Origin of the sequence: Nocardioides panacis, from assembly GCF_019039255.1 — a bacterium.
Taxonomy (GTDB): domain Bacteria; phylum Actinomycetota; class Actinomycetes; order Propionibacteriales; family Nocardioidaceae; genus Nocardioides_B; species Nocardioides_B panacis.
On sequence record NZ_CP077062.1, the window covers coordinates 3,497,868 to 3,554,120 of the forward strand.

Consider the following 56,253-nt stretch of genomic DNA (forward strand, 5'->3'; position numbering starts at 1 on the left):
ACCCGGTAGTGCTTCTTGCGGAGCACGGCGCGGGCCCGGGCGAGGACCGCGTCGGTGTCCTCGTCGAGCTCGAAGCGGCGGGACTCGGGCAGCCGGCCGAGGTGCCGCGGGACGCGCGGCGGCTCGGCGCGGAAGCCGCGCCAGTAGATCCGCAGCCGCGGCACGATGCAGCCGACCAGGGAGATCCCCAGCAGGAGGTAGATCGCGGAGAACCAGACCGACCCGAAGACGTCGAACATCCCGAGCTTGTCGTAGATCGGGGTGAGCTGCGGGTGCTTGTCCTGCCAGTCGGCGACCTTGACCGCGTCGATGTTGCGCTGCGGGACGACGGACCCGGGGACCGCCGCGAGCGCGAGCAGGAACAGCAGCACCAGCGCGGTGCGCATCGACGTGAGCTGCCGCCAGGCCCAGCGGGACAGCTCGACCGGGCTCAGCGCCGGCGGGGAGGACGGCGGCTGCGGCGGCTGGGAGGCCGAGCCGCCGGCCTCGGTGCGGTCGGTCGTGACGGTCACAGCGGGGACTCCACGACGGGGAACAAGCCGCGCAGCTCGCCGACCCACTGGTCCCACAGGCCGGTCACGAGCAGCAGCCCCACGAAGATCAGCATCATCCCGCCGACGCGGGTCACCCACAGCTGGTGCCGGCGGACCCAGCGCACGGCGCCGAGCGTCCGCCGGAAGGCCAGCCCGGCGACCAGGAACGGCACGCCGAGGCCCAGGGAGTAGGCCAGGCTGAGCAGCGCCCCGCGGCCGGCGGTGCCCTCGTTCATCGCCAGCGCCTGTACGGCGGTCAGGGTCGGCCCGATGCACGGGGTCCAGCCGAGACCGAACAGCACGCCGAGCAGGGGCGCCGCCGCGAGGCCGACCGCGGGCACCCGGTGGATCCGCAGGTCGCGCTGCAGGAACGGCACCAGCCCGACGAACGCGACGCCGAGCAGGATCGTCACGAAGCCGAGCACCACGCTGATCTGCCGGTTGTAGGCCAGCAGCCAGTCGCCGAGCGAGCCGAAGAACGCGCCGTACGCGACGAAGACGAAGGAGAACCCGAGCACGAACAGGAAGCTGCCGAGCACCATCCGCCCGCGCCGGGCGTTCTCGAGGTCCACGCCGGACAGGCCGGTGGCGTAGGACAGGTAGCCCGGCAGCAGCGGGACGACGCACGGCGAGAAGAACGAGACCAGGCCGGCCAGCAGCGCCACCGGCAGCGCGAGCAGCATCGACCCGGACAGGGCGGTCACCTGGAACCAGGAGCCCACGTCGAGCAGGGTCATGAGGCGTCCTCGACCAGGTCGTCCAGCGTGGTGCGGGTGATCGGGCCGATCACGCTGCCGGACACCCGGCCCTGCGCGTCGACGACCACGGTGCTCGGCACCGTCGTCGCCGGCAGCGTCCCGCGGAACGCCAGCAGCGTGGAGCCCTGCTGGTCGTAGATGCTCGGGTAGGGGATCTTGAAGCGCCGCACGAACGCCCGGGCGTTGCCGGCGCTGGGGTCGCGGCTGTCGATGCCGAGGAACTCCACGCCCCGGGGACCGAGCTCGCGGGAGGCGTCGGCGAGCATGCCGGCCTCGGCCCGGCAGGGCCCGCACCAGGACCCCCACACGTTGACCACCACGACCTTGCCGCGGTAGTCGGCCAGCGACACCTGGTCGCCGTCCAGCGTGGTGCCGGCGACCGCACCCGGGGCCTTCCGGTCCGCGGCGGTCTTCACCGAGGTGATGATGCCCTTGCCGGCGACGAACCCCTGGTCGCCGCCGGAGGAGGAGATGTCGTTCGAGCAGCCCGCGAGCAGCCCACCGCACAGCAGGGCGGCGAGGGCGAGGACGCGGGGGCGGCTGGTCATGCGGGTGGTGCCTCGTCGGCCGGCTCGGTGCCGCCGGCGGAGAACGTGTGCTTGCGGTCCTTGACCGGGATCAGGTCCGCGGCGGGCTCGGAGTAGCGCAGCGTGACCAGCTCGTCGCCGTCGAAGACCAGCGACGTCAGGCTGCACAGCGTGCACTGCCGGTTGCGGGGGTTGTGCAGGAAGGACCGGCCCTCGACGTGCAGCCGGGTCGTCCAGATCGGCAGCTGGTGGGAGACGACGACCGCCTCGTGGCCGCGGGCCGAGTCGCGGGCGTCGTACACCGCCGCCATCATCCGCGCGGCGACCGTCTTGTAGGGCTCGCCCCACGACGGCTGGAAGGGGTTCCACAGGTGCGGCCAGGACGACGGGCGCCGGACGATGCCGTCGCCGACGCTGAACCGCCGGCCCTCGAAGATGTTCGTGGACTCGATCACCCGCGCGTCGGTGACGATGTCGACGCCCCGGGCCAGGGCGAGCGGGCGGGCGGTCTCCTGGGCGCGCTCGAGCGGCGAGGCCACCACGTGGGTGATGTCCCGGTCGCCGACCGCGTCGGCGATCCGCTGGGCCATCTGCCGGCCGAGCCGCGAGAGGTGGTAGCCGGGCAGCCGGCCGTAGAGCACGCCCTCGGGGTTGTGCACCTCGCCGTGCCGCAGGAGGTGCACGGTGGTCCGGTCGCTCATCGGGCCCCCCCGGACGGTCGACGCGCTGACGTCGACGGCGGCCGCGGCGCGGGCGGCGGCCGGGAGGGCGGACAGGATCCGGTCCAGCGCCCGGTCGTCGTGGGCGGCGGAGAGGAACCACACCTCGAACGCGCTCGGGGGGAGGTAGACGCCCCGGTCCAGCATCGCGTGGAAGAAGGCCTTGTAGCGCTCGGGGTGCTGGGCGCTCGCCGCCGCGAAGTCCGGGACCTCGGTGACGCCCGGGTCGGTGAAGAACACGCTGAACATGTTGCCCACGTGCTGCACGACGTGCGGGACGCCGGCCTGGACGAGGGCGGCACCGGCCGCCTCCCGGACGACCTGCGCGGCGCGGTCGAGGTGCGCGTAGACCTCGTCGGTGGCGAGTGTCAGGGTGGCCAGGCCGGCGGTGGTCGCGACCGGGTTCCCCGAGAGCGTCCCGGCCTGGTAGACCGGCCCCTCCGGCGAGAGCATCGACATCACGTCGGCCCGCCCGCCGAACGCCGCGGCCGGGAACCCGCCGCCCATCACCTTGCCGAAGGTCGTCAGGTCGGGCGCCCAGCCCTCGACGGCGCCGTCGAGGCCCCAGTGCCCGGAGCGGGTGACCCGGAAGCCGGTCATCACCTCGTCGCTCACGAACAGCGCGCCGTGCGCCCGGCAGGTCTCGGCCAGCAGCCGGTTGAAGCCGGGCCGCGGCGGGACGACGCCCATGTTGCCGGGAGCGGCCTCGGTGATCACGCAGGCGATGTCGTCGCCGTGCTCGGCGAAGGCCGCGGCCAGCGCCTCGGGGTCGTTGTAGGGCAGCACCAGCGTCGCGGCGGTGGACGCCGCGGGCACGCCGGGGGTGCCGGGGACCGAGAACGTCGCGAGGCCGGAGCCGGCCTGGGCCAGCAGCGAGTCGACGTGCCCGTGGTAGCAGCCGGCGAACTTCACGACCAGCTCGCGGCCGGTGAACCCGCGGGCCAGCCGGATCGCGGACATCGTCGCCTCGGTGCCGGAGGACACGAACCGCACCTTCTCCACGGGCGTGCGGGCGACGATCGCCTCGGCGAGCTCGACCTCCGGCCGCGTCGGGGTGCCGTACGACGTCCCGCGACCCACGGCCGCGTGCACGGCCTCGAGGACCTGGGGGTGGGCGTGGCCGAGGAGCATCGGGCCCCAGCTGCCGACGAGGTCGACGTACTCGGTGCCGTCGACGTCGTACAGGTAGGGACCGGAGGCCCGCTCGATGAAGCGTGGCGTGCCGCCGACGGCGTTGAACGCCCGGACCGGGGAGTTGACCCCGCCCGGCGTCACGGCGTGCGCCCGCGCGAAGAGGGCGGCCGACTCCCGCGTGGACGCGGCGGTCGTGGGGGAAGCGGCGTCAGGCTCGGCAGTCACCCCGGCATTCTCCCCCCGCAACCGGCCCCGACCACGAACCCGGTCCCCGCCGCCGGGGTGTGAGACGCGCTACGGTCCGTGTGACGCACGTCGCACGGCCGGTGTGACCCCCGGCACGTAACCCGGGAGACCCCGGGTCGTTTTACGTGTGAGTGGGAGAACCACCGGGTATCAGTCGGTCCACCGGCTGGGCGCCGGCGGCAGGGGATCAGGGAGACCACGACATGGCGTCGCACACACGGTTCAGCACGTTCCAGAAGGCCACGGCCCTGGTGCCGCTGGCGCTGCTCTCCGGGGCCTGGACGACCAGCCTGACCGTGACCAGCGCCGGCGCCGAGGGCCAGGACGGCCGGCTCCCCGACGGCACCAGCATCCCCGACCAGGCCATCAAGGCCCCCGCCAGCGTGTCGCAGCCCGGGGAGATCGCCCCGGGCGTGCCCACCGGCTCGGCCCGCAAGGTGCTCGCCGACGCCTCCACCAACGGCATCCCCTCGGCGGCGCTGTCGGCCTACCAGCGCGCCGCGCAGGTCATCGACTCCGCGGACCCCGGCTGCCACGTCGACTGGCCGCTGATCGCCGCCATCGGCCGCGTCGAGTCCAACCACGGCCGGTACGGCGGCAACACCCTGGACTCCCACGGCGTGAGCCGTCCCGGCATCTACGGCATCCCGCTCGACGGCAGCAACGGCACCTCCGCGGTGGCCGACTCCGACGCCGGGCAGTACGACAACGACCCCACCCTGGACCGGGCGGTCGGCCCGATGCAGTTCATCCCCTCGACCTGGTCGGTCGTCGGCGTGGACGGCGACGGCGACGGCAAGCGCAACCCGCAGGACATCGACGACGCGGCGCTCGCCACCGCCGTCTACCTCTGCTCCGGCGACGAGGACCTTTCCTCCACGGCCGGCCAGCGCTCGGCGGTCTACCGCTACAACCACAGCCAGGACTACGTCGACCTGGTGCTGTCGATCATGGCGGCCTACGCCGGCGGCGACTACTCCTCGGTGCCCACCAGCTCCGCAGGCACCACCACCTTCACCCCCGACTACGGCGACTCGGTGATGGCCTCCGGGATCACCGGCTACCACCGCCCGAAGGCGCACGCGCCGCGCTCCGGGTCGACCACCCGCGGCGGCTCGACCCCGTCGGCCGCGAGCACGCCCGGCGCCACGTCGACCCCCGGCACGACCGGGTCGACGACCGGCAGCGGCAGCGGCAGCGGCGGCAGCGGTGCGGGCAGCGGCTCGGTCACCAGCCAGGCGCCGGGCCGCCCGGCCTCCCAGCCGCCGGCCCCCGTCACCCAGACCCTCTCGGCCCTCGACAAGGCCAAGCAGACCTGCCAGAACAGCTTCAGCGCTGCGCAGATCTCCTCGCTCGGCGGACTGACGGCGTGCGGCAACGCCGTCCTGGCCCAGGGGCTGTCCGCGGTCACCGGCCTGCTGAACCCGCCCGCGCCCGGCGGCGGCACGACCGGCGGCGGCACGACCCCGCCGGCCCCGGCCACGCTGACCCGGGCGGAGGCCACCGCGCAGTGCCTCGCCAGCGGGATCAGCCAGCTCGACGTCACCGCTCTGAACGCCTGCGTCGACCGGCTGATGGCCGGCTGACGGGCACGCCCACCCGGGCCTCCGGCAGGTCCGACCCGGCTCAGAGCCGCCCGGCGAACTCCGCGGCCCAGTAGGTCAGGATCACGTCGGCGCCGGCCCGCCGGATCGAGGTGAGGGTCTCCAGGATCGCGGCGTCCCGGTCGATCCAGCCGTGGGCCGCGGCGGCCTCGACCATGGCGTACTCCCCCGAGATGTTGTACGCCGCGACGGGCACGTCGACGGCCTCGCGCACCGCGCGCACCACGTCGAGGTAGGCCAGCGCCGGCTTCACCATCACCAGGTCGGCTCCCTCCTCGACGTCCAGCAGCGCCTCGCGGACGCCCTCGACGACGTTGCCGCCGTCCTGCTGGTAGGTCCGCCGGTCGCCCTGCAGCGAGGAGTCGACGGCCTCGCGGAACGGCCCGAAGAAGGCGGAGGCGTACTTCGCGGAGTAGGCCATGATCCCCACGTCGTGGTGGCCGGCGGCCTCGAGCGCCTGCCGGATCACCCCGACCTGGCCGTCCATCATCCCGCTCGGCCCCACGAGGTCCACCCCGGCCGCGGCCTGGGCGAGCGCCATCTCGGCGTACACCTCGAGGGTCGCGTCGTTGTCGACGGCGCCGGAGGCGGTGAGCACGCCGCAGTGGCCGTGGTCGGTGAACTCGTCGAGGCACAGGTCGGCCATCACCGGCAGGGCGTCGCCGACCTCCGCGACGCAGTCCGCGATCGCGACGTTGAGGATGCCGTCGGGGTCGACGGCGCCGGTGCCCCGGGCGTCCTTGGCCGTCGGGATGCCGAACAGCATCACGCCGCCCAGCCCGAGGGCGGCCGCCTCCGCGACCGCCTTGCGCAGCGAGTCACGCGAGTGCTGCACGACCCCCGGCATGCTGCTGATCGGGGTCGGCTCGGCCGCCCCCTCCCGCACGAACACCGGCAGCACCAGCTGCCGGGCCTGCACCGAGGTCTCGGCGACCAGCCGGCGCAGCGCCGGGGTGCGGCGCAGCCGGCGGGGGCGGGAGGCGGGGAAGCTCATCGACGGGCTCCGATCAGGTGGCCCGGCGACGGGCCGAGGGACGACGCTCGGACGGGCGGGTGACCGGCTGGCCGGCCTCCAGGAGGGAGGCCCGGCGCGAGGCGCCGAAGTCGGCGAGCGCGTCGACGAGCACCTCGACGGACGGCGCGGGCGCCATCACGTCGACCCGGAGGCCGTGCTCCTCGGCGGTCTTGGCCGTGGCCGGCCCGATCACCGCGATGATCGTCGAGGTGTGCGGCTTGCCGGCGATGCCGACCAGGTTGCGCACCGTCGAGGACGAGGTGAACACGACCGCGTCGAACTTGCCGGACTTGATCGCCTCCCGCGTCGGCGCCGGCGGCGGGGTGGCCCGCACGGTCCGGTAGGCGGTGACGTCGTCGACCTCCCAGCCGAGGTCCAGCAGCCCGGCGACCAGGGTCTCCGTGGCGATGTCGGCCCGCGGCAGGAACACCCGGTTGATCGGGTCGAGCAGGTCGTCGTACGGCGGCCAGTCCTCGAGCAGGCCACGGGCGGACTGCTCGCCGGACGGGACGAGGTCCGCGCGCAGGCCCCACCTCTCGATCGCGGCAGCGGTCTTCTCGCCGACCGCGGCGATCTTCAGGCCGGAGAACGCGCGGGCGTCGAGGCCGTACTCGTCGAACTTCTCGCGCACCGCCTTGACCGCGTTGACCGAGGTGAAGGCGATCCACTCGTAGCGGCCCTCGACCAGGCCACGGATGGCCTTGTCCATCTGCTGGGGGTTGCGCGGCGGCTCGACCGAGATGGTCGGCACCTCCTCGGGCACCGAGCCGTAGCCGCGGAGCCGGGCCGACAGCGTGCCGGCCTGCTCCTTGGTGCGCGGCACCAGCACCCGCCAGCCGAACAGCGGCTTGGTCTCGAACCAGGACAGCGCGGTGCGCAGGTCGACGACGTCACCGATCACGGTGACCGCCGGCGGGGTCATCCGGGCGGACCGGACGTCGGCGCCGACCCGGGCGAGCGTGGAGACCAGGGTCTCCTGCTCGGTGGTGGTGCCGACCCGGGTCATCGCGACGGGGGTCTCCGGGTTGCGGCCGGCGTCGACCAGCGCCGCGGCCACCTCGCCGATGGAGCTCACCGCCGACAGCAGCACCAGGGTGCGGTCGTCGGCGTACTGCGACCAGTCGACCTTCGCGTCGGAGCAGTTCACGACCGCGACCTCGCGGTGCTTCTTGTCGGTCAGCGGCACGCCGGCGTAGGCCGGGACCGCCGTGACCGAGGAGACGCCCGGGACGATCTCGAAGCCGACCCCGGCCTTGACGCAGGCCTGGGCCTCCTCGGGACCGGAGGCGTAGACGAACGGGTCGCCGGCCATCAGCCGGACCACCCGCTTGCCGGAGCGCGCCTGCTTGACGATCACCTTGGCGCGGCCGGCGTGCGTGAGCGGCTGGCCGTCCTGGCCGAAGCCGCCGTCGACGACCTCGACGTGCGGGCACAGCGACTCGACGAGGGCGGCGTGCTCGGGTGCCTCGGTGACGACGATCTCGGCCTGCCGCAGCAGGTCGACGGCACGCACGGTCAGCAGCTCGGGGTCACCCGGGCCGCTGCCGACGAACGACACGAAGCCGATCGGGAGCGCGGACTTGACCGGCGCCTCGACCGTCTTCGCCGCCGAGCTGCGCGCCGGTGACGTCTTCTTCGCGGCCGCCGTCACGGGCGTGCTCGCGGTCTGGCTGCTCTTGGTTGGGGTGTTGCTCACAGTCGCCTTCTTGCTACTTGTGGTGGGCTGTGTCTCGTTCGTGCTCACGACGTCTGCTCCTCGATGAGCGTCGACGCCCCGTCTTCCAGCATCTCCTCGGCCAGTGCCCGGCCGACCTTCTCCGCGTCCCCCGGCGCCCCGCTCGCGGACCGCCGTACGGCGACCGCACCGTCCGCGGAGAGCGCCACGGCCCGGAGCCAGAGCTCGTCACCGTCCTCACCCTCCGCGATGTCGGCCAGGGCCCCGACCGGGGCCGAGCACCCCGCCTCGAGGGTGGCCAGCACCGAACGCTCCGCGGTGACGGCCGCCCGGGTGCGGTGGTCGTCGATCGCGTCACGCACCTGCAGCGCGAGCTCCAGGTCGGAGGCCCGGCACTCGACCGCCAACGCACCCTGCCCGGGGGCGGGGAGCATCTGCAGCGGGTCGAGCACCTCGGTCACCTCGTCCATGCGTCCGAGCCGGGCGAGGCCGGCTCGGGCCAGGACGACGGCGTCCACCTCTCCGGAGGACACCTTGCCGATCCGGGTGTCCACGTTGCCACGAATTGCCACCACGTCGAAACCGAGACCGAGCGCGTGCAGCTGCGCGGACCGTCGCGGCGACCCCGTGCCGATGCGCGCACCGGCCGGGAGCTCGCCCAGGGTGAGCCCGTCGCGGGCCACCACCGCGTCGCGCGGATCCTCCCGCACGGGTATGGCGGCCAGGGTGATCTGCTCGTCCGGGGTGGTGGGCAGGTCCTTGAGGGAGTGCACCGCCAGGTCGACCTCGCCGCGCAGCAGCGCCTCGCGCAGGGCGCTGACGAACACGCCGGTGCCCCCCCATGGAGGCCAGCGGCGCGGCGGACAGGTCGCCCTCGGTGGTCACCTCGACGAGCACGACGTCGCGGCCCAGCCGGGTGCGCAGCGCGGCGGCCACGTGCTCGGACTGGGTCCGGGCCAGCAGCGAGCGCCGGGTGCCGAGGCGGATCGGGGCCTGGCTCATATGCCCTCCGCCCGGGTGACGGCCTCGACCGCGTCGGGGTCGAGGGAGAACAGCTCGGCGAGCGCCGCGGCGTAGGACACCGCACCGGTCTCGTTGGCCAGCTCCTTGACCCGCACGGTGGGCTGGTGGAGCAGCTTGTCGGCGACCCGGCGCACGGCGTGCTCCACCTCGGCGCGGACGCCGTCGTCGAGCCCGGGCAGCCGGGACATCAGCCGCTGCATCTCGCCGTCGACGATCCCGGTGGCCATCGTGCGCAGCGCGACGACGGTCGGGGTGACGGTGGCGGAGCGGCGGGCGGCCAGGAAGGCGGCGAGCTCCTGCGCGACGATCTCGCGGACCGCGGCCACGTCGGTGGCGCTGTCGCCCTCGTTGACCTCCTCGGCCAGCCGGGCGAGCCCGTAGAGGGAGACGCCCGGCAGGTCGCCGACGGCGGGGTCGACGTCGTGCGGCAGCGCCAGGTCGATGACGGCGAGCGGCCGCTCGGCGCCGACCCGGGCCGCGGCCACCACCTCCAGCGGCAGCACCACCCCGGTCGCGCCGGTGCAGGACACCAGCAGGTCCGCGTCGGCCATCACCGCGCCGACCTGGCTGAGCGGCACCGCGCGCCCGTCGTACTGCTCGGCGAGGCGCCGTGCGTTGGCCTCGGTGCGGCTCGCGACCACCACCTCGGCGGCGCCGAGCCGGGACACGGTCGCGACGGCCAGCCCGGCCATCGAGCCGGCGCCGACGACGAGCACCTTCTTGCCCTCGACGGGGCCCACGTCGGCGGCCGCGCGGTCGAGGGCCAGGGAGACCAGGGACGGTGCGGCGCGCGCGATGTCGGTCTCGGCGTGCACCCGCTTGCCGACCCGCAGGGCCTGCTGGAACAGGACGTTGAGCGCGGGGCCGATGGTGCCGGCCTCCTGGCCGAGGCGCAGCGCGTGGCGGGCCTGGCCGAGGATCTGGCTCTCGCCGACGACCATCGAGTCCAGCCCGGAGGCCACCCCGAACAGGTGCGAGACGGCGCCGTCGTCGTAGTGCACGTAGAGGTGCTGCACGACCTCCTCGGGCGCCTCGTCGGAGAGCTCGCACAGCAGCCGCGAGACCCGCTCGACGCTGCCGTGGAAGCGGTCCACCTCGGCGTAGATCTCGATGCGGTTGCAGGTGGTCAGCGCCGTCGCGCCGAGCACGTGCTCGCAGGCCGCCACCGCGTGCACGAGCTTCTCGACGCCGTCGGCGTCCAGCGCCAGGCGCTCGAGGACGGAGACCGGCGCGGTCTTGTGGGAGACCCCCACCACCAGCACGCTCATGCGCCCACCACCCCGTCGAGCTCGGCGGCCAGGGTCTGGTCCGCGAGGGACTTGCGCTGCTCGTGGTAGGCGAGGATCTGCAGCTCGATGGACAGGTCCACCTTGCGTACGTCGACCCCGTCGGGCACCGACAGCACGGCCGGCGCGAAGTTCAGGATGCTGGTCACGCCGGCGGCGACGAGCCGGTCGCAGACGTCCTGCGCGGCCGGGGCCGGGGTGGCGATGACGCCGATCGCGACGCCGTGGTCCTCCACGAGGCCCTCGAGGTCGTCGAAGGCGCGGATGCCGAGGCCGCTGACGACCTCGCCGAGCCGGTCGGGGTCGGCGTCGAGCAGCGCGACGATCCGGAAGCCCCGCGAGGAGAACCCGCTGTAGTTGGCCAGCGCGTGCCCGAGGTTGCCGATCCCGACGATCACGACCGGCCAGTCCTGGGTCACGCCGATCTCGCGGGCGATCTGGTAGCGGAGGTACTCCACGTCGTACCCGACCCCGCGGGTGCCGTAGGAGCCGAGGTAGGACAGGTCCTTGCGGAGCTTGGCGCTGTTCACCCCGGCGGCGGTGGCGAGCTCCTCGCTGGAGCAGGTCGCGGTGCCGCGCTCGGACAGGCTGATCAGCGCTCGCAGGTAGACCGGCAGCCGGGCGACGGTGGCCTCCGGGATGCCACGCTCCTGGGGCTTCGCAGACGTCGGACGGGGGCTCCCCTCGGCGGGGGGTCCCGGGCCGAGGACTACGTGGCGGGGTCACGCTTCTCCTGACGTCGAGAGCTGCGGTCTGGGCCGTCGGTCTCGCACGGGCGGGCGGCTTCCCGACGAGTGCGGGAGCGACCGTGTCGACCCGTTCCGGGCCGGCGGCGAATTCACTCTAGGAGTTTGTGAACGTGAGAACAAACTGAGCGGTAGCGGGCACTAGCACATGTGACTTGCCCCACCGCCACGGGGGGACGGTTACCGGGTGCTCGCGGGGTGTCCGCGGGGTGCTCGTGGGGGTGGTCTAGGCGAGCGCCGCGCGGAGCCGTTCGGCGTCGACCCGCCAGAAGTCGTGCTGCCGGCCGTCGACGAAGGTGACCGGGATCTCCTCGCCGTAGGCCCGCTGCAGCTCGGGGGGCGTCGGGCCCGGCGGTGATGTCGACCTCCTCGAAGGACTCCCCCAGCTCGGCGCAGACCCGGGCCACGACCGCGCGGGCGTCGTCGCACAGGTGGCAGCCGGGCTTGGAGTACAGCCGCACGCGGGCGCTCACTCGAGCAGCCCCATGGTGCGGCGCCGGGCCCGCTCGCGCAGCCGGCCCTTGGCGACCTTGCCGGTCACCGTGTGCGGCAGCTCGTCGACCACGTGCACCTGGGTGGGCTGCTTGAACCGGGCCAGCCGGACCGCGCAGTGCTCGCGGACCAGCTCCTCGAGCTCCGCGGCGGAGTACGACGAGGAGGGGGTCGCCTTGACGTAGGCGACGACCGCCTCGCCGGTGCGCTCGTCGGGCATCCCGATCACCGCGGCCTCGGCGACGTCGTCGACCTCCATGACGACGTCCTCCACCTCGCTGGGGTAGACGTTGAAGCCGGAGACGATCACCAGCTCCTTGAGCCGGTCGACGAGGAACAGGTCCCCGTCCCGGTCCAGGAAGCCGACGTCGCCGGTGGCGAACCAGCCCGCGGCGTCCGGGCCGTCGGTGCCGTCCGGCCAGTAGCCGCTGAACAGGTTGGCACCGCGGACCCAGATCTCGCCGGCGTCCTCCCCCTCGGGGGCGTGGCCGCCCTCGTCGACCAGCCGGATCTCGATGCCGGGCAGCGCCGCGCCGACCGACCCGGGCTTGGCCGTGGCGCTGCACAGCGTGGAGGTGACCACCGGCGCGGCCTCGGTGAGGCCGTAGCCCTGCTGCACCGCGAGTCCGGTGCGCTGCTCGAAGAAGGTGACCAGCTCGCGGGACAGCGGCGCGGACCCGGAGAGCACCAGCCGCACCCCGGACAGCCGCTCGCCCAGGTCGTGGACGGCCTGCCAGTAGGCGAACACCGGCGGCGCGACAGGGAGCACCGTGACCGCCTCGGCCTCGATGACCGTCAGCGACTCCTCCATGTCGAAGCCGTTGACCAGCACCAGCCGGGCCCGCTGGTGCAGGACCTGGCCGAGCACCGCGTTGAGCCCGTAGACGTGGAACAGCGGCAGCACGCCGAACACCACGTCGTCGCCGGTGAGCATCGGCGGGTCGATCCGCGCCGCCTGCTCGACGTTCGCGAGCAGCGCCCGGTGGGTCAGCATCGCGGCCCGCGGGCGGCCCGACGTGCCGGAGGTGTAGAGCAGCACGGCCAGCCGCTCGGGGTCGGCGGTGACCGGGGCGTCGGTGCCCACGGCGGCCAGCAGGTCGGCGTACGACCGCTCGCCCGGGACCGTCGGGGCGCCGACCACCACCACGCGGGGTACGGCGGTCCGGCGGCGCAGCTCCTCGTCGGCACCCACCAGGGCGTCCTCGAGCCCGGCGACCGCCTGCCGCACGGTGGTCAGCGTGGCGGCGTCCGCGACGACCACGCGGGCGCCGCAGTCGGCGACCAGGCGGACCAGCTCGCCGGTGGCGGAGCGCGGGTTGACCGGGACGGCGACCAGCCCCGCGCGCAGCACGCCGAGGTAGCTGGTCACGAACTCGGTGCGGTTGCCCAGCGCGATCACGACCCGGTAGCCGGCCACCAGGCCCTGGGCGTTGAGGCCGCGGGCGACCTGGTCGACCTCGGCGTCGAGCTCGGCCCAGGTGACCCGCCGGCCGGAGCCGGCCTCCACCAGGGCGACCCGGTCCGGGGCCTCGGCGGCCGCACGGGTCAGGAGGTCGGCGAGATGGGCGCTCACAGCGGTGAGTCTCGCACAGCCGAGGGGCCCCTCCCGCCCACTAGGGTTGCGGTGTGAACGCCCCAGCACCGGCCGGGCGACGGCCCCCGCGACGCGACAAGCCGCGTCCCGACCTGCGCAGCCGCTCGGCCCTCGCCGGCGAGGCCTCGGCCGCCGCCGCCGAGGTGGAGAGCTCGCTGCAGACCCCCCCGGACCCGCAGGTCGCGGCGTTCTTCGACGTCGACAACACGATCATGCAGGGCGCCTCGATCTTCCACCTCGCCCGCGGGCTGCACCGCCGTGAGTTCTTCACGACCCGCGACATCCTGGGCGCCGCGTGGAAGCAGGCCTACTTCCGGATCGTCGGCGTCGAGGACCCCGAGCACGTCGCCGAGGCCCGCGCCTCGGCGCTGGCGTTCATCAAGGGCCACCCGGTCAGCGAGCTCGAGGAGCTCAGCGAGGAGATCTTCGACGAGGCGATGGCGCACCGGATCTGGCCCGGGACCCGCGCCCTCGCCCAGATGCACCTCGACCAGGGGCAGCGGGTGTGGCTGGTCACCGCGGCGCCCGTGGAGATCGCCCGGATCATCGCCGGCCGGCTCGGCCTGACCGGTGCGATGGGCACCGTGTCCGAGCACGTCGACGGCGTCTACACCGGCCGCCTGGTCGGCGACCTGCTGCACGGGCCCGCCAAGGCAGAGGCCGTGCGGGCGCTCGCGGAGCGCGAGGGCCTCGACCTGTCCCGGTGCTCGGCGTACTCCGACTCCTACAACGACCTGCCGATGCTCAGCCTGGTCGGGGACCCGTGCGTGATCAACCCGGACGCCCGGCTCCTCGACCACGCGCGGGCCGAGGGGTGGCGGGTGCGCGACTACCGGACCGGGCGCAAGGCCGCCCGCGCCGGGCTGCTGACCGCGGGCCTGGCGGGCGCCGCCACCGGCAGCGTCGCGGCGGCGGTCGCCCTGCGGCGCAGGGTCCGCTGAGCCGGGTGCGCGCCGCCCCGCACCGGTGGCACAATCGGTGTGACCCTGCCCACAGTGGCTGATGCCGACCGAAGTTACTCACCGGTTCACAAACCGCATCTCCCGCCCTACTCTGGACGGGTCACGTGGGGGAGGCCGGCCGACGTGCAGCCGGGGAGGGAGCTCGATTGTTCACGCGCGACGACGACTTCCGGCGTGGCTTCACGGAGCTGCGGCTGGCGCTGCAGCATGCGCTCGACCCGGCGACGGCACTGGCGCCGGCGGTCGCCGGCGGGGTCACGGTGCAGCGACCCTGGCTGCTCTCCGAGGCCGTCGGGCTCGACCCGCGGCCGTCCCGGGCGTCCGGCAGCGGCGCCTCCGGGCCCGCGGGCCCCGACGACGCCGACCTGGCGGTCTCCTCCGAGGTCGACCAGGCGGAGGCCGACCGGCTGATCGCCCTCGTCGAGCTCGCCCGCGGCGGTGACTGCGACGCGTTCGGGCTGCTCTACGACCACTACCACGTCGCTGTCTACCGCTTCGTCTACTACCGCGTCGGCTCGGTGGCCCTGGCCGAGGACCTCACCTCGGAGTGCTTCTTCCGGGCGCTGCGCAGCATGGGCTCGTTCCGCTGGCAGGGCAAGGACTTCGGCGCCTGGCTGATGACCATCGCCCGCAACCTCACCACCGACCACTTCAAGGCCGGGCGCACCCGGCTGGAGTTCGCGACCGAGGACATGAGCCCGCACGACCGGTCGACCGAGGGGCCGGAGGGCTCGGTCCTCGCGGCGCTGACCAACGAGGCCCTGCTGACCGCGCTCACCGAGCTGCCCCACGAGCAGCAGGAGTGCCTGGTCATGCGGTTCCTCCAGGGCCTCTCGATCGCGGAGACCGCCCAGGTGCTCGGCCGCAGCGAGGGCGCGGTCAAGCAGCTCCAGCTGCGCGGCGTCCGCAACCTCGCCAAGCTGCTCCCCGAGGACCTCCGGTGACCGGCCGGCCCTGCCGGGCCGCAGGCTCCGGTCTGGTCCGGGGCGCGGCCGTAACCTCGCAGCCGTCCGGGTCGTTGTCCCCTACGACCCACCCGACCCGTCTCGAAGGACGCTCGCGATGACCACCCTGTTCCGCTCCCGGCGCGCCGAGGAGTTCGCCGCGCGCGTGGACGGCACGGGCACCCTGCGGGCGGCGAGCGACCCCGGCACCGAGCGGCTCCTCGGCGTCGCCGAGCTGCTCCGGGTGCGGGCCGCCGGGGACACCGGCGCCACCCCCCGCGACGCGTTCGCCGCGGAGCTCCGCGAGCGGCTGATGGCCGAGGCCGCGACCGTCCTGACCCCCCAGCACGCCGCGCTCGCCCTCCCGCCCCGCACGCGCGGCAAGCGGGAGCGCCGGCTGGTGGCCGTGGCCACCGCGACGGTCCTGCTCGGCGGCACGGCCGGGATGGCCACCGCAGCCCAGGACGCGATGCCCGGTGAGGTGCTCTACCCGGTCAAGCGCGGCATCGAGCAGGCCGAGGCGGGACTGTCCCTCGGCTCCGCGGCCCGCGGGCGCGACCTGCTGCACCAGGCCACCGGCCGGCTCGGCGAGGCCGGCCGGCTCGTGGACCGCGACCCCTCCACCGCGACGCTCCAGGTGCCCGGCACGATCTCGACGTTCACCGCCCAGGCCACCCGCGGCTCCGACCTGCTGCTGGCGTCCTACGCGGCCGACGGCGACCCGGCGACGGTCGGCACGGTGCGCGAGTTCGCGGCGGCCAGCCTGTCCGCGGTCACGGCGCTGACCCGGACCGCCCCGGAGGAGGCCCAGCCCGCCCTGCGGGACGCCGCGCTCGCGCTGCGCGACATCGACACCCGGGCCGGCCGGCTCTGCGACAGCTGCGCCGACCTGCCGGCCCTGAACCTGCCCCAGGCGTTCCTGGCGTCCGCGGAGGTGCACCGCGCGATGCACCGCGTCGAGGTCGCCGGCCTGGACAACAGCCACCCGGTGATCGCCGACAAGCAGGCGCTGCGCACCGCGCTCAGGCAGGCCGCGCCGCGACGTACGACGACGGGTGGCGGGACGCAGTCCTCCGCCGGCGCGGTCCCGCAGCCCCCGGCGGCCACCCCCGCGGTGCCCGGCGCGAGCGACGTCCCCGCCGTGCCGTCGGCGCCCAGCACCTCGAAGGTGCCGGTGCCCCGGCTCCCGGCACCCAGCCTGCCGACCGCAGCGCCCAGCCTGCCCGGCGCGCCGCTCACGCTCGACCCCGGCGGCCTCGCCGACGGTCTGGGCGGGGTCGTGGAGACGATCCTGCCCGACCCCACGAAGCTGCTGCCCTGAGCCGACGGCCCCGTCGGCGCCTCAGTAGAAGACCGACCGCCGCTGCATGAGCAGGGTGTAGAGCGTCTGCTGGATGGTCTCCCGGACCTGGTCGGTCACGTTGAACACCAGCATCGGGTCCTCGGCGGCACCCTCGTCGTAGGAGTCGGTGCGGATCGGCTCGCCGAACTCGATCAGCCACTTCGACGGCAGCGGGACCAGGCCCAGCGGCCCGAGCAGCGGGAAGAACGGCGTGATCGGCAGGTACGGGATGCCGAGCAGCCGGGCCAGCGCGGGCACGTTGCCGACCAGCGGGTAGATCTCCTCCGCGCCCACCACGGAGCACGGGATGATCGGCACGCCGGTGCGGATCGCCGCGGACACGAAGCCGCCGCGGCCGAAGCGCTGCAGCTTGTAGCGGTCGGAGTAGGGCTTGCCGATGCCCTTGAACCCCTCGGGCCAGACGCCGACGAGCTCGCCGCCGCAGAGCATCCGCTGGGCGTCCTCGTTGCAGGCCAGCGTGGCGCCGCCCTTGCGGGCCAGCTCGCCGATCACCGGCAGGTTGAACACCAGGTCGGCGCCGAGCGGCCGCAGGTTGCGCCCGGTCGCGTCGTGGATCGACACCATCGTCACGAGGCCGTCCATGGGGACCGTGCCGGAGTGGTTGGACACCACCAGCGCGCCGCCCTCGGTGGGGATGTTCTCCGCGCCCCGGACCTCGACCCGGAACCACTTCTGCGCGATCGGGCGTACGGCGGCCAGCAGGAACCGCTCGGTCACCTCGGCGTCGAAGCCGTACTCGTCGACCTCGAAGTCGCCGGTGACCCGGCGGCGCAGGAACGCCAGGAGCTCGGCGAGGCGCGGCTCCCACCGGTCACCGAAGACCTCGCGCGCGGCACCGCTCAGGGCCTCGAGCCAGTCGCCGACCGGGATCCCGCCGGACGGGCGGCGCTCCGCGACCGACTCCGCGCGGGGGGCTGCCGGGTCCGGCACGGCGTGCGGAGCCTGCTGCTCGGTGGCCTCTGGGGCGTCGTCCGCCGGCGCGGGGGCCGGGGTCGGCCTCGGGGCGGCCTTCTTGCGCGCCGCCGGACCCGCGAGGTTGCGGGCGGCCGACGAGGGCCGCGCACTGCCGCTGCCGCGACCCGGACGACCGCGCGTGCCGAGCGGGATCACCTCCGCGTCACCCACGGGAGGCACCTCCCAGCAGCGCGGCCGCGGACGGCAGCGCGCTCGGGGCGATCGAGCGGGACAGGTCGGCGAACGCCTCCGCCGTCGTGTACGACGGGTGGAACCCGAGCACGGACCGCATCCGGCTGGTGTCCAGGCCGCGGCCGAACGTCAGGAAGCCGGACAGCTCGGCCTGCAGGCCCTTGATGGCGGCCTGCCGGGACAGCGAGCCCAGCGAGCTCAGCGAGCCCAGCGCGAAGCGGGGCACCGGCACCGTGGGCCGGCCGAGCCGGCGCAGCGCCTGGGACAGCATCAGCACCCCGTCGCCGCCGACGTTGAAGGTGCCGTGCACCCCGCCGAGCGTGGCGTGGTGCAGGGCGCCGAGCAGGTCCGTCTCGTGCAGGAACTGGAGCCGGGCGTCGTACCCGAGCACGGTGGGGACGACCGGCAGCCGGAAGTAGTGGGTCAGCGGCGAGGAGACGGTGGGGCCGACGGCGTTCGCGGCCCGCAGCATCGTCACGGCGACGTCGGGGCGCCGGCGGGCGAACCCGCGGACGTAGCCCTCGACCTCGAGGACGTCCTTGGCGTAGCCCGAGCGCGGCATCCGCTTGGCGCCCATGTCCTCGGTGAACATCGCCGGGTCGCGGCTCGAGGAGCCGTAGACCGCCGAGGAGGACTTGACCACCAGCCGCTCGAGCCCCGGCGCCTTCTGGCACGCGGCGAGCAGCTGCATGGTGCCGATGACGTTGTGCTCCTTCATCGACATCCGGCCGCCGGCCTCGTGGGGCGCGGACCGGACGCTCATGTGCACGACCGTGTCGACGTCCTGCCCGGTGATCACCTTGGCGATCACCGGGTTGCGGATGTCGGCACGGACGAAGGCCACGCTGCCGAGGTCGCCCCGCGGGGGGACGACGTCGACACCGATGACCCGCTCGACGGCGGGGTCGGCGGCGATGCGGCGCGCGAACCGTCCACCGAAGTCACGAGAGACTCCGGTGACCAGGACGACGCGACCCATGAGTGCTGCCCCTGCCCCGAGCGTTCCGGGCTACTTGCCCTGACGACGACGCTGGATGCGCGTCTTCTTGAGCAGCTTGCGGTGCTTCTTCTTGGCCATCCGCTTGCGACGCTTCTTGACTACCGAACCCACAGGTGGACCTTCCGGACTTCACGACGGCCCGGGGCCGACGTACTGGCTGGCGATGCACCCGATGGTGCAACTGCTGACACGGGCCGCACCGGGTTCCCCCGAGCGCGGCGCGAAGTGATCAGCCTAACCGTCGCGCGCGGCGGGGCGAAACGCGGTCGCCCGCGGCGGACCGGCGCGCTCCCCGGGGTAAAAACCTCCTGCAGCGGTGGACCGCCCCTCAAGTGCTCCGGCGGGGAGTCCGACACTCCCTGTGCGAGCCGGTGCGGTCCCGAACCCCTGAGACACCCGGCGCGCACGTGAGGCCTTGGGAGGGGCCTGACTCATGAACCTGAGCTCTGTGCTGCGCCCCGCGCGAAAGACCCTGGCGGCCGCCCTCGTCACCGTGGTGACCGCCACCGGACTGGTCGCCGTCGCCCCGTCCAGCGCGAGCGCCCGGACCGTCTTCCCCGCCTACTCGGCGAACGTCTACGAGCAGCAGGTCCAGTACTACGTGAACGTGCAGCGCCGGGCCCACCACCTCGCGCCGCTCTCGATGGCCACCTGCACCGACTCCGTCGCGGAGCGCTGGAGCGCCTACCTGGCCGCGCACGACGCGTTCTACCACCAGTCGATGACGCACCTGCTGAACAAGTGCAACGCGTACTACGCCGGCGAGACCCTGGGCCGGGGCGCGATCACCCCGAAGACCCTGGTCAGCATGTGGATGCACTCCCCGCCGCACCGCGCGGTGCTGATGAGCAGCAGTCCGCGCCGGATCGGCATCGGCGCCACCCCGAACGCCCGCGGCGAGTGGGTGGTGGCCGCGAACTTCATGCGGTTCTGACCCGCTCCTCCCTCCGCAGCGAAGCAGCCACCCGCCTCAGGCGGGTGGCTGCTGTGGTTCGGGGCCGACGCGGTCCGGGGTCGCCGGACCGCGCAACGTCAGCCGGTCTGGAAGAAGCTCTTGCGGAGGTACTCGTTGACCGCGTCCTCGGGGACCCGGAACGAGCGTCCCACGCGGACGGCCGGAAGCTCACCGGAGTGGACCAGCCGGTAGACCGTCATCTTGGACACGCGCATGACCGTCGCGACCTCCGCGACCGTCAAGAACTTCACCTCTGAGATGTCGCCACCCGGTGTTCCGGTGGGACTGTTGTTCGAGGCCATGATGCACCGCACTTTCGCGCACATGCGCCCCCCGGCTTCCCCGCCGGAGACCCTTCGTATGTGCTTCCGTGAGAGTAGAGCCTAGTGTGACTGCTGGGGAAGAGGTGACTCCTGCCCAACATTTTGCTTTTGTCCCCGCGTGTCGGCTGGACCCGCGCCACGGGCGGCCTCAGGGCTGGTGGTCCAGACCGTTCAGCGGAAAGGTCGCCTCGCGCGTCGCGTGGATGGCCCGGTCCAGCCAGACCGAGGGGTCGTACCCCGCAGACCAATCACGGTACGCCGGGGTGCGACCGTCCGTCATCCGGAAGGGCCCGGTCCGGCCGAGCAGCGTCTGCACGTGCTCGCGCCATCCCTCCGGCGTCTCGGTGGCCGGGTCGAGCGGTGCGCCGCCCACGATCGCCAGCAAGTGCGTCCAGGACCGCGGCACCACGTCGACCACCGCGTAGCCGCCGCCCCCGGTGACCAGCCACTTGCCCGCGCACACCTCGTGGGCCAGGTCGTGCAGCGCGAGGTACGCCGCCCGCTGGCCGTCGACGGTGAGCATCAGGTGCGCCAGCGGGTCCTCGATGTGCGAGTCGCAGCCTTGCTGGGTGACCAGCACGTCCGGCGCGAACTCGCGCACCAGCGGCGGCACCACGGCGTGGAACGCGCGCAGCCAGCCGGCGTCGGACGTCCCGGGCGGCAGCGCCACGTTCACCGCGCTGCCCTCCGCGCCCGGGCCGCCGGTGTCGGACGGGAAGCCGGTGCCCGGGAACAGCATCTGGCCGGTCTCGTGCAGGCTGATCGTGAGCACCCGCGGGTCGTCGTAGAACACCTTCTCGACGCCGTCGCCGTGGTGCACGTCCACGTCGACGTACGCCACCCTCTCGGCGCCGTGGTCCAGCAGCCAGCGGATGCCGACCGCGACGTCGTTGTAGACGCAGAAGCCGCTCGCCCGGCCGGGCATCGCGTGGTGCAGGCCGCCGGAGATGTTCGCGGCGTGCAGCACCTCACCGGTCCAGACCCGTCGGGCCGCCTCGACGGTCGCGCCGACGACGTGCGCCGACGCCTCGTGCATGCCCTCGAACGTGGGGTTGTCGGCGGTGCCGAGCCCGCGCTCCTCGATCACCCGGTAGGGGTCCTTGCCGACCAGCCGCACCGCGTCCATGAACGCCGGGTCGTGCACGGTGGCGACCAGCTCGTCGGAGGCCATCGGCGCGGCCACCGTGACCAGGCCCGGTCCGCCGCCTGCGGGCTGCAGCACGCCGAGCTCGCGGGCCAGCAGCACCGTGAGGTCGACCCGGATCGGCGACATGGGGTGGTCGGGCCCGAAGTCGTAGTCGGTGAGCGTCGGGTCGAACACGACGCAGGCGGGGCCTGACATGCCGCCGAGACTACCCGCGGCGCGCGTCACTGCCCCGCGCCGGACGCCGCCGTACGCCGCCGGCCTTCCCACGCGCCGTGGACGGTGCGCACGCGGCGTACCCCGGGTCCAGCGTCCGTAACCCCGCGTTACAAGCGCGGGGGTCGGTAGGATTCCCCTCATGCGCTTCCTCTGGTGGTCCCCCCTCTAGGCGGACTCCCGGCTGCGCACCTCCAGCACCGACGGCCGCCCACGGGCGGCCGTCCTGCGTTGCGCCGGACGTCTCCGTGGGCCCACACCCAGGACACGACATGGACCTCCCCACCCGCAGGCTCAGCCTGCTCACGCCCAGCGGGCACCTGACGCTGGGCAACCTGCTCGGCGCGCTGCGCGGGATGGCCGCGGACCAGGGCTCCGGCCGCTGCGTCTACGGCGTCTCGGACCTGCACGCGCTGACCACCACGCACGACCCGCGCGAGCTCGCCGCCGGCACCCGCGAGCTGCAGACCCTGCTGCTCGCGGCCGGGATCGACCCGGACCGGTCGACGCTGTTCCGGCAGAGCGACGTCCCGGCGCACACCGGGCTGGCCTACCTGCTGGAGTGCACCGCCTACGTCGGCGAGCTGTCCCGGATGATCCAGTACAAGGAGAAGGGCCGCGACCGGCCGCAGACCCGGACCTCGCTGCTCACCTACCCGGTGCTGATGGCCGCCGACATCCTGCTGCACCGCCCCACCCACGTGCCGGTCGGCGACGACCAGCGCCAGCACGTGGAGCTGACCCGGGACCTCGCGGTCCGGTTCAACCGGACCTACGGCGAGGTCTTCACGGTCCCGGAGATCACCACGCCGGCGGCCGGTGCCCGGGTGCGGGACCTGTCCGACCCCGGCCGCAAGATGAGCAAGTCCGACCCGGTCGGCGCCGGCGTCGTGTACCTGCTCGACCCACCGGACGTGGTGGCCCGCAAGGTCGCGCGCGCGGTCACCGACTCCGACACCGGCCCGGACGCGGTGCGCCACGACCCCGCGGCCAAGCCCGGGGTGAGCAACCTGCTGGAGATCCTCGGGGCGTGCACCGGGACCGCCCCGGCGGAGGCCGCGGCCGGCGTCGCGACGTACGGGCAGCTCAAGAAGGCCACCACCGAGGCGGTGCTGTCGGTGCTCGAGCCGCTGCAGGCGAGGTACGTCGACCTCGCCGCCGACCCCGGGTACGTCGACGAGGTGTACGCCGCGGGCTCGGAGCGCTGCCGGACCGAGACCGCACCGGTGCTCGCCGCGGCGCGCGAGGCGATCGGGCTCTAGTCGATCGGGCCGTGGCCGAGGCCGGCGACCCGGGTCAGCAGTCCCTTGAGGGTGGAGACGTCGCGGGCGGAGAGCCGGTCGGCCCAGAGCTCCTCGACGCGGTGCAGCGCGTCCCGGGCCCACTCGGCGGCGTCCCGGCCCGACGGGGTCAGCGAGACCTGCCGCACCCGGCGGTCGGCGGGGTCCGGCTCGACGGTGACGAAGCCGCGGTCGGCGAGGTCGGCGACGAACTCGCCCATCGCCTGCTTGGTCATCCCGGCGATGGTCGCGAGGTCGCTCAGCCGCCGGCCGCCCTCGAGCGGGACCATCGACAGCACCCGGAGCTGCGAGCCCCGCAACGGGGCCGCCGCGGCGTCGACGGCCTCGGGGAAGCTGCGGGTCACCTCGCGCTGGGCCAGGTCGAGCAGCTGGACCAGACCGGCGTCGCCGTCCACCGGGAACCCGTTGACCGTGAACATAAGGCAACCTTACTATCTCGATCATGGTAAGGCTACCTGATCAACTGACCGGACTCGGGACGCTCGGCCCCGCGGAGCCGACGGGCGACCTGCTCGGCACGGTCGTCCGGGCCGCGCTCCGCGACGACTCCGCGGCGGTGCTCGACGCGGCCGCCGTCGCGACCGGCTACCCGTTCACGAGCATCGGCACGGGCGGGCTGTTCCGGGTCACGGGCACCGCGTCCACGACCGCCGGAGAGCGGCCCTGGTCGGCGTTCGTCAAGGTGCTCCAGCACCCGCGGCACTGGCCGCTGATCGACGCGCTCCCGCCGCGGGCCGCGGCCGAGATCCTCGCGTTCTTCCCGTGGCGCGAGGAGCTCGACACCCATGAGCGGGTGCTGCCGGCGCTCCCGGCGGGGCTGCGGGTCCCGGAGGTCTACGCGGCGGCCGACCTGGGCGACGACCGGCTGGCCTGGTGGATGGAGGACGTCGACGCCGACGACGACGCGTGGACCGACGAGGGCTACGCGCGGGCGGCCCACCTGCTCGCCCGCCTGGCCGCCCGGCGCCGCGCCGGCACCGCCGCGGGCGCCAGCCACCTGCCTGCGGGGTACGGGGTCCGCAAGGTCCTGGACGCCCGCGGCCCGCTGCTGGCCGGTGCCCTGGCCGACGACGCGCTGTGGGAGCGGCCGGTGGTCACCGGCACCGTCGACCCCGCCTACCGCGCCGACCTCGCCCGGGCGCTGGCCGCGATGCCGGCCCTGCTCGAGGAGATGGACACCCTCCCGCTCGCCCTGCCGCACGGCGACGCGGCGCCGGTGAACCTGCTCCGCCCGCGCGCCGAGCCGACGACCCTGGTGGCGGTGGACTTCGCGTTCCAGTGCCCGCTGCCGCTGGGGCACGACCTGGGCCAGCTGCTCGCCGGCGAGGTCGAGCGCGGCCGGATGGAGCCCGCCCGGCTCCCGGCGCTGCTGCGGGTCGTCGAGCGGGCGTACGTCGACGGGCTGGCCGCCGAGGGCCTCGACGTCGCGGCGGGCACCGTGCGCCGCGGGCTGGTGTGCAGCTCGCTGGGGCCCCGGACCCTCCCGGGCGCGTTCCCGGTCGAGCACCTCGACGGCCCCGACACGGAGGAGCACCGGGCGTTCCTGCGCCGCCGGGCCGGGCTCGGCCGGTTCGCGCTGGACCTCGTGCTGTCCCCCGCGGACGCCTAGTCCATGCCCTCCGCGAGCGCCCGGGACCGGTCCCGGGCCGCCTCGATCGCCACCAGGAACGCCGCGCGCACCTTGTGCTCCTCGAGCTGGCGCAGCGCCGCGGCCGTCGTGCCACCCGGGGAGGTGACCCGCTCGCGGAGCACCACCGGGTGCTCGCCGGTGTCCCGGATCAGGGTGGCCGAGCCGATCACGGTCTGCACCACCAGCTCGGTGGCCGTGGACCGGGGCAGCCCGAGGTGCACGCCCGCCTCGATCATCGACTCGACGACGAAGAAGATGTAGCCCGGACCCGACCCGCTGATCGCGGTCACCGCGTCCTGCTGCTTCTCGGGCACCCGGATCACCTTGCCGGTCGAGGCCATCAGCGACTCGGCCTCCAGCAGGTGCGCCTCGTCGCAGTGCGAGCCGCGCGAGATCGCCGCCATGCCCTCGTCGACCAGCGCCGGGGTGTTCGGCATCACCCGGACCACGGCGGTGCCCTCGGGCAGCCGGGCCTCGAGGAAGGCGGTGGTGATGCCGGCGGCCAGCGAGACCACCAGCTGCCCCGGGCGTACGACGGGCGCGAGCTCGTCGAGCACCTCGCCCATGTCCTGCGGCTTCACGACCAGCACCAGGGTGTCGGCCCGGCCGGCGGCGTCGACGTTGGAGACCACCTCGACGCCGTACCGCTCCTCGAGCTCGGCGGCCCGGTCGCGGCGCTTCTCACCGACCAGCAGCTCGGCCGGGCGGCGGCCGGAACGGACCAGGCCGGAGAGCAGGGTCTCCCCCATCACCCCGGCGCCGATGATGGCGACCGTCACGGGGGACCCCTACTTCTTGGAGACGAGCGAGTGGACGAAGAACGTCAGGTTGCTCGGGCGCTCGGCGAGCCGGCGCATCAGGTAGCCGTACCACTCCTGGCCGTAGGGCACGTAGACGCGCACCTTCTCGCCGGCGTCGGCCAGCCGCTTCTGCTCGTCGGGGCGGATGCCGTAGAGCATCTGGTACTCGTAGCTGCCCTGCGCCCGGCCGTTGCGGGTGGCGAGCGCGCCTGCGATGTCGACCATCCGCGGGTCGTGCGAGGCGATCATCGGGTAGCCCGCGCCGCCCATCAGCACCTTCAGGCACCGGACGTAGGACTTGTCCACGTCGTGCTTGTCCTGGAACGCGACGGACTCGGGCTCGTTGTAGGCGCCCTTGCACAGCCGGACGCGGGAGCCCTCGTAGGCCAGGTCGCGGCAGTCGGCCTCGGTGCGGCGCAGGTAGGCCTGCAGCACGGCGCCGGTCTCCGGGAAGTCCTTGCGCAGCTCGCGCAGGATGCCGAGCGTGGAGTCGGTGGTGGTGTGGTCCTCCATGTCGAGGGTCACCGTGGTGCCGGCGTTGCGGGCCGCGTGGCAGATGGTGCGGGCGTTCTCGATCGCGACCTTCTCCCCGACGTCGGCCAGCGACTGGCCGACCGCCGAGAGCTTGACCGAGACCTCGGCGTTGCGCGCCAGGCCCTGGTCGGCCAGCGCGGACAGCACGTCGAGGTAGGCGGCCACGGTCGCGTCGGCCTGCTCCCGGTCGAGAGTGTCCTCGCCGAGGAAGTCGAGCGTGACGTGCAGCCCGGACTCGATCAGCTCACGGGTCGCCTCGACGGCGTCCTGGGTCGCCTCGCCGGGCACGTAGCGCGACACGATGCCGCTCGACACGGGCATGGCGGTGACGAAGTTCTTGACCTTGTCGCTGCGCGAGAGCATCAGCAAGGGCTGCCGTAACACGAATCTCCTCCAGCGGGGACCTCGGCCGCCTCGTTGCAGCCAGCGCCCAGGCTACGCCGTGCGCGGGACCGGCCCGGCCGGGGTCAGGGGGTACGCCGCCGGAGGGTGGCGGCGCCGAGGGCCAGGCCGGCCAGCGCGAACCCGACGACGACCGCGAGGTCGGACCACACCGACGCCTCCACGCCGCCGAAGCCGGTGCTGGTGGTGGTCGCGACGGCGGTCATGGCGTCGACCGCGTAGCTCAGCGGGAGCACGTCGGAGATCGCCTCGAGCACCGGCGGCATCTGGTCGCGCGGCACGAACAGCCCGCACAGCAGGATCTGCGGGATCACCACCGCGGGCATGAACTGCACCGCCTGGAACTCGGTGCGCGCGAACGCCGAGACGAACAGGCCGAGCGCGGTGCCGAGGACGGCGTCGGCGACCGCCACCACCACGAGCATCCAGGTCGGACCCGAGACGGTGAGGCCCAGCGCGAGCACCGAGAGCAGCACGGCGAGCACCGACTGCACGGCCGCGACCAGCCCGAAGGCCAGCGCGTAGCCGCCCAGGAAGTCACCCTTGCCGGTGGGCATCGCGAGCAGCCGTTCGAGGGTGCCCGAGGACCGCTCGCGCAGCGTGGTCACCGAGGTCACCAGGAACATCACGATGAACGGGATGAGCGCCAGCAGCGGCGGGCCCAGGCTGTCGAAGCCGATGCCGGACTGGTCCCGGAACATCCACCACAGCAGCGTGAGGACCGCGCAGGGCAGCACCAGCAGCATCGCCAGCGTGCGGTGGTCGCGGCGCAGCTGGGCGAGCACCCGGGCGGCGACCGCCGACGCGATCCGGGCGCTCACGCGGCCGGCCCCTCGACCAGGGCCAGGAACGCCGCCTCCACGTCCGTCGTACCGGTGCGGGCGAGGAGCTCGGCCGGGGTCTCGTCCGCGAGCAGCACCCCCTCGCGCATCAGCAGCAGCCGGTCGCACCGCTCGGCCTCGTCCATCACGTGGCTGGACACGAGGACCGCGGTGCCGGCGTCCGCGAGCGCGTGGAACATCGCCCACAGGTCGCGCCGGAGCACCGGGTCCAGGCCCACGGTCGGCTCGTCGAGGACCAGCAGCTCGGGCGTGCCGAGCAGCGCCACCGCCAGCGACACCCGGGACCGCTGGCCGCCGGAGAGCCGGCTGACCACCTGGTCCCGGGCGGCGCGCAGGTCGACCGCGTCGATGCAGCGGTCCACCTCGCTGCTCGGGCCGCCGTGGACGCCGAGGACGCGGGCGAAGAACTGCAGGTTCTCCGCGACGGTCAGGTCGTCGTAGACGCTGGAGGCCTGGGTGACGTAGCCGACCCGGTCCCGCAGCCGCCGGTCGCCCGCGGGCAGGCCCAGCACCTCGACGGTCCCGCTGGTCACCACCTGGACGCCCACGACGGCGCGCATCAGCGTGGACTTGCCGCACCCCGAGGGCCCGAGGAGCCCGGTGACCGCGCCGGGCCGTGTGGAGAAGCCGACGCCGTTCAGCGCCAGCACCCGGCCGCGCCGCACCACGAGGTCGCGTACGTCGATCACCCCCGCGCCCCTCGTCATAGGTGGCAGTGTGCTCGCGCGACGGCGCCCGCGTCGAGGACGGACCCCGGGGCCGCCCGGCTCAGGACGGCGCGACCGCGAAGTTCAGCCGGGTGAACGCGAGGGCCTCGAGCAGGTCGAGCTCGCGGGCCGCCCGGTCGGCCGCCTTGCGGGTGTTGATCTCGACGACGACGTGCCCGTCGAAGGCCACCCCGGCGAGGTGCTCGAGCAGCGCGGCGACCGGCTGGGTGCCCCGGCCCGGCACCAGGTGCTCGTCCTTGGCCGACCCGGTGCCGTCGGTCATGTGGATGTGCCGCAGCCGGCTGCCCAGCCGCCGGGCCATCGCGACCGGGTCGGACTGGGAGACCGCCGAGTGCGACAGGTCGATGGTGGCGTTGGCGTAGTCCTGCTCGGAGGGGTCCCAGCCGGGGACGTAGACCTGCATCTCCCGGCGGGAGGCCCGCCAGGGGTACATGTTCTCCACCGCGAACGCGACGCCGGTGCGCTCCTCGAGCTCGGCGATCCCCTCGACGAAGGCCCGCGCGTAGTCCCGCTGCCAGCGGAACGGCGGGTGCACGACGACCACGTCGGCGCCGACCGCGACGGCCATCTCGGCGCTCTGCTCGAGCTTGCCCCAGGGCTCGGTGCCCCAGACCCGCTGGGTGATCAGCAGGCAGGGCGCGTGGATCGCGCACACCGGCATCCCGTGGTGCTCCGAGAGGTGCCGGACCGCGTCGACCTCCTGGCTGATCGGGTCGATCCCGACCATCACCTCGACCGCGTCGTACCCCAGCCGCGAGGCCAGCTCGAAGCCGTTCGCCGTCGACTCGGGGTAGACCGAGGCGGTGGACAGGGCGATCACGTCCCGAGCCTAGCCACTCACCCGCTCCGTAGAGTCGCGGTCGGACCACTCACCCCACCGGAGGACCCCATGGCAGACCCCGACGTCGTCGTCGTCGACAACCCCGACGCACACCGCTACGAGGCACGGGACGCCGACGGCACCGTGCTCGGCTTCTCGGCCTACCGCCGGTCGGGGGAGGTCGTGGTGATCACCCACACCGAGGTCGACGACAGCCAGGAGGGTCGCGGCATCGGGTCGGTGCTGGTCCGCGGGGCGCTGGACGACATCCGGGCCTCGGGCCGGACGGTGCGCCCGGTGTGCCCGTTCGTGCGGGCCTGGATCGACCGGCACGAGGACTACGCCGACCTGGTCAGCGACTGAGCCGCACGCCGATCTGGTCGATCCGCTCCAGGATCAGGCCCTCGCGGAGCGCCCACGGGCAGATCTCCAGCTCCGGCAGGCCGAACAGGTCGAGCACGGCCTCGGCGACCAGCGCACCCGCGACGATCTGGTGCGCCCGGCTCGGCGAGACGCCGGGCAGCCCGGCGACCTGCTCGGGCGTCATCTCCAGCAGCCGCGGCAGGACCTCGCGCAGCGCCGTGCCGTCCAGCACCCGGCGGACCAGCGGGCCGTCGCCGGAGGGCGCCGACCCGCAGATCCGGGCCAGCGACCGGAAGGTCTTCGAGGTGGCCACCGCGTGGTCCGGCGCCATCCGCAGCACCGAACCGGCGTCGTCGGCCAGGTCGGCCCGGATCTTCTTGCGCAGCAGGCGTACGGCGCCGGGGTCGACGCCGCCCGCGAGGTGCTCCCGGGTCAGCCGGCCGGCGCCGAGCGGCAGCGACTGGGCCACGTCGGGGGCCTCGTCGGACCCCACCGCCACCTCCAGCGACCCGCCGCCGATGTCGAACACCGCGAGGCGTCCCGAGGACCAGCCGAACCAGCGGCGGACCGCGAGGAAGGTGAGCCGGGCCTCGTCCTCGCCGGGCAGCACCTCGATGTCGACCCCGGTGGCCGCCCGCACGTGCTCCAGGACGGCCTCGGCGTTGGACGCGTCGCGGACCGCCGACGTCGCGAAACCGGCCATCTCCGTGCAGCCCTTGTCCTCGGCCACCAGCACCGACGACGCGACGAACGACGTCAGCGCCTCGACCCCGGCGTCGCTGACCGCACCCGACTCGTCGAGGTGCTCCGCGAGGCGCAGCGGCTCCTTGTGGGAGTAGGCCGGCATCGGCGCCGCGCCGCCGCTGGCGTCGACCACGAGCAGGTGCCCCGTGTTGGACCCGATGTCGAGAACGCCCAGCCGCATGGGGACAGGCTAGGCGACGTAGGGTTTCCACCGTGCCTGAGACCGATCTCGTCATCCCCCGTGCGTACGTCGAGTTCCTCGACCCCGACGACGAGGCGCAGATGTTCAAGTGCGACCTCACCTGGCTGACGTCGCAGTACATGTGCATCTTCGGGCAGGGCTGCGCGGGCATCTACGCCGAGCGGCCGGACGACGGGTGCTGCACCCACGGCGCGCACTTCGCCGACAAGGACGACGAGAAGCGGGTCCGGTCGTTCGTCAGGCAGCTCGACCCGGAGCACTGGCAGTTCCACGACGCGGGCACCTCGGCCAAGAACGCCTGGATCGAGACCGACGACGAGGGCGACCGCAAGACGGCCGTGCACGAGGGGGCCTGCATCTTCCTGAACCGGCCGGGCTTCCCCGGCGGCGAGGGCTGCGCGCTGCACGGGCTGGCGCTGCGCCAGGACAGGCACCCCCTCGAGACCAAGCCCGACGTGTGCTGGCAGCTGCCGATCCGGCGGACCTTCCGCGACGTCGAGCTGCCGGACGGCACGGCGTACACCGAGGTCACCATCGGGGAGTACGACCGTCGCGGCTGGGGCGCCGGCGGGCACGACTTCGACTGGTACTGCACCGGCAACCCCGAGGCGCACGTGTCACCCGAGCCGCTCTACGTCACCAGCGCCCCCGAGCTCACCGAGCTGATGGGCCGCGCGGCGTACGACGAGCTGGTGGACCACTGCGAGGCGCACCTCGCGTCGCGCTCCCGGCTCGCGATCCACCCCGCGGACCCGCGCTAGTCCTGCCCGGCCCCCACCACCCGGCTGGCCACGTCGTCGGGCATCGGCTCGTAGCGGGCGAAGCTGCGGGTGAACGACGCGGAGCCGTGCGTGAAACCGCGCAGGTCGACGGAGTAGCGGCTGATCTCCACCTGCGGGACCTCGGCGCGCACCAGGGTCCGCTCCTGACCGGCCGGCTCGCTGCCGAGCACCTTGCCGCGCCGTCCGGACAGGTCGCTCATCACCGCGCCGACCAGGTCGTCGGGGACCAGCACCAGCACCTCGTCGACCGGCTCGAGCAGCGCGGTCCGGGACGCCGCCGCGGCCTCCCGCAGCGCGAGCGCCCCGGCGGTCTGGAAGGCCATGTCGGAGGAGTCCACGCTGTGCGCCTTGCCGTCGCGCAGGGTCACCCGGATGTCCACGACCGGGTAGCCGGCCGCGACGCCGCGCTCCATCTGGGCCCGCACGCCCTTCTCGACCGAGGGGATGAACTGCCGCGGCACCGAGCCGCCGACGACCTTGTCCACGAACTCGAAGCCGCTCCCCCCGGGGAGCGGCTCGACCTCCAACCGGCACACGGCGAACTGGCCGTGGCCGCCGGACTGCTTCACGTGCCGGCCGTGGCCGACTGCCGGGGCCGCGAACGTCTCCCGCAGCGGGACCTTCAGCGGGACCTGGTCGACGCCGACGCCGTGTCGGTGCTCGAGCCGGTCGAGGACCACGTCGGCGTGCGCCTCCCCCATCGTCCAGAGCACGATCTGGTGGGTCTCGGCGTTGTGCTCCACCCGCAGCGTCGGGTCCTCGGCGGAGAGCCGGGCCAGCCCCTGGCCGAGCTTGTCCTCGTCGGCCTTCGCGCGCGCCTCGACGGCGACCGGCAGCAGCGCCTCGGGCATCGTCCAGGGCCGCAGCACCAGCGGCTGCTGCGGGTCGGACAGGGTGTCCCCGGTCTCGGCGCGGCTGAGCCGCCCGATCGCGCAGAGGTCGCCGGCGACGACCAGGTCGGCGTGCCGCTGGGTCTTGCCGAGCGGCACCGAGAGCGACCCGATCCGCTCGTCCTCGTCGTGGTCCTCGTGGTCTCCCGGGCCGGCGGCCAGGTGCGCGCCGTCCCCGAACGAGTGCAGGTGCCCCGAGACGTGCACCGTCGCGTCCGGCCGCAGCGTGCCGGAGAACACCCGCACCAGGCTGACGCGTCCGACGTACGGGTCGCTCGTGGTCTTGACGACCTCGGCGACCAGCGGGCCGGCCGGGTCGCAGGTGAGCGCCGGCCCGCGGCCGCCGGTCGGCGTGAACACCTCGGGCAGCGGGTGCTCGAGCGGGGAGGGGGAACCCGGCCACCACCAGGTCCAGCAGCTCGCGGGCACCGACGCCGGTGGTGGAGTCGACGGGGACGACGGGGTGGAAGGTGCCGCGCGCGACCGCCCGCTCGAGGTCCTGCACCAGGAGCGCAGCGTCGACGACCTCCCCGCCGAGGTAGCGCTCCATCAGCGTCTCGTCCTCGGACTCCTCGATGACCCCCTCGATCAGCCGGCCGCGCTGCTCGTCGTACGCCGCGGAGTCCGAGGAGCCGGAGATCAGCCCGACGAGCCGGCCGCCCTCGCGCAGGTAGACCGGCAGCACCCGGTCGCCGAACGCGTCGCGCAGGCCGGCCAGCAGCCCGTCGTAGTCCGCGCGGGCGTGGTCGAGCTTGGTGACCACGACGACCCGCGGCATCCCCACGTCGGCGCACTCGCGCCACAGCGTCCGGGTGGGCTCGTCGACGCCCTCGTTGGCGGCGATCACGAACATCGCGCAGTCGGCGGCCCGAAGCCCGGCGCGCAGCTCGCCCACGAAGTCGGCGTAGCCGGGGGTGTCGAGAAGGTTGATCTTCACGCCGTCGTGCACCAGCGGCGCCAGCGCCAGGCCGACGGACCGCTGCTGGCGCTGCTCGGCCTCGTCGAAGTCGCTGACGGTCGTGCCCTCGACGGTCGAGCCCGGCCGGTTCAGCACGCCGGCGCTGACCAGGAGGGTCTCGGTGAGCGTGGTCTTGCCGGACCCTGCGGGGCCGACGACCACGACGTTGCGGACGGTTCCGGGGCCGGAGGCGAGAGGCACGGAGCCCTTGCCCTGGGGACTCACCGACTGCTTGCCTGACACCTCGTGCCTCCCTTGGTCCGGCTCCTACTCGTCACCCTTCACCCGAGTGGCGACCGGCACAAGAGCCCACGGGAGCCGACCCCGGTGTCCGTTCACACGAGTCCCATGGTGGGATGCTCCGTATGCGCCTGGACCACGTCTCGTACGCTGCCGGACCGGATGGACTCAAGGGCACTGCTGCACGCATCGGCGCCCTGCTGGGCGAGGAGTTCCGCGACGGTGGCATCCACCCCCGCTTCGGCACCCGCAACATGGTGCTGCCGCTGACCGCCGGCACCTACGTCGAGGTCGTCGAGGTCCTCGACCACCCGGCCTCCGACAAGGCGCCGTTCGGCCAGGCCGTCCGGGCCCGCTCCGCGCTCGGCGGCGGCTGGCTGGGCTGGGTCGTCGCGGTCGACGACATCGCCAAGGTCGAGGCGCGCCTGGGCCGCGAGTCCGTGCAGGGCAACCGGCACCGGCCCGACGGCTTCGAGCTGCGCTGGCGGCAGATCGGCGTGAAGGGCCTGCAGTCCGACCCCCAGCTGCCGTTCTTCATCGAGTGGGAGTCCCCGCTCGAGGAGCACCCCAGCGCCGGAGCGACCGGTGCGGTGCACCTGGGCACGCTGGAGATCGCCGGCGACCCGCACCGGGTCAGCGACTGGCTGGGCGACCCGGTCGCCGAGCCGCTCGACGACGTCGAGGTCGAGTGGGTCGCCCCGGACGGCGACCCCGGCGTGATCGCCGCGAAGTTCCACACCCCGAACGGTCCCGTCCGGATCTAGCCGGCCCCGCTCGTGCCCACGCCGCTCCCGGGCGCCGTCCCGAGCCCGAACATCTGGCACCACACCGAGACCTACGAGCTCGAGAACCGGTCGGTCGACCCCGACCACCTCGTCGAGGCCGCGATCCGGGACCTCGACGACTGGACCGGCCGCGACGTGCTGGACCTCGGCTGCGGCACCGGCTTCCACCTGCCCCGCTGGGCGGCCGACGCCCGGGCGGTGTACGGCGTCGAGCCGCACCCCGACCTGGTGGCCGTGGCGGCCCGTCGTACGGCGAGGCTGGGGAACGTCACGGTCCTGCCCGGCACGGCGCAGCGGGTGCCGCTCCCGCCCGCCACCGTCGACGTCATGCAGGCGCGGTGGGCCTACTTCTTCGGCCCGGGGTGCGAGCCGGGGCTGCGCGAGCTCGACCGGGTGATGCGCCGCGGCGGCACCGCCTTCGTGGTCGACAACGACTCCTCGCGCAGCACCTTCGGGGGCTGGTTCCGGCGCGGCTACCCCGGCGTCGACGCCGGGGAGGTCGAGCGGTTCTGGTCCGCGCACGGCTGGCAGCGCCGGCCCCTCGACCTCGTCTGGCGGTTCACCGACCGCGCGGACCTCGAGGCCTGCGTGCGGATCGAGCTCGACGAGCGGGTCGCCGCCGAGGCGCTCGCGAGCCACACGGGGCTCGAGGTGGACTACGCCGTCAACCTCTGGTGGAAGCGCTTCTAGCCCCCACGCCCCGGCCGCTAGCTGCTCTGCCGGACCACCAGCGTCGGGGTGAGCACGCAGCCCGGGTCCGGGATCGGCCGGTGCCCGAGCAGCCGGCCGAGGTAGCGGACCACCTCGACCGCGACCTGCTCGAGCGGCTGGCGCACCGAGGTCAGGGTGGGTGTGCACACCTGGGCGGCGATCGAGTCGTCGAACCCGACGAGCGCCACGTCGCGGCCGGCGCGCAGGCCGAGCTCGTCGAAGGTGCGCAGCGCCCCCATGGCGACGGTGTCGCTGGCGCACACGAACGCGGTCGGCCGCTCGGCCGCGGGAACGTCGAGCAGGGCCTGCGCGGCGCGCGCCCCGAACTCCAGGGTGTCGTCCCCGCGTGCGGACAGCCGGCTGGTGGACAGCCCGTGGGCGTGCATCTGGTCGACCCAGCCGCTGCGCCGGTCCTCGCCGATGTAGGACCCCTTCTGCCAGCCGAGCCAGGCGATCCTGGTGTGCCCCCGCCCGACGAGGTGGTCGACGGCCTGCACCACCCCGGCCCGGCCGTCCACGTCGACCCAGGGGTGCCGGGCACTCGGGTCGCCCCAGGGCCGGCCGAACGCGACGAACGGCACGCCGCGCCGGGTCAGCCAGGCGGCGTGCGGGTTGCCCCGGTAGGTGTCGGTGACCACGAACGCGTCGACGGCCGCGGAGCGCAGCAGCTCGTCGTAGCCGTCCGTGGCGGCCGGCTCCCCCTCGGCGCTGAACAGCAGCACGTGGTACCCGGCCTCGCGGGTGCTCTCCACCAGGGAGTGCACGAAGCGGTCCATCAGGGCGTTGGCGCTGTCCTCGACCGCCGGTTCGACGCGCAGGCCGACGAGGTGGGAGGACCGGGTGCGCAGGTTGCGGGCTGCCCGGTTCGGGGAGTAGCCGAGCTTCTCGATCGCCGCCTGCACCCGGGCCAGGGTGTCCGGACGGAGCAGCTCGGGGCTGTTCAGGGCGTTGGAGACCGTCTGCCGGGAGACCCCGGCCTCGTCGGCCACGGTCGCGAGCGTCGGGGCGTTCAACGGGGCGTTCACGGGGGCGGTCACCGGGCGGTCACCGGGGCGTTCACCGGGGCAGGGACGTGCTCGACGTGGTGCGACATCGGCTGGACCCCCCCTGGACACGACCCTGTGCGGCCCGGTGCGACGGACGAATGGAACGATCAAATCGTCTCACGCATGATCACCTCCGGACGCTCGGCCCGTCAACCGGGGCGTTGTCGGTGCCCTGGCCTAGCGTCGGGGCATGAGCAACGCCAGGACCCGTGCCGCCCGCCCGAGCTACCGCTGCTCCGAGTGCGGGTGGGAGACCGGCAAGTGGGTCGGCCGCTGCGGGGAGTGCCAGGCCTGGGGCAGCGTCGCGGAGGCGGCCGCCGTCCAGGGCCGCACCGCCGCCGGCCCGGTGAGCACCCCGGCGGTGCCGATCGGCCAGGTCTCGGTGGAGGACTCCCGGGCCCGCACCAGCGGCGTCCCCGAGCTCGACCGGGTGCTCGGCGGCGGCATCGTGCCGGGCGCGGCCGTGCTGCTCGCCGGCGAGCCGGGGGTCGGGAAGTCCACGCTGCTGCTCGAGGTCGCCGCGGCCACCGCCCGCTCCGGGCTCCGGGCGCTCTACGTCACCGGCGAGGAGTCCGCCTCCCAGGTCCGGCTGCGCGCCGACCGCACCGGCGGCATCCACGACGAGCTCTACCTCGCCGCCGAGACCGACCTGGGCGCGGTGCTCAGCCACATCCAGGCGGTCCGGCCCCAGCTGCTGGTCGTCGACTCCGTGCAGACCATCGGCGCCGCCGACGTCGACGGCGTCCCGGGCGGCGTCACCCAGGTCAAGGAGGTCGCGGCCGCCCTGGTCCGGGTGGCCAAGACCCAGAACATCGCCACCGTGCTGGTCGGGCACGTCACCAAGGACGGCAGCATCGCCGGCCCGCGGGTCCTCGAGCACCTCGTCGACGTGGTGCTGCACTTCGAGGGCGAGCGGAGCTCCCGGCTGCGGATGGTCCGCGCGGTCAAGAACCGGTTCGGCCCGGTCGACGAGGTGGGCTGCTTCGACCTCTCCGGCGAGGGCATCGTCGCGGTCACCGACCCGACCGGGCTGTTCGTCGCCCGGCACCACGAGCCGGTCGCCGGCACCTGCGTGAGCGTGGTCCTGGAGGGTCGCCGGCCGATCCTGGCCGAGGTGCAGGCGCTGGTCACTCCGGCGACCGCCGAGCGGCCCCGTCGCACGACGTCCGGGCTCGACGGCTCCCGCATCGCGATGATCGTGGCGGTGCTCCAGCAGCGTGCCCGGATCCGGCTGCACACCCACGACGTCTTCGCCTCCACCGTGGGCGGGGTGCGGATCGTCGAGCCGGCCGCCGACCTGGCCTCGGCCATCGCGGTGGCCTCCGCGTGGAAGCAGCGCGACATCCCCACCGACCTGGTCGCGATCGGCGAGATCGGCCTGGCCGGCGAGCTGCGCCGGGTCCGCGACATCCCGCAGCGGCTGGCCGAGGCTGCCCGGCTCGGCTTCCGGGGCGCGATCGTGCCGGCCGAGTCGCACCGCGACGCCGGCGTGGTCCGCACCGTCGACGGGATGAAGGTGGTCGGCGTCCCGGACCTCGACGCGGCCCTGCGGGTCCTCGACCTCGGGGTGCACGACAGCGCGCCGCTGTTCAAGGTGCACCGCACCGAGCCGGGACGCCCCGCGCTCGGTGTCGTCTGACCGTTCGTGGCACCGCGGCCGACCGGTTCCCCCCTAGACTGAGCACCGCACGAGGGGCACCACCAGAGGGGCACCGAGCAGGGCAGCACACCGGGGAGACGAGTGGCAGCGAACGACCGCACGGACGACGTCCTCCGGCTGCGTGCCACGCTGGCGAGCATCGCCCCCGGCACCACCCTGCGCGACGGTCTCGAGCGCATCCTGCGCGGCCGCACCGGCGCCCTCCTCGTGCTCGGCAGCGACAGGGTCGTCGACTCGATCTCCACCGGCGGCTTCTTCCTCGACGTGCCGTTCACCGCCACCGGGCTGCGCGAGCTGGCGAAGATGGACGGCGCGATGGTCCTCGACCGCGACGCCGCCCGGATCCTGCACGCCGCCGTGCACCTGATGCCCGACCCGACGATCCACTCCGAGGAGACCGGCACCCGGCACCGCACCGCCGACCGGGTCGCCCGGCAGACCGGCTACCCGGTGATCTCGGTGTCCCAGTCGATGCAGATCATCGCGGTCTACGTCGGTGAGATCCGCTACGTCCTGGAGGACTCCGGGCAGATCCTGTCCCGGGCGAACCAGGCGCTGGCCACCCTCGAGCGCTACAAGCTGCGCCTCGACGAGGTCTCCAGCACGCTGTCCGCGCTGGAGATCGAGGACCTGGTCACCACCCGCGACGTCGCGGTGGTGGCCCAGCGCCTGGAGATGGTCACCCGGATCGCCCGCGAGATCGAGGACTACGTGCTCGAGCTCGGCAGCGACGGCCGGCTGCTGTCCCTGCAGCTCGACGAGCTGGTCACCGGGGTGGACCTCGAGCGCGAGCTGGTGATCCGCGACTACCTGCCCACCAGCCGCAAGAAGCGCAGCCCCGAGGACGTGCTGAGCGACCTCGAGACGCTCAGCCCCACCGACCTCGTCGACGTGGCCGCCGTGGCCCGGGCGCTCGGCCTCGGTGCCAGCGAGCACCTCGACGGCGCGGTCACCCCACGCGGCTACCGGCTGCTGGCCAAGGTCCCGCGGCTGCCGGGCACCGTCGTCGACCGGCTCGTCGAGCACTTCGGCAGCCTGCAGAAGCTGCTGTCGGCCAGCATCGACGACCTGCAGGCCGTCGAGGGCGTCGGGGAGCTGCGGGCCCGCAGCGTCCGCGAGGGACTCTCCCGGCTGGCCGAGTCCAGCATCCTCGAGCGCTACGTCTGAGCGAGCGGCCGAGCGGCCCCAGCGGGTCGGCCCGGGTCAGTGCCCGGACTTCGCCTTCGGCGTGGCCGAGGGCTTGCCCGACGGCTGGGCCGAGGGCTTGGCGGTCCCGGACGGCGAGGGGGTCGGCGTCGCGGTGATGGTCTGCGGCACCGGGGACTTCAGCTCGAACTGCACGTCGACCGGGTCGGCCCCGAAGGACGCCGCGACCACGTGGTAGAAACCCGGCTCGGCCCAGGCCGTGGACCGGGTGCAGTCGGTGTCCGAGCGCTGGCCGTTCCAGCCCACCGAGACCGTCACGGGGTGGTCGCGGCGGACCACGACGGACTGCTTCGGGACAGCGCCGCTGCACTCCTGGCTGGACCAGATCCGGTCGTTGCCCGAGGTCACCTTGACCACCATCGAGCGCGCCGAGACGTCGAAGGTGCAGGCCGGTGAGACCAGCGTGCCCAGCGTCATCGTGAAGACCACGGGCGAGCCGGCGTAGGCCGTCCGCTTCAGCGACGGGGTCGCCACCACGTCGCTGCCCTCGCACGCGCCGGTCGGCTCCGCGAGCGGGACGGCCGTGGGCGAGGCGGTGCGGTTCCGGCGGCCGGTCCCGGTCGGGGAGGCCTGGGGGGTCTCGGCCGCGGTGTCCGGAGCGCCCGAGGTGGCCGTGGACGACGCGTCGGCGCCGACCGGACGGGCGGACGGGCTGCCCGACCCGCCGGAGCCGAGCAGGTGCGCGATCCCGAAGACCAGTGCGAACGCGACCACCACGAGGAGCAGTCGGCGCGTCCAGTACACGCGGGCCGGGAGCGGCCCCCGAGGGCGGGTCACGGTGGTCATGGCGTCACCGTAACTTCGCCGGACGCCGCGGTCCGGGTGCCACACCGTCGGCCGCGCGGTTCGGGTGCCTGGCTATCGTGGGCGCACCGTGACCGACCTCCGTGAACCCCTGCTCGCGTGGTACGACCAGCACGCCCGCGACCTGCCCTGGCGGGAGCCGTCGGCGTCCCCGTGGGCGGTGCTGGTCAGCGAGTTCATGCTCCAGCAGACCCCGGTGGCCCGGGTGCTCCCGGTCTACGAGCGCTGGCTGGACGAGTGGCCGCGGCCGGCCGACCTGGCCGCCGTACCCACGGGGGCGGCGGTGCGCGCCTGGGGCCGGCTGGGCTACCCGCGGCGGGCGCTGCGGCTGCACGCCGCGGCCACCGCGATCGTGGAGCGGCACGACGGCGTGGTGCCCGAGGAGTACGCCGACCTGGTCGCGCTCCCGGGGGTCGGCGACTACACGGCCGCCGCGGTGGCGTCCTTCGCCTACCGCCGGCGGCACGTGGTCCTGGACACCAACGTCCGGCGGGTGCTGGCCCGCACCGTGAGCGGCGTGGAGTTCCCCGCGAACGCCGTCACCCGCGCCGAACGGGACCTGGCGAGCGGGCTGCTGCCCGACGACGGGCCGACCGCCGCCGCGTGGGCGGTGGCCACGATGGAGCTCGGGGCGACGGTCTGCGTGGCGGCGAGCCCGCGGTGCGCGGCCTGCCCGGTGACCGAGCTCTGCGCGTGGCGGCGCGCCGGCTACCCGGCGTACGACGGGCCGCCGCGCCGTGGCCAGGCGTACGACGGCACCGACCGCCAGTGCCGCGGCCGGCTCCTCGGGGTGCTCCGGGACAGCCACGAGCCGGTGCCGCACCGCCGGCTGGTCGAGGCCTGGCCCGGCGAGGAGCAGCGCGAGCGGTGCCTGCAGTGGCTGGTCGCGGACGGGCTGGTCGCCCAGGTCGGCGCGGACGCCTACGCGCTGCCGTAGCCCCGAGCGCGGTGTCCTCAGGTCCGCCGCCGTCCGGCCGATGTACCAGGGGACCCGGGCGCGTCGTCGCGCCCCGGCACTCTCGGACGGAGAACGGCACGGTGGACAGCGATCTCGGGATCGACGAGCTCGTCGGGGAGTTCGTGGTCGAGTGCCGCGAGGACCTCGACGGCTTCGACCAGGACGTGGTGGCCCTGGAGAAGGACCCCGGCTCGCGGGCCCTCCTGGACGCCGCGTTCCGGGCGCTGCACACCATCAAGGGCACCAGCTCCTACTTCGGCTTCGCCCGGCTCGAGGCGGTCACGCACCTCGGTGAGAGCGTGCTGGCCGGCCTGCGGGACGGGCAGGTCGGCTTCGCGCCGGAGGTCGCCGCCGCGCTGCTCGGGGTGACCGACGTGGTCCGCTCCCTGCTGGTCGGCATCGAGCGCGACGGCACCGAGCCCGACCTGGACACCGCGGCCCTGGAGGCCCGGCTCCGGCAGTGCCTGACCCGCACCGGGCCGGCCGCCGCACCCCGGCAGCGCTTCGGCGAGACCCTGGTGGCCGCCGGCGCGGTCACCCCCGGCGACATCGCCTGGGCGGTGGCCCAGCAGGCCGGCGGCGACTCGCGCCCGATCGGCGCGATCCTGCTCGAGGCCGGCCTGGTCGACGAGACCCAGATCGAGTCCGTGCTGACCCTGCAGGGCCGCAGCGGGCACGAGGCCTCGGTGCGGGTCGACGTCGAGGCGCTCGACCGGCTCGTGCAGCTCGTCGGCGCGCTGGCCCGCGCCCGGGACGAGGCCGTGCCGCTGCTCCCCGGCGGGACCGCGGACCGCCTCGACGAGGTCACCCGCTCGCTGCGCGAGGCCGTGCTGCGCACCCGGGTGGAGCCCGTCGAGCGCGCCTGGTCCTCCCTCCCCCGCCTGGTCCGCGACCTGTCCGAGGCCTCGGGCAAGCAGGTCCGGCTGCTCACCGAGGGCCGGGGCACCTCGATCGACCGCACGCTGCTGGCGGCGGTCAAGGACCCGATGACGCACCTGGTGCGCAACGCCGTCGACCACGGCATCGAGACCCCGCGGGAGCGGCGCGCCGCCGGCAAGCCCGCCGAGGCGACGCTGACGGTCCGGGCCCGGACCGAGGAGCACGAGGTGGTCGTCGAGGTCGCCGACGACGGCCGTGGGATCGACGTGGCCCGGGTGGCGCGGACCGCCCTGGACCAGGGGCTGGTGACGCCCGAGGAGCTCAGCGCCCTGCGCGAGGAGGAGGTCGTGGCCCTGGTGCTGCGGTCCGGGCTGTCGACGGCCCGCGAGGTCACCAGCGTCTCCGGCCGCGGCTACGGCCTCGACGTGGTGCACACCGACGTCGAGCGGGCCGGTGGCAGCGTCGAGCTCGTCAGCACCCCCGGTCTGGGCTGCCTGGTGCGGCTCCGGCTGCCGCACGCCGACGGGGGGTCCCGATGAAGATCGTGGTCGCCGACGACAGCCGGGTGATGCGGCAGATCGTGATCCGGGCGATGCGGCAGGCCGGCCACACCGGGCACACGTTCCTGGAGGCCGCCGACGGCGACGCCGCCTTCGAGCTGGTTCGCGCGGAGTCACCGGAGCTGGTGCTCTCGGACTGGAACATGCCCGGCACCAGCGGCCTCGACCTGCTGCAGCGGCTGCGCGCGTGCGGGGAGACCGTGACCTTCGGTTTCGTCACCTCCGAGAGCTCGCACGACATGCGCCGTCGCGCCTACGACGCCGGCGCCCAGTTCCTGATCGGCAAGCCGTTCGGCGCCGACGACTTCCGCGAGGTCCTCGGGCCGGCGCTCTCGCCGGAGGAGACCATCGCGACCGCCACGTCCCTGCCGAGCGCGAAGGCGGTCCGGAACCTGCTCGAGTCGCTGCTCGGCCGCGAGGTCGCGGTGACCCCCACCGCCCCGGTCGAGGTCGGCCCGCTCGACCCGGCGCACGTGGCGGTCTACGTCGACGACCGGACCCGGATGGTGGCGACCGCGGTCGCCGACCTCCCGCTCGCCGTGCGCAGCGGTGCCGCCCTCGGGCTCACCCCGCGCCGCGTCGCCGACGAGGCCGTCCGGGCGCGGCAGCTGCCCGCCCTGCTGCGGGCAGACGTCGACGAGGTCCTCAACGTCGTCTCCACGCTGTTCAACCGCGCCGGTGCCCCGCACGTGCGGCTGCACTCGACCTTCGCCCCCGGGGAGCGGCTCCCGGCCGACGTGGACGCGGTGGTGCACACCCTGGGCCGTCGCCTGGACCTGCACGTGGACGTGGCGACGTACGGCGCCGGCCGCCTGGGCCTGGTGCTCGCGCCCTGACCCGTCTAGACCTGGCAGGCGATCGCCGCGACGGCGTCCGCGAGGTCGAGCACCGCCTGCTCCAGCACCGGGTCGTCCGCGTCGAGCGGCAGGTCGAGCTGGAAGCCCATCAGCGTCGCGTCGAGCAGCGCGACCGCGCGCCGGGCCCGCGCGCGCGGCGCTCCGGAGGCGACCAGGTGGTCGACGACCGCGCCGGTCCAGACCTCGTTGGCCTCCCCCACCACGCTCACGTAGGGCTCGCGCCCGAACAGCCCGAGCGCGGCCGCCTCGACGTACATCCGCTGGCAGCGGGCCAGCCGGGGTGAGGTCACCGCGGCCCAGAGGTCCAGCACGGCGGTGCGCACGTCCGGCGAGGGCGGCATCGCCCGGACCTCCGCGACGGAGCGGTCGTTGGAGACCCGCAGCACGGCGGCCACCAGGTCGTCCTTGCTGGCGAAGTGGTAGAGCAGCATCCGGTCGCTGGTGCCCAGCTCGGCGGCCATCGGGCGCAGGCTCAGCCCGACCAGGCCGTGCTCGAGCACGTAGTCGGTGGCGGCCTGCGCGACCTCGTCGCGACGGCGGGTGTCCCGCGCCATCGGCGCTCCTCTCGGGTCGCTCACGGAGTGTAGCGAGTGCTACAGTATGTCATGTAGCGACTGCTACAGGAATGGAGGTCACGGACATGGTCGGCGCATGGCTGCTGCTGCTGGGGGCGATCGGGGTCGAGGTCGCGTCCACGGCGGCGCTGCCCCGCACGCACGGGTTCCGCGATCCCGTCTGGACCGCCCTGGTGCTGGGTGGCTACGCCCTGTCGATCTGGCTGATGGCCGTGGTGATCCGCAACATCCCCGTGTCGGTCACCTACGCCGTGTGGTCCGGTCTCGGCACCGCCGGCATCGCACTGGTGGGCGTGGTGCTGCTCGGCGAGCCCTGGGACCTGCTCAAGGGCCTCGCGCTGCTGATGATCATCGGCGGCGTGCTGGTGCTCAACCTGCACGGTGCGCACTGACCCGGTCCGCACCCCTGACGCACCGAGGGCGCCACCCGTGACGGGTGGCGCCCTCGTGCTGTGCAGTGGCTACTTCTCGGCGTCGCCGGTCGCGGCCGGCTCCTCGATCGGCGGGAGGTCCGGCAGCTCGGCCTTCTGCTCCCCGCGGAAGGTGAAGGTCGCCGTCGCGCCCTCGCCCTCGACGTCGACCAGGATGATCTGGCCGGGTCGCACCTCGCCGTAGAGCATCTTCTCGGCCAGGCTGTCCTCGATCTCGCGCTGCACCGTGCGCCGCAGCGGACGGGCACCGAGCACCGGGTCGAACCCGCGCTCGGCGAGCAGGTCCTTGGCGGCCTGCGTGAGCTCGAGGCCCATGTCGCGGTCCTTGAGGCGCTTCTCCACGCCGGCGACCATGTTGTCGACCATGGAGATGATCTGCTCCTTGGTCAGCGGCGGGAACACCACGACCTCGTCGACACGGTTGAGGAACTCGGGCCGGAAGTGCTGCTTGAGCTCCTCGGAGACCTTCGCCTTCATCCGGTCGTAGTTGCCCTGGACGTCCGTGGCCTGCTGGAACCCGAGGCTGGCGCCCTTGGAGATGTCGCGGGTGCCGAGGTTCGTGGTCATGATGATCACGGTGTTCTTGAAGTCGACCACGCGGCCCTGCGAGTCGGTCAGGCGACCTTCCTCGAGGATCTGCAGCAGCGAGTTGAAGATGTCCGGGTGGGCCTTCTCGATCTCGTCGAAGAGGACCACGGAGAACGGCTTGCGGCGCACCTTCTCGGTGAGCTGGCCGCCCTCCTCGTACCCGACGTAGCCGGGAGGCGAGCCGAACAGCCGCGAGACGGTGTGCTTCTCGCTGAACTCGCTCATGTCGAGCTGGATCAGCGCGTCCTCGTCGCCGAACAGGAACTCCGCGAGCGTCTTGGAGAGCCAGGTCTTCCCGACGCCGGACGGGCCGGCGAAGATGAACGACCCGCCGGGGCGCTTGGGGTCCTTGAGGCCGGCGCGGGTGCGCCGGATCGCGCGGGACAGCGCCTTGACGGCCTGGTCCTGCCCGATGACGCGCTTGTGCAGCTCGTCCTCCATCTTGAGCAGCCGGGTCGACTCCTCCTCGGACAGCTTCACGATCGGGATGCCGGTGGCGACCGCGAGGACCTCGGCGATCAGCTCCTCGTCGACCTCGGCGACGACGTCCATGTCGCCGGCCTTCCACTGCTTCTCGCGCTCGCCCTTGGCGAGGATCAGCTTCTTCTCCTCGTCGCGCAGCGACGCCGCCAGCTCGAAGTCCTGGCTGTCGATCGCGCCCTCCTTGCGGCGGCGGACGTCGGCGATCTTGTCGTCGAACTCGCGCAGGTCCGGCGGCGCGGTCATCCGGCGGATCCGGAGCCGGGAGCCGGCCTCGTCGATCAGGTCGATGGCCTTGTCGGGCAAGAACCGGTCGGAGACGTAGCGGTCGGCCAGCGTGGCCGCCGCGACGAGCGCCTCGTCGGTGATGGTGACCCGGTGGTGCGCCTCGTAGCGGTCGCGCAGCCCCTTGAGGATCTCGATGGTGTGCGCGATCGTCGGCTCCTGCACCTGGATCGGCTGGAAGCGCCGCTCGAGGGCGGCGTCCTTCTCGAGGTGCTTGCGGTACTCGTCGAGCGTCGTGGCGCCGATGGTCTGCAGCTCGCCGCGGGCCAGCATCGGCTTGAGGATCGAGGCCGCGTCGATCGCGCCCTCGGCCGCGCCGGCGCCGACGAGCGTGTGCAGCTCGTCGATGAACAGCACGATGTCACCGCGGGTCTTGATCTCCTTGAGCACCTTCTTCAGGCGCTCCTCGAAGTCACCGCGGTAGCGCGAGCCGGCGACCAGGGAGCCCAGGTCGAGGCTGTAGATCTGCTTGTCCTTGAGCGTCTCGGGCACGTCGCCGCGCACGATCGCCTGGGCCAGGCCCTCGACGCACGCGGTCTTGCCGACGCCGGGCTCTCCGATCAGCACCGGGTTGTTCTTGGTGCGTCGCGAGAGCACCTGCATCACGCGCTCGATCTCCTTCTCGCGCCCGATGACCGGGTCGAGCTTGCCCTCGCGGGCGGCCTGCGTGTAGTTGCGGCCGAACTGGTCGAGGACCAGGGAGGAGGAGGGCGCACCCTCCTGCGGAGCGCCGGCGGCGGCGGTCTCCTTGCCCTGGAAGCCGGAGAGCAGCTGGATGACCTGCTGGCGGACCCGGTTGAGGTCGGCGCCGAGCTTGACCAGCACCTGGGCGGCGACGCCCTCGCCCTCGCGGATCAGGCCGAGCAGGATGTGCTCGGTGCCGATGTAGTTGTGGCCGAGCTGGAGGGCCTCGCGCAGCGACAGCTCGAGGACCTTCTTGGCGCGCGGCGTGAACGGGATGTGCCCGCTGGGGGCCTGCTGGCCCTGGCCGATGATCTCCTCGACCTGCGCGCGCACCGCCTCGAGCGAGATGCCCAGGCTCTCCAGAGCCTTGGCAGCGACACCCTCACCCTCGTGGATCAGTCCCAGGAGGATGTGCTCGGTGCCGATGTAGTTGTGGCTGAGCATCCGGGCTTCCTCCTGCGCCAGGACGACCACCCTGCGGGCTCGGTCTGTGAACCGCTCGAACATGTTTGCTCCTTGCCGTGCCTCACCGTTCCGTCCCCGGCCGTGGCCGGGAGCGGTGGGCTTTCGTTCACCAACACAGTAGTCCTGCGTCGTCGCAGGAAGTCTGTGCCCCAGTTCGTGAGATGTGAACCGGGTACGTGTGTCCCAACCCCTGCGAGCAGCCTACGTGTTCCCCCCGCAACGTCGTTAAAGCATTCGCCGACAGCGAACAGGGCTTCCCTGCGCGCTGCCGGCGACCGGACCGGTCTGGTCCGTCCGTGCGTTCAGTTGGCGGCGGCGTACGCCTCGCGCACCTCGGCGCTCACCCGGCCCCGCTCGGGGACGTCCCAGCCGTTCTCGCGGGCCCAGGCCCGGATCTCCGCCGCCGAGGTGCCGCCGTCGTCCGCGGCCGGCGTCGAGGCGCGGCGCCCGCTCTTGCGGCGCCCACCGGTGCGGCGCGCGTGGCCGATGTAGAGGCTGAGCGCGTTGCGCAGCTCGCCGGCGTGCTGGTCGGAGAGGTCGATCTCGTAGTCCACCCCGTCCAGGGCGAAGCTGACCGTCTCCTCGGCGTCACTCCCGTCGATGTCGTCGACGAGAACCACATTTACCCGCTGTGCCATGGATATGCCTTTCGAATCCCAGGAATTTCCGCTTCGGGAAAAGAATAGGGAGAGGGTTTGCATTTGGCAAACCCCGGCGGCGGGTCGGACTTTCCGGCATTTCCCCAGGAATTCCCCCCGCGCGGCCCGACGATTTCCTGCTCGCCACCGCGCACCGGGCGCAGCGGCCCGCCTGCGCCTGTCCTGAGCGTGCGGGCGGCCCGGAAAATAGGCCGAGCGGTTTATCGGCGCAGCGCGGTCATTCGGGACGGACGAGCGGGAAGAGGATCGTCTCCCGGACGCTGGCACCGGTCAGCAGCATGATCAACCGGTCCACGCCGATCCCGATTCCACCGGCCGGCGGCATGCCGTACTCCATCGCCTTCAGGAATACCTCGTCGAGCTCCATCGCCTCCGGGTCCCCGCCGGCCGCGAGCCGCGACTGCGACTCGAGCCGGTCCCGCTGGATCACCGGGTCGTTGAGCTCGGAGTACGCCGCACCGAGCTCGACCCCGTTGATGATCAGGTCCCACGCCTCGTTGAGCCCGGGCGTCGTGCGGTGCGGCTTGGCCAGCGGCTTGACCGCCTCGGGGTAGTCCATGACGAACGTGGGCTGGATCAGGGTGTCCTCGACGAGCTGCTCGAACAGCTCCACGACGATCTCGGCGGGGCCCCAGCCGGGCTGCAGCTCGACCTCGTGCTTGTCCGCGTAGCCGCGCAGGGTCTCGGCGTCGGTGCCCACGTCGACCGTCGTCCCGAGCGCCTCGGAGACCAGCTCCAGGATCGGCGCCTCGCGCCACTCGCCGTGCAGGTCGATCTCGGTGCCGTCGCGACCCACGACGGTGGGGCTGCCGATCGCCCGGTGCGCGTCGCGGACCAGGTCCTTGGCCAGCTCGATCATCGTGTGCTGGTCGCCGTAGGCCTCGTAGGCCTCCAGCATCGAGAACTCCGCCGCGTGCGTGGAGTCCAGGCCCTCGTTGCGGAACGTGCGGCCGATCTCGTAGACCCGGTCGACCCCGCCGATCATCGCCCGCTTGAGGTCGAGCTCGAGCGCGATGCGCAGCAGCATCTCCTGGTCGAGCGCGTTGAGGTGGGTGCGGAACGGCCGGGCCGCCGCGCCGCCGTTGGTGAGCTGCAGGATCGGCGTCTCGACCTCGATGAAGCTGCGCGCGTCGAGGGTGGCGCGCAGGCTCTTGAGCACCGCGGCCTTGGTGCGGACCATCGCGCGCGGCTCCGCGCGCACCATCATGTCGACGTAGCGCAGCCGGATCCGGGCCTCGTCGGACAGCGGCTTGTGCTCGTTGGGCAGCGGTCGCAGCGTCTTGGCGGCGACCGACCAGTCGGAGGCCTGCACCGACAGCTCGCCGCGGCGGCTGGTGACCACCTCGCCGCGCACGGCCAGCAGGTCCCCGAGGTCCACGGTGGCCTTGAACGCGGCCAGCCGCTCCTCCCCGACGTCCGCCAGGGAGACCATCACCTGCAGCTCGGAGCCATCCCCCTCACGGAGCCGGACGAAGCAGAGCTTCCCGGTGTTCCGCAGGAACATCACCCGGCCCACGACCGCGACCCGTGCTCCGGTGTGCGTGTCCGGCTCGAGCTCCTGCCCGTCGTACGTCGCGCGGATCTCGGCCAGCGTGTGCGAGCGCTCGACGGTCACGGGGTAGGGCTGGACGCCCTCGTCGATCAACCGGTCGCGCTTGTCCCGACGCACGCGCATCTGCTCGGGGAGGTCGTCGACCTCGGCGTCAGGGGCGGTGTCCTGCGGCTGGTCGGTCATGGGGCCAGCCTATCGGCCGGGGCCCGCTCTCACTGCGGCGTGGGCACGAGGCCGCCCCGGGTGTAGTCGACGTCGAAGTCGCTGTCCGGGCAGACCTTGCGCATCCGTGCCTCCATCGACGCACGGCGCGTCTTGACCGTCACCCCACCACCCCAGGTGTTCACCACCACGCACAGCGAAGCGGGGTCGTTGGGGTTGAGCGTGTAGGCGAACGGCCGCACCTCCGGGTGGCCCGTCCCGACCGTCTGCTGGAGCAGCCAGAAGTTCATGAAGCCGTCCAGGGAGCCGTCGTGGTACCAGCCGCCGACCACCACCTTCTTCTCCGGGCTCGACCACCGGAACATCTGCCGGGCCGCCGGGTCGAAGTCGCTGGCCGCGTGGGGCTGCGCCATCGAGTACAGGAAGAACATCGACGTGGCCCGGTAGTCCGGCGCCGGACGGGGACCCGGGTTGCTCTCCGACGAGGGCGGCCGGTTGTCGGCCGGCGGGATCTGCGCCACGACGGCGGCCGCGACGAGCACCGCGCCGACGGCCACCCCGAGCCGCCGCAGCGGAGGCAGCCGCAGCTCGCCGAGCACGGCGACGAACGCGCGGACCACGGCGTAGGGGGCGAGCAGGCAGACGAGCCAGGCGAACTTCTGCGGGTAGTAGCCCCACGGACCGGTGGGGTTCGTGACCCGCTGCGCCATCAGGTAGTGCAGCCCGAACCAGCCGAGCACGGCCACGATGAGCACCCCTACGAGCGCCCAGCGGTCCCGGCCGAACATCGCCGCCACCGCGACCGATCCGATCGTGATGAGCCCGATGACCCCCGGAGTCGAGTGCGCGACCGCGAAGAAGGCGCCGTCGAAGGCGAGGGCGGACATGGACGAGACCGCCCCCGCACCCCCCGCCGGAGCCACCGTGGGCTTGGTCAGGACGAAGGCGAAGTAGAAGAACACGAGCGCCGGGACGAGCCAGGCCACCAGGCGGAGCCCGCGCAGCCGGAGGTGGACCCGCCAGTAGCGGAGCACCGTCACCACGCCGAAGGCGGCAGGGACCATCGCCAGAGGCACCCAGACCGTCACGAACACCGCGGTGGCCGCGGCCTGCAGCGCGGAGGACAACCGAGGGGACCGTGGCGCCTCCAGCCACGCGAGCCAGGTGGCGGTCAGCGCCACGCCGGAGACGACGGCGTTCCAGAAGCCGTACCCGATGGCGTACCCGCCGACGAACCAGGTCCAGGGCAGCAGCCCGGCGCAGACGGCGAGGATCCCGCGGACCCAGGGGTACCGGGCAGGAACCACCTGGGCCACGATCACCGACCCCACGACGCTCATGACCGCCAGCATGAGCAGCAGCATCTCGATGACCCGCCGCACGTCGTGCTCCATCAGCAGCGCGGGAGCGAGGACCGAGCGCCCGGGCGCCATGAACAGGGCCGCGAGCTCGCTGGTCAGCGGCGCCACGTTCCCGTGCTTGGCCGGCTGGAGCCCACCGTCGCCGACGATGAAGCGCGCGATCATCACGTTGAAGGTGCTGTCGTTGGACATCACCCAGGCGACCTTGGAGCCGTGGTGACGCAGCTCGATCAGCAACGTCGTCGCCAGCGCGAGGAACGGGACGACCAGGCAGCTGGCGGCGAAGACGGCACCGGACCGGTGAGGGAGTCGGAGCGAGCTGCGCCTGGACAGGATCAGGGCGAGCGCCACGAGCGACACAAGGACGAGCAGGGCGGCGTCGGCACCGGCCAGCGGCAGGCCCAGCAGCGGGAAGACCTGCATCCCCAGGGCCACCACCAGGAGCATGGTCAGCACGGCACCTGCCAGCGCCGCCGACCATCGGGCGAACTGCCCGAACGCCCCGAGGACCAGGGTCCCCGCCACCAGGGCGAGCGGTCCCGGGGTCCCTCCCCGCAGCGTGACCAGCGCGGTGGCGGCGACGCACAGCACGGAGACCAGAGCCACCGACCTCGTCCTGGTCCTCGGCTGTCGCCAGGCCACACCCGCCTGCCGTCGGACCGCTGACACCTGCATTCGTCGCCCCTCGTCGATGCCGTCTGCTCGCACGCAGCACGGCGCGAACGGCGCATTCTTCCATCTGGCCGCGGCAGAGCGCAGTCGCCGGGCGGCGGGACCGGCCCCGGCGTGCCTGCCGCTATGCTGACGCGCGGCGATCGGGGGCCAGACGACGGCGGTCTCCCGAGCCGGACCGCCGAATCGGGGAGTGGATCACTGATGCCCAGGTCGAACAACCTCGACGCGCTGCGCCTCGTCGGCGCGGTGGCCGTCATCGTGGGCCACGCCTACTTCCTGCTGGGCCGTCCGGAGAACGATCCCATCGTCCTCGGGTACCCCATCGCGACGCTCGGCGTGGTCGTCTTCTTCTCGATCAGCGGCTACCTCATCACCGCCAGCTGGAACCGCAAGCGGGACCCGGTCTCCTACCTCACCGCACGGGTGCTGCGGATCTTCCCCGGGCTGGTGGTCCTGGTCCTGGTCACGGTGCTCGTCCTGGGGCCGCTGACGACGACCTCCTCCGTGAGCGAGTACTTCGACCTGCCCCGGACGTGGTCCTACCTGACGAACATCTGGCTGCGGCCGCAGTACGACCTTCCGGGCGTCTTCCTGGACATCCCCTACCCGAACGCGGTGAACGGGTCGCTGTGGACGTTGCCCGCCGAGTTCTTCTGCTACCTCGCGGTGCCGCTGCTCATGCTGTGGCCCCGGCGCTTCCGGCCGGTCACCGTGGCAGCGTTCCTGGTGGTGTCGCTGTGGCTCGGCTCGGTCCCGCCCGACCAGTCCCCGGTGGTCTACGGGTCACGCCTCTCGGACGCGGCCGGCATGTGGGTGTTCTTCGCGAGCGGCTGCCTCCTGCGGCTCGCGACGGAGCGGTGGGGAGTCCGGTTCTTCCGCACCGACGTGGCCGTGGCCGTGGTGAGCGCCTACGCCGTCTTCATCGCCGTGGTGGCGGGGAAGACACCCTGGGTCTCCTGGCTCGCGCTGCCGTACGCCGTGCTCGCGATCGGGCTGGCCAGCACCCCGGTCGTACGACGGGCCGCCCGCTACGGGGACATGTCCTACGGCCTCTACCTCTGGGCGTTCCCCGTGCAGCAGGTGCTGGTCGGCGAGCTCGGTGTCCGCCGGATGCTGGTCGACATCCCGCTGGTCACCGCGGTCACCCTCGTGCTGGCGTTCCTGTCCTGGCACGCCGTCGAGCACCCGTCGCTCCGGCTGAAGGACAAGATCACCGCACGGGTTGCCGCGCGGCGCGGCACCAGCACACCTCCGACCCGCGAAGCGGTCTCCGCCGAGGCCCCGGAGACGCAGCCCGTCGTGGTCGAGGGCGCGGGCCGCTAGGACGCGCGGCCGAGCAGCGCCTTGGCACGGGTGCGCAGCCGCAGCCTGCGGCGCAACCCGCCCAGCACGGGGGTGCTGGTCGCGGGGGCGGGGCCGGCCCGTCGGGCCTGACGGGCCAACCTGGCCCGCCGGCGCCGCTCACGCTGGAGCTGACCTCGCACCTTGGCCTGCCGCTCCCGCAGGCCCTTGACCCTGTCCTCGAGCTGGGCGATCCGCCGGTCCCGCTGCGCGAGGGTCCGCTGCTGCTGGGCGGTCTGGGTCTCGAGGGCCCGCAGGCGCAGGAGCTCGCGGCGGAGCTTGCGCGTCTCCCCGGCCGGGAGCAGGAAGGGCTGGGAGTCGATGCGGCGCTCGATCTCCTGCTGGTTCTGCAGCCACTCGTCCTGGGGGTGCAACGTGCGGGAGGACTCGCGGTCCCTCCAGATGTGGTAGATCGCGAGGACCCGGGGGATGTCGGCGACGCCGGCGATCTCCGCCGCGCGCAGCAGGAACTCCCAGTCCTCGGTGGTGGTCATCGACTCCTCGAACTTGATCCCGAAGTCGAGGTAGAGCGAGCGGGGGAAGACCCAGCCGATGGGCGGGGACTGGTTGGCCGCCAGGTGCTCGGTCAGCGAGAAGTCCTGGGTGTAGATGCTGTCCGGCGAGCTGACCGCGCGCACGCCGGGGAGGGCCCGGACGTGGGCGACGGCGACGTCCTGACGCAGGGTGACTCCGCGCAGGATCCGACCGGGGGTCTGTCGCTCGGCGGCCGCGAACGACTCCACCCAGTGCCCCATCACGATGTCGTCGTCGTCGAAGATCCCCACGTAGCGCCCGCGGGCCTCGGCCAGCGCGAGGTTGAGCGGGGAGGACCGCCGGCCGTGGTCGAGCAGCAGGAGCCTGATGCGGGAGCGCAGGCCCGGCGGCTGGTCGGCGATGACCTGCTCGACCGTCTTCTGCTCCTCGAGACTGGTCTTGTGCGCGACCAGCACGACCTCGAAGTCCTCGTTGCTCTGCCCCGCCAGGCAGAGCAGCGCCTCGCGCAGCTCCTGCGGACGCCTCCCCTGGGTCCTCATGATCACGCTCAGGAAGGTGTCGGAGACCTGCCGCACGTCCGTGCTGTCGGACCGTGGCGGGACCGAGGTGACCGCCCACACGAACTGGTTGGTGATCGCGTGCGGGTCGGCGCGGCGCCGGACGCTGCGCACCCACTCGCCGATCGTGGTGGACTCGGAGAGCCCCACGTGGTCGGTCGGGAAGTGCTGGTCGGACCGGGCCAGCTCGACGTCGTACGTGTCGACCTTCTGCAGACCGGCCCTGCGCAGTGCCGCCTCGAGCGAACCCGCGCTCCAGAGCTGGTAGTGCGTCGCGTCGAGGAGCCCCGCCTCGGTGTAGGTCCACTGCCCCAGCAGGTTCTTGATCGCGACGTCCACGTGGGTGACGTTGGGGACGCTGAAGACCGCGACGGCGCGCTCCTGCGAGACGAGCTGCCCCACGGCGGCGAGGGCGTGCGACCCGTCGGTCAGGTGCTCGAGACCGTCGAGGAACGTGACGGACACGAGCCGGCGCCCGTCCAGGATCTTGAGGAGCGCGTCGGTCGCGTCGTCGGTGCTCAGGTCGGCCGCGTGCCCTTCGAGGCCACGAGCGCGGAGGTCCGCGAGCCCCGCCTCGTCGACGTCGATGCCCACGTAGTGGACGCCGTGCGCGTCGACGAGGGGCTCCGCGATGTGGCCGAACCCGCAGGCGATGTCCAGATGGACACCCCCCGCGGCATCCTCCGGCATGTGCCTGGCCAGCAGCTCCAGCGTGTGACCGAACTTGTTGTCGGCCTGGACCTCGTTGTCGTACTTGTGATCGCTCATAGCTCGAACCGGTGCTCCGTGTAGCGGTACCCGACAAAGGTGCCGATCGTGTTCTCGGGGTCGTGAGGGCGGACCAGGCCGCCCTCGTCGCGTCGACGTACGAACTCCTCGACTGCTGATGCCTGCTGCGGTATGCCGGACTTCTGGTACTGCTTCATGACCCTCTCCACCACGTCGTCACGGGACCACTTGTGGGCCAGCAGCAGCGCGGCCTGGGCCGAGAAGAAGTGCTCGGCGGAGGTCGGCATCCACGAACCGTCGACATGGAGCCTCTTGTCGTGGAACACGACGGCCGCAGGGTGGAACACGACCCCGAGGCCGGCCTCCCGCACGCGCCACGAGTAGTCGACGTCGTCGCAGTACATGAAGAACGTCTGGGCGTCGAAGCCCTCGAGACGGTCGAAGACCTCGCGCCGGGTCATCGCGAAAGCCGTGGTCGCCCAGGAGGTCAACCCGGTGCTCGGGTCGTACTCCTTGGGGTGCTCGACGGGCAGCTGCTTGGCCTCCACCATGCCGACGGTCGGGTCGTTGAGCACCGAGGCCATCCGCCAGGGCGCCCGTGCGTCGCACACGACGTCCGGGTTCGAGAAGACGACGAGGTCCGTGTCCGACAGGGCGGCGAGCAGGTTGTGCCCGCGCGACGTGCCGACGTTCTCACCGAAGTAGGTGTAGACGATCTCGTCGAGGTGGGTGAACCGGGACCGCATCTCCTCGAGCTCCTGCTCGGCGACGAGACGGGTGGGCGAGGCGTCGCCCAGCACCACGACGATGCGCTCGCACATCAGCTCGGTCTTGCCGACCGAGGCGGAGTTGTCGAGCGCCTCGAGCATGCGCAGGAGCGACGGGACGGGAGTCAGGTACAGCACCGACTGGACGGCGACGGACACCGGCGAGTCGGGAAACGGCTCGTGGGGCACTGGACTTCCTCGGCTGTCGGGCTGACGGCTTGATGGACGGAAGGGGCCTTCGTGCCCCCCGGTGGCGTCGAGTAGTGTACGGACCGCTCTCGTCGTTCCCACCGGCGCACCTCGGAGCACTACCCGCGCAGTCCGGGCGGAACACCCCAACGATCGGAGCGATGATCCCATGTCTGGCGGATTCGGCAGTGTCCTGGTCACCGGGGGGCGCCGGCTTCATCGGCTGCGCCCTCTCCCCCGTCCTGGCCGGGCAGTTCGACCGGTACGTCGTCCTGGACAACCTGCACCCGCAGGTGCACCCGACGTCGGCCCGGCCGGACGGGCTGCACCCCGCGGCCGAGCTCCACGTCGGGGACGTGACGAGTCCCGAGGACTGGGACGCGGTCCTGGGCGACCTCCGTCCCAGCACGGTCGTGCACCTCGCGGCGGAGACCGGCACCGCCCAGTCGCTCGCCGAGAGCAGCCGGCACGGACGGGTCAACGTCGTCGGCACGACCGAGATGCTCGACGCCTTCACGAGGATCGGGCACGCACCCGACCACCTCCTGCTGACCAGCAGCCGGGCGGTCTACGGGGAGGGCACGTGGGTCGGCGCCGACGGCGAGGTCCTGCGGCCGTCCCTGCGCACCCACGCCCAGCTGGAGGCGGGCCGGTGGGACCACGGCGTGCGGCACCTGCCGAACACCGTCGCCGAGACGATTCCGTCCCCGACCAGCGTCTACGGCGCCACCAAGCTGGCCCAGGAGCACCTCCTCGCCTCCTGGGCGGGCTCCCACGACGTCAACCTGTCGATCCTGCGCCTGCAGAACGTCTTCGGCGCCGGCCAGTCGCTCACGAACCCCTACACCGGCATCGTCTCGCTGTTCTCCCAGCTGGCCCGTGAGGGCAAGGCGATCCCGCTCTACGAGGACGGCGAGATCACCCGCGACTTCGTCTACATCACCGACGTCGTCTCCGCGCTCACCGCGGCTCTCGAGAAGCCGCCCGTCGGCGGCGTGCGCCGGGTGGACGTGGGCACGGGGGTGCGCACCACGATCCGGGACCTGGCCACGACCGTCGCGGAGTACCACGGCGCGCCGGCCCCCGTCGTCACCGGACAGTTCCGGGACGGCGACGTGCGCCACGCCTCGTGCCTGGTGGACGCCACGCGCGAGGAGCTCGGCTGGACCCCGCAGGTCACGATGGCCGAGGGCGTCGCGCTGCTCCAAGAGTGGATCGCCGCTCAGCAGGGCTAGGCGCCAGCGGTCGTCAGCGGGCTCGCTCACCTTCACCACCGGTCGGCTTCTCCCGGGCTCGCGGGTCGCGAGCGCAGGTAGGACCCCCTGACCCGGTTCACGAGCCGTCGAGCGCTGTGCACGTCGAGGTGCTCGACGAACAACCGCCGCCGGAACTCGCGCGGTTCGTCGCTGGCCGGGTCGAACATCCGCTCCAGCGCCGCCGCGAAGGTCTCGAAGTCGTGCGCCACCGCGGCCGGGAGCACCTCGTGCACGTCGTGCAGCAGGTCGCCGGGGCGGTTGATCCGCTCGTCGAAGACCACCATCGGCTTGCCCGTGGCCGCGAACTCGACCGCCCGGGCCGAGAGGTCCGTGACCAGGCCGGCGGCGACCCGGTCGACGACCTCCAGGCTCGGGAACCGGGTGCGGGCGAGGTTCAGCGCCCCCCAGGGCCGACAGCGCCTGGGTCAGCTGCCGGGCCCGGTCGGAGGGATGGTCGCGGAAGCCGAGGACCACCCCGTGCCGGGCGCACCAGCCCGACAACCAGTCCAGCTCGCGCAGGTCGAAGCGGGGGTAGCCGGGCTCCCCCCGCGGTAGGTGGGCTCGACGAGCACCAGCCGCCGGTCGCCGACCACCACCCTCAGCCGCTCCTCCTGCTCGCGCAGGTCCGCCGGCAACCGGTGGGACGGACCGAGGACGTGGTCGTTGCGCGGGTCGCCGGTCACCCAGACGTCCTCGCGGTCGAGGAGCTGGAAGGCGGTCAGCGCGATCAGCGCCGCGAGCCGGGAGGAGGTGACCACGGCGTGGTAGCGGGCCCGCGGGGCGTCCTCCGCCGCGGCGGCGACGTACTCGAGCGGGACCTGGGCGAGGTTGATGATCCGGTGCAGCCGGGCCGGCACCAGCGGTGGCGCCTCCTCGCCGGGCGCCTCGTGCACGA

52 protein-coding genes and 5 pseudogenes (2 of these 57 running past the window's edge) are annotated in these 56,253 nt (G+C 73.3%); 19 read left to right on the forward strand and 38 right to left on the reverse strand.

All coding sequences use genetic code 11. The features are described from left to right. From resB to hemL, 5 genes and pseudogenes are all read right to left on the reverse strand, one after another. Positions 1-512, reverse strand: partial view of a cytochrome c biogenesis protein ResB gene (resB, locus tag KRR39_RS17075; protein ID WP_254185212.1) — the beginning only. The gene continues 1,177 nt to the left of window position 1, outside the view; the window shows 512 of its 1,689 coding nt (coding positions 1-512); the start codon lies at positions 510-512; its stop codon lies beyond the left edge, outside the window. Further along, positions 509-1,270, reverse strand: coding sequence for a cytochrome c biogenesis CcdA family protein (locus tag KRR39_RS17080; protein ID WP_254185213.1), 762 nt, complete (start codon positions 1,268-1,270; stop codon positions 509-511). Before KRR39_RS17080 ends, resB begins: the two co-directional genes overlap by 4 nt. Next, complete coding sequence (locus KRR39_RS17085; RefSeq protein WP_216938693.1) at positions 1,267-1,839, reverse strand: TlpA disulfide reductase family protein; 573 nt, start codon at positions 1,837-1,839, stop codon at positions 1,267-1,269. The genes KRR39_RS17080 and KRR39_RS17085 overlap by 4 nt, the downstream gene beginning before the upstream one ends. Further along, on the reverse strand, positions 1,836-2,519 hold the full coding sequence (locus KRR39_RS17090; RefSeq protein ID WP_216942748.1) for a histidine phosphatase family protein: 684 nt from the start codon (positions 2,517-2,519) through the stop codon (positions 1,836-1,838). The genes KRR39_RS17085 and KRR39_RS17090 overlap by 4 nt, the downstream gene beginning before the upstream one ends. Before the next feature lie 33 nt (positions 2,520-2,552). After that, positions 2,553-3,896: pseudogene (gene hemL / locus KRR39_RS17095) on the reverse strand (glutamate-1-semialdehyde 2,1-aminomutase); the annotation flags it as partial. Positions 3,897-4,120: 224 nt separating this feature from the next. Here hemL and KRR39_RS17100 point away from each other — a divergent pair. Beyond that, on the forward strand, positions 4,121-5,503 hold the full coding sequence (locus KRR39_RS17100) for a lytic transglycosylase domain-containing protein (RefSeq protein WP_216938694.1): 1,383 nt from the start codon (positions 4,121-4,123) through the stop codon (positions 5,501-5,503). 40 nt (positions 5,504-5,543) lie between these two features. Here KRR39_RS17100 and hemB read toward each other — a convergent pair whose 3' ends face one another. The 8 genes and pseudogenes from hemB to KRR39_RS17135 all read right to left on the reverse strand — a co-directional run bounded on the left by hemB (position 5,544) and on the right by KRR39_RS17135 (position 13,331). Beyond that, the gene (gene hemB, locus KRR39_RS17105) at positions 5,544-6,515 is read right to left on the reverse strand and encodes a porphobilinogen synthase (protein WP_216938695.1); all 972 of its coding nucleotides are present in this window, start codon (positions 6,513-6,515) and stop codon (positions 5,544-5,546) included. A gap of 13 nt (positions 6,516-6,528) precedes the next feature. Beyond that, the gene (locus KRR39_RS17110) at positions 6,529-8,094 is read right to left on the reverse strand and encodes a bifunctional uroporphyrinogen-III C-methyltransferase/uroporphyrinogen-III synthase (RefSeq protein WP_254185757.1); all 1,566 of its coding nucleotides are present in this window, start codon (positions 8,092-8,094) and stop codon (positions 6,529-6,531) included. A 182-nt stretch (positions 8,095-8,276) separates the two neighbouring features. After that, positions 8,277-9,213, reverse strand: a pseudogene (gene hemC / locus KRR39_RS17115) (hydroxymethylbilane synthase). After that, a complete protein-coding gene (locus tag KRR39_RS17120) occupies positions 9,210-10,502 on the reverse strand; it encodes a glutamyl-tRNA reductase (protein ID WP_216938697.1) in 1,293 nt (430 codons plus the stop codon). The pseudogene hemC and the gene KRR39_RS17120 overlap by 4 nt, the downstream one beginning before the upstream one ends. Beyond that, positions 10,499-11,197 (reverse strand): annotated as a pseudogene (locus KRR39_RS17125) (redox-sensing transcriptional repressor Rex); the annotation flags it as partial. The gene KRR39_RS17120 and the pseudogene KRR39_RS17125, both read right to left, overlap by 4 nt. A gap of 295 nt (positions 11,198-11,492) precedes the next feature. After that, on the reverse strand, positions 11,493-11,597 hold the full coding sequence (locus tag KRR39_RS26240; protein WP_367303750.1) for a glutaredoxin family protein: 105 nt from the start codon (positions 11,595-11,597) through the stop codon (positions 11,493-11,495). A 67-nt stretch (positions 11,598-11,664) separates the two neighbouring features. Then, positions 11,665-11,739: pseudogene (locus KRR39_RS26245) on the reverse strand (glutaredoxin family protein); the annotation flags it as partial. Next, on the reverse strand, positions 11,736-13,331 hold the full coding sequence (locus KRR39_RS17135) for an AMP-binding protein (RefSeq protein ID WP_216938698.1): 1,596 nt from the start codon (positions 13,329-13,331) through the stop codon (positions 11,736-11,738). The gene KRR39_RS17135 and the pseudogene KRR39_RS26245, both read right to left, overlap by 4 nt. Before the next feature lie 53 nt (positions 13,332-13,384). On the opposite strand from KRR39_RS17135, the gene KRR39_RS17140 reads away from it, so the two are divergent. The 3 genes from KRR39_RS17140 to KRR39_RS17150 all read left to right on the forward strand — a co-directional run bounded on the left by KRR39_RS17140 (position 13,385) and on the right by KRR39_RS17150 (position 16,579). Next, positions 13,385-14,293, forward strand: a complete 909-nt coding sequence (locus tag KRR39_RS17140) for an HAD family hydrolase (RefSeq protein WP_216938699.1) — start codon at positions 13,385-13,387, stop codon at positions 14,291-14,293. Positions 14,294-14,460: 167 nt separating this feature from the next. Continuing rightward, positions 14,461-15,258 carry a sigma-70 family RNA polymerase sigma factor gene (locus tag KRR39_RS17145; protein ID WP_254185214.1) on the forward strand — a complete coding sequence of 266 codons (798 nt, stop codon included), beginning with the start codon at positions 14,461-14,463 and terminating at the stop codon, positions 15,256-15,258. Positions 15,259-15,376: 118 nt separating this feature from the next. Next, complete coding sequence (locus KRR39_RS17150) at positions 15,377-16,579, forward strand: DUF5667 domain-containing protein (RefSeq protein WP_216938700.1); 1,203 nt, start codon at positions 15,377-15,379, stop codon at positions 16,577-16,579. 21 nt (positions 16,580-16,600) lie between these two features. On the opposite strand, the gene KRR39_RS17155 is transcribed toward KRR39_RS17150, so the two are convergent. The 3 genes from KRR39_RS17155 to KRR39_RS17165 are packed head-to-tail and all read right to left on the reverse strand — an operon-like array spanning position 16,601 to position 18,878. Further along, on the reverse strand, positions 16,601-17,746 hold the full coding sequence (locus KRR39_RS17155; RefSeq protein ID WP_216938701.1) for a lysophospholipid acyltransferase family protein: 1,146 nt from the start codon (positions 17,744-17,746) through the stop codon (positions 16,601-16,603). Further along, on the reverse strand, positions 17,739-18,746 hold the full coding sequence (locus KRR39_RS17160; RefSeq protein ID WP_216938702.1) for an NAD-dependent epimerase/dehydratase family protein: 1,008 nt from the start codon (positions 18,744-18,746) through the stop codon (positions 17,739-17,741). Before KRR39_RS17160 ends, KRR39_RS17155 begins: the two co-directional genes overlap by 8 nt. A 30-nt stretch (positions 18,747-18,776) precedes the next feature. Beyond that, on the reverse strand, positions 18,777-18,878 hold the full coding sequence (locus KRR39_RS17165) for a 30S ribosomal protein bS22 (RefSeq protein WP_216938703.1): 102 nt from the start codon (positions 18,876-18,878) through the stop codon (positions 18,777-18,779). A 322-nt stretch (positions 18,879-19,200) separates the two neighbouring features. Here KRR39_RS17165 and KRR39_RS17170 point away from each other — a divergent pair, with 322 nt between their 5' ends. Then, complete coding sequence (locus KRR39_RS17170) at positions 19,201-19,701, forward strand: CAP domain-containing protein (protein ID WP_216938704.1); 501 nt, start codon at positions 19,201-19,203, stop codon at positions 19,699-19,701. A gap of 98 nt (positions 19,702-19,799) precedes the next feature. Here KRR39_RS17170 and KRR39_RS17175 read toward each other — a convergent pair whose 3' ends face one another. After that, on the reverse strand, positions 19,800-19,973 hold the full coding sequence (locus KRR39_RS17175; RefSeq protein WP_436971991.1) for a helix-turn-helix domain-containing protein: 174 nt from the start codon (positions 19,971-19,973) through the stop codon (positions 19,800-19,802). A 220-nt stretch (positions 19,974-20,193) separates the two neighbouring features. Beyond that, complete coding sequence (locus KRR39_RS17180) at positions 20,194-21,387, reverse strand: acetoin utilization protein AcuC (protein ID WP_216938706.1); 1,194 nt, start codon at positions 21,385-21,387, stop codon at positions 20,194-20,196. 290 nt (positions 21,388-21,677) lie between these two features. On the opposite strand from KRR39_RS17180, the gene trpS reads away from it, so the two are divergent. Beyond that, entirely contained in the window at positions 21,678-22,667 is a 990-nt protein-coding gene (gene trpS / locus KRR39_RS17185; protein ID WP_216938707.1) for a tryptophan--tRNA ligase, read from the forward strand. On the opposite strand, the gene KRR39_RS17190 is transcribed toward trpS, so the two are convergent. Next, a complete protein-coding gene (locus tag KRR39_RS17190) occupies positions 22,664-23,125 on the reverse strand; it encodes a MarR family winged helix-turn-helix transcriptional regulator (protein ID WP_216938708.1) in 462 nt (153 codons plus the stop codon). The genes trpS and KRR39_RS17190 overlap by 4 nt on opposite strands. A 23-nt stretch (positions 23,126-23,148) precedes the next feature. Between KRR39_RS17190 and KRR39_RS17195 the strand changes: the two genes are divergently transcribed. After that, positions 23,149-24,315 carry a hypothetical protein gene (locus tag KRR39_RS17195; RefSeq protein ID WP_216938709.1) on the forward strand — a complete coding sequence of 389 codons (1,167 nt, stop codon included), beginning with the start codon at positions 23,149-23,151 and terminating at the stop codon, positions 24,313-24,315. On the opposite strand, the gene proC is transcribed toward KRR39_RS17195, so the two are convergent. The 5 genes from proC to KRR39_RS17220 all read right to left on the reverse strand — a co-directional run bounded on the left by proC (position 24,312) and on the right by KRR39_RS17220 (position 28,462). Beyond that, a complete protein-coding gene (gene proC / locus KRR39_RS17200) occupies positions 24,312-25,115 on the reverse strand; it encodes a pyrroline-5-carboxylate reductase (RefSeq protein ID WP_216938710.1) in 804 nt (267 codons plus the stop codon). The genes KRR39_RS17195 and proC overlap by 4 nt on opposite strands. Positions 25,116-25,124: 9 nt before the next feature. Next, positions 25,125-26,033 (reverse strand): proline dehydrogenase family protein, encoded by a 909-nt coding sequence (locus tag KRR39_RS17205; RefSeq protein ID WP_254185215.1) that lies wholly within the window; start codon positions 26,031-26,033, stop codon positions 25,125-25,127. A 104-nt stretch (positions 26,034-26,137) separates the two neighbouring features. Continuing rightward, positions 26,138-26,893, reverse strand: a complete 756-nt coding sequence (locus KRR39_RS17210) for an ABC transporter permease (RefSeq protein WP_216938712.1) — start codon at positions 26,891-26,893, stop codon at positions 26,138-26,140. Beyond that, positions 26,890-27,621, reverse strand: a complete 732-nt coding sequence (locus KRR39_RS17215; protein ID WP_216938713.1) for an ABC transporter ATP-binding protein — start codon at positions 27,619-27,621, stop codon at positions 26,890-26,892. The genes KRR39_RS17210 and KRR39_RS17215 overlap by 4 nt, the downstream gene beginning before the upstream one ends. Before the next feature lie 61 nt (positions 27,622-27,682). Next, the gene (locus KRR39_RS17220; protein WP_216938714.1) at positions 27,683-28,462 is read right to left on the reverse strand and encodes a sugar phosphate isomerase/epimerase family protein; all 780 of its coding nucleotides are present in this window, start codon (positions 28,460-28,462) and stop codon (positions 27,683-27,685) included. Positions 28,463-28,531: 69 nt separating this feature from the next. Between KRR39_RS17220 and KRR39_RS17225 the strand changes: the two genes are divergently transcribed. Beyond that, entirely contained in the window at positions 28,532-28,825 is a 294-nt protein-coding gene (locus KRR39_RS17225) for a GNAT family N-acetyltransferase (protein WP_216938715.1), read from the forward strand. On the opposite strand, the gene KRR39_RS17230 is transcribed toward KRR39_RS17225, so the two are convergent. After that, complete coding sequence (locus KRR39_RS17230; protein WP_216938716.1) at positions 28,815-29,750, reverse strand: Ppx/GppA phosphatase family protein; 936 nt, start codon at positions 29,748-29,750, stop codon at positions 28,815-28,817. The genes KRR39_RS17225 and KRR39_RS17230 overlap by 11 nt on opposite strands. A 32-nt stretch (positions 29,751-29,782) precedes the next feature. On the opposite strand from KRR39_RS17230, the gene KRR39_RS17235 reads away from it, so the two are divergent. Further along, positions 29,783-30,532 (forward strand): DUF3109 family protein, encoded by a 750-nt coding sequence (locus KRR39_RS17235; protein ID WP_216938717.1) that lies wholly within the window; start codon positions 29,783-29,785, stop codon positions 30,530-30,532. Here the strand turns inward: KRR39_RS17235 and KRR39_RS25075 are convergent. Next, complete coding sequence (locus KRR39_RS25075) at positions 30,529-31,803, reverse strand: EF-Tu/IF-2/RF-3 family GTPase (protein WP_254185216.1); 1,275 nt, start codon at positions 31,801-31,803, stop codon at positions 30,529-30,531. The two genes, KRR39_RS17235 and KRR39_RS25075, sit on opposite strands and share 4 nt — an antisense overlap. Positions 31,804-31,894: 91 nt before the next feature. Beyond that, positions 31,895-32,644: pseudogene (locus tag KRR39_RS25080) on the reverse strand (GTP-binding protein); the annotation flags it as partial. 122 nt (positions 32,645-32,766) lie between these two features. Here KRR39_RS25080 and KRR39_RS17245 point away from each other — a divergent pair. Further along, positions 32,767-33,405, forward strand: a complete 639-nt coding sequence (locus tag KRR39_RS17245) for a VOC family protein (RefSeq protein ID WP_216942754.1) — start codon at positions 32,767-32,769, stop codon at positions 33,403-33,405. Positions 33,406-33,417: 12 nt separating this feature from the next. Beyond that, positions 33,418-34,116 carry a class I SAM-dependent methyltransferase gene (locus tag KRR39_RS17250; RefSeq protein WP_216938718.1) on the forward strand — a complete coding sequence of 233 codons (699 nt, stop codon included), beginning with the start codon at positions 33,418-33,420 and terminating at the stop codon, positions 34,114-34,116. A 17-nt stretch (positions 34,117-34,133) separates the two neighbouring features. On the opposite strand, the gene KRR39_RS17255 is transcribed toward KRR39_RS17250, so the two are convergent. Continuing rightward, on the reverse strand, positions 34,134-35,174 hold the full coding sequence (locus KRR39_RS17255) for a LacI family DNA-binding transcriptional regulator (protein ID WP_254185217.1): 1,041 nt from the start codon (positions 35,172-35,174) through the stop codon (positions 34,134-34,136). A gap of 199 nt (positions 35,175-35,373) precedes the next feature. On the opposite strand from KRR39_RS17255, the gene radA reads away from it, so the two are divergent. Further along, on the forward strand, positions 35,374-36,822 hold the full coding sequence (gene radA, locus KRR39_RS17260; RefSeq protein ID WP_216938719.1) for a DNA repair protein RadA: 1,449 nt from the start codon (positions 35,374-35,376) through the stop codon (positions 36,820-36,822). Between the two features lie 102 nt (positions 36,823-36,924). Then, positions 36,925-38,010 (forward strand): DNA integrity scanning diadenylate cyclase DisA, encoded by a 1,086-nt coding sequence (disA, locus tag KRR39_RS17265; RefSeq protein WP_216938720.1) that lies wholly within the window; start codon positions 36,925-36,927, stop codon positions 38,008-38,010. A gap of 36 nt (positions 38,011-38,046) precedes the next feature. Here disA and KRR39_RS17270 read toward each other — a convergent pair whose 3' ends face one another. After that, positions 38,047-38,835 (reverse strand): hypothetical protein, encoded by a 789-nt coding sequence (locus KRR39_RS17270; protein WP_216938721.1) that lies wholly within the window; start codon positions 38,833-38,835, stop codon positions 38,047-38,049. 88 nt (positions 38,836-38,923) lie between these two features. Here KRR39_RS17270 and KRR39_RS17275 point away from each other — a divergent pair, with 88 nt between their 5' ends. The 3 genes from KRR39_RS17275 (at position 38,924) to KRR39_RS17285 (ending at position 42,086) form a co-directional block, all read left to right on the forward strand. Next, positions 38,924-39,790, forward strand: a complete 867-nt coding sequence (locus tag KRR39_RS17275) for an HhH-GPD family protein (protein WP_254185218.1) — start codon at positions 38,924-38,926, stop codon at positions 39,788-39,790. Between the two features lie 101 nt (positions 39,791-39,891). Beyond that, positions 39,892-41,229: a chemotaxis protein CheA gene (locus KRR39_RS17280; protein WP_216938722.1), complete on the forward strand. Its 1,338-nt coding sequence runs from the start codon at positions 39,892-39,894 to the stop codon at positions 41,227-41,229. Continuing rightward, entirely contained in the window at positions 41,226-42,086 is an 861-nt protein-coding gene (locus KRR39_RS17285) for a response regulator (protein WP_216938723.1), read from the forward strand. Before KRR39_RS17280 ends, KRR39_RS17285 begins: the two co-directional genes overlap by 4 nt. A gap of 5 nt (positions 42,087-42,091) precedes the next feature. Here KRR39_RS17285 and KRR39_RS17290 read toward each other — a convergent pair whose 3' ends face one another. After that, positions 42,092-42,661, reverse strand: coding sequence for a TetR family transcriptional regulator (locus KRR39_RS17290; protein ID WP_216938724.1), 570 nt, complete (start codon positions 42,659-42,661; stop codon positions 42,092-42,094). Positions 42,662-42,747: 86 nt separating this feature from the next. Between KRR39_RS17290 and KRR39_RS17295 the strand changes: the two genes are divergently transcribed. Then, a complete protein-coding gene (locus KRR39_RS17295; RefSeq protein ID WP_216938725.1) occupies positions 42,748-43,074 on the forward strand; it encodes a DMT family transporter in 327 nt (108 codons plus the stop codon). 69 nt (positions 43,075-43,143) lie between these two features. On the opposite strand, the gene KRR39_RS17300 is transcribed toward KRR39_RS17295, so the two are convergent. The 4 genes from KRR39_RS17300 to KRR39_RS17315 all read right to left on the reverse strand — a co-directional run bounded on the left by KRR39_RS17300 (position 43,144) and on the right by KRR39_RS17315 (position 49,955). Beyond that, complete coding sequence (locus KRR39_RS17300; protein ID WP_216938726.1) at positions 43,144-45,657, reverse strand: ATP-dependent Clp protease ATP-binding subunit; 2,514 nt, start codon at positions 45,655-45,657, stop codon at positions 43,144-43,146. 260 nt (positions 45,658-45,917) lie between these two features. Next, the gene (locus KRR39_RS17305) at positions 45,918-46,253 is read right to left on the reverse strand and encodes a histone-like nucleoid-structuring protein Lsr2 (protein ID WP_216938727.1); all 336 of its coding nucleotides are present in this window, start codon (positions 46,251-46,253) and stop codon (positions 45,918-45,920) included. Positions 46,254-46,491: 238 nt separating this feature from the next. Beyond that, positions 46,492-48,009 carry a lysine--tRNA ligase gene (gene lysS, locus KRR39_RS17310; protein ID WP_216938728.1) on the reverse strand — a complete coding sequence of 506 codons (1,518 nt, stop codon included), beginning with the start codon at positions 48,007-48,009 and terminating at the stop codon, positions 46,492-46,494. A 29-nt stretch (positions 48,010-48,038) separates the two neighbouring features. Further along, positions 48,039-49,955 (reverse strand): hypothetical protein, encoded by a 1,917-nt coding sequence (locus KRR39_RS17315; RefSeq protein ID WP_216938729.1) that lies wholly within the window; start codon positions 49,953-49,955, stop codon positions 48,039-48,041. Between the two features lie 270 nt (positions 49,956-50,225). Here KRR39_RS17315 and KRR39_RS17320 point away from each other — a divergent pair, with 270 nt between their 5' ends. Continuing rightward, entirely contained in the window at positions 50,226-51,347 is a 1,122-nt protein-coding gene (locus KRR39_RS17320) for an acyltransferase family protein (protein ID WP_216938730.1), read from the forward strand. Here KRR39_RS17320 and KRR39_RS17325 read toward each other — a convergent pair. Beyond that, positions 51,344-53,185, reverse strand: coding sequence for a methyltransferase domain-containing protein (locus KRR39_RS17325; protein WP_216938731.1), 1,842 nt, complete (start codon positions 53,183-53,185; stop codon positions 51,344-51,346). The two genes, KRR39_RS17320 and KRR39_RS17325, sit on opposite strands and share 4 nt — an antisense overlap. Further along, entirely contained in the window at positions 53,182-54,102 is a 921-nt protein-coding gene (locus KRR39_RS17330; RefSeq protein ID WP_216938732.1) for a glycosyltransferase family protein, read from the reverse strand. Before KRR39_RS17330 ends, KRR39_RS17325 begins: the two co-directional genes overlap by 4 nt. A 188-nt stretch (positions 54,103-54,290) precedes the next feature. Here KRR39_RS17330 and KRR39_RS17335 point away from each other — a divergent pair, with 188 nt between their 5' ends. Further along, complete coding sequence (locus KRR39_RS17335) at positions 54,291-55,337, forward strand: NAD-dependent epimerase/dehydratase family protein (protein ID WP_254185219.1); 1,047 nt, start codon at positions 54,291-54,293, stop codon at positions 55,335-55,337. A gap of 32 nt (positions 55,338-55,369) precedes the next feature. On the opposite strand, the gene KRR39_RS17340 is transcribed toward KRR39_RS17335, so the two are convergent. Together KRR39_RS17340 and KRR39_RS17345 are read right to left on the reverse strand one after the other, a co-directional pair. Beyond that, complete coding sequence (locus KRR39_RS17340) at positions 55,370-55,756, reverse strand: CDP-glycerol glycerophosphotransferase family protein (RefSeq protein ID WP_216942760.1); 387 nt, start codon at positions 55,754-55,756, stop codon at positions 55,370-55,372. A 27-nt stretch (positions 55,757-55,783) separates the two neighbouring features. Next, positions 55,784-56,253, reverse strand: partial view of a rhamnan synthesis F family protein gene (locus KRR39_RS17345; protein WP_216938734.1) — the 3' end only. 1,675 nt of this gene lie beyond the right edge of the window; 470 of the gene's 2,145 nt are visible here — the last part of the coding sequence; the start codon falls outside the window, past its right edge — the gene reads right to left on this strand; its stop codon occupies positions 55,784-55,786.

Excerpts from the sequence above, each read along its gene's own strand:
- radA (WP_216938719.1), top strand. The coding sequence starts at position 35,374 with ATGAGCAACGCCAGGACCCGTGCCGCCCGCCCGAGCTACCGCTGCTCC.
- lysS (WP_216938728.1), bottom strand. The coding sequence starts at position 48,009 with ATGACCGACCAGCCGCAGGACACCGCCCCTGACGCCGAGGTCGACGAC.
- hemB (WP_216938695.1), bottom strand. The coding sequence starts at position 6,515 with ATGAGCTTCCCCGCCTCCCGCCCCCGCCGGCTGCGCCGCACCCCGGCG.
- KRR39_RS17085 (WP_216938693.1), bottom strand. The coding sequence starts at position 1,839 with ATGACCAGCCGCCCCCGCGTCCTCGCCCTCGCCGCCCTGCTGTGCGGT.
- KRR39_RS17120 (WP_216938697.1), bottom strand. The coding sequence starts at position 10,502 with ATGAGCGTGCTGGTGGTGGGGGTCTCCCACAAGACCGCGCCGGTCTCC.
- KRR39_RS17320 (WP_216938730.1), top strand. The coding sequence starts at position 50,226 with ATGCCCAGGTCGAACAACCTCGACGCGCTGCGCCTCGTCGGCGCGGTG.
- KRR39_RS17305 (WP_216938727.1), bottom strand. The coding sequence starts at position 46,253 with ATGGCACAGCGGGTAAATGTGGTTCTCGTCGACGACATCGACGGGAGT.
- KRR39_RS17270 (WP_216938721.1), bottom strand. The coding sequence starts at position 38,835 with ATGACCACCGTGACCCGCCCTCGGGGGCCGCTCCCGGCCCGCGTGTAC.
- KRR39_RS17100 (WP_216938694.1), top strand. The coding sequence starts at position 4,121 with ATGGCGTCGCACACACGGTTCAGCACGTTCCAGAAGGCCACGGCCCTG.
- KRR39_RS17170 (WP_216938704.1), top strand. The coding sequence starts at position 19,201 with ATGAACCTGAGCTCTGTGCTGCGCCCCGCGCGAAAGACCCTGGCGGCC.
- KRR39_RS17230 (WP_216938716.1), bottom strand. The coding sequence starts at position 29,750 with ATGCGGCTGGGCGTTCTCGACATCGGGTCCAACACGGGGCACCTGCTC.
- KRR39_RS17290 (WP_216938724.1), bottom strand. The coding sequence starts at position 42,661 with ATGGCGCGGGACACCCGCCGTCGCGACGAGGTCGCGCAGGCCGCCACC.
- KRR39_RS17080 (WP_254185213.1), bottom strand. The coding sequence starts at position 1,270 with ATGACCCTGCTCGACGTGGGCTCCTGGTTCCAGGTGACCGCCCTGTCC.
- KRR39_RS17090 (WP_216942748.1), bottom strand. The coding sequence starts at position 2,519 with ATGAGCGACCGGACCACCGTGCACCTCCTGCGGCACGGCGAGGTGCAC.
- KRR39_RS17300 (WP_216938726.1), bottom strand. The coding sequence starts at position 45,657 with ATGTTCGAGCGGTTCACAGACCGAGCCCGCAGGGTGGTCGTCCTGGCG.
- KRR39_RS17180 (WP_216938706.1), bottom strand. The coding sequence starts at position 21,387 with ATGTCAGGCCCCGCCTGCGTCGTGTTCGACCCGACGCTCACCGACTAC.
- KRR39_RS17190 (WP_216938708.1), bottom strand. The coding sequence starts at position 23,125 with ATGTTCACGGTCAACGGGTTCCCGGTGGACGGCGACGCCGGTCTGGTC.
- KRR39_RS17225 (WP_216938715.1), top strand. The coding sequence starts at position 28,532 with ATGGCAGACCCCGACGTCGTCGTCGTCGACAACCCCGACGCACACCGC.
- KRR39_RS17160 (WP_216938702.1), bottom strand. The coding sequence starts at position 18,746 with ATGGGTCGCGTCGTCCTGGTCACCGGAGTCTCTCGTGACTTCGGTGGA.
- KRR39_RS17150 (WP_216938700.1), top strand. The coding sequence starts at position 15,377 with ATGACCACCCTGTTCCGCTCCCGGCGCGCCGAGGAGTTCGCCGCGCGC.
- KRR39_RS17325 (WP_216938731.1), bottom strand. The coding sequence starts at position 53,185 with ATGAGCGATCACAAGTACGACAACGAGGTCCAGGCCGACAACAAGTTC.
- KRR39_RS17215 (WP_216938713.1), bottom strand. The coding sequence starts at position 27,621 with ATGACGAGGGGCGCGGGGGTGATCGACGTACGCGACCTCGTGGTGCGG.
- KRR39_RS17295 (WP_216938725.1), top strand. The coding sequence starts at position 42,748 with ATGGTCGGCGCATGGCTGCTGCTGCTGGGGGCGATCGGGGTCGAGGTC.
- KRR39_RS17245 (WP_216942754.1), top strand. The coding sequence starts at position 32,767 with ATGCGCCTGGACCACGTCTCGTACGCTGCCGGACCGGATGGACTCAAG.
- KRR39_RS17205 (WP_254185215.1), bottom strand. The coding sequence starts at position 26,033 with ATGCTCTCGCGCAGCGACAAGGTCAAGAACTTCGTCACCGCCATGCCC.
- KRR39_RS17285 (WP_216938723.1), top strand. The coding sequence starts at position 41,226 with ATGAAGATCGTGGTCGCCGACGACAGCCGGGTGATGCGGCAGATCGTG.
- KRR39_RS17195 (WP_216938709.1), top strand. The coding sequence starts at position 23,149 with ATGGTAAGGCTACCTGATCAACTGACCGGACTCGGGACGCTCGGCCCC.
- trpS (WP_216938707.1), top strand. The coding sequence starts at position 21,678 with ATGGACCTCCCCACCCGCAGGCTCAGCCTGCTCACGCCCAGCGGGCAC.